Source organism: Nonomuraea marmarensis, assembly GCF_043197025.1.
Classification (GTDB): Bacteria; Actinomycetota; Actinomycetes; order Streptosporangiales; family Streptosporangiaceae; genus Nonomuraea; species Nonomuraea marmarensis.
The window spans coordinates 167,590-224,416 of record NZ_JBICRM010000002.1 but is presented as its reverse complement, the minus strand read 5'-3'; the positions used below and the strand labels follow the sequence as shown (position 1 = coordinate 224,416).

Genomic DNA, 56,827 nt, shown 5'->3' with positions numbered 1-56,827 from the left:
TTCCCGCGCGGCTCCCGCCCCGGCGTCCTGCACGTCGAGGACCGGGTGGACCCGGGCGTGCTCGCCGAGTTGCGGCGGCGCGGCCACGAGGTCGAGGCCCAGGACTCCTGGACGCTCGGCAGGCTCAGCGCGGTGGCCCGTGACGGCGCCTTCCTCAAGGCCGCCGCCAACCCACGCGGCGCTCAGGGGTACGCGGTCGGCCGATGACCCTCGCCGACCTCTTCTTCCTGGTAGGGGCCGGTCTGCTGGCCGGGGTGGTCAACGCCCTGGCCGGCGGCGGCACGCTCATCTCCTTCCCCGCCCTGCTGGCGCTCGGCTACCCCAGCCTGACCGCGTCCGTGACGAACGCCGTGGCGCTGTGGCCCGGCTACCTGGGCGGCGTGCTCGGCTACCGGGCCGAGCTGCGCGGCCAGCGGCGCCGGGCGACGATGTTAGCGCTCACCTCCGTGCTGGGGGCGGTCGCGGGCAGCGCGTTGTTGCTGCTCACGCCGGGCCGGGTGTTCGAGTCGATCGTGCCGTGGCTGGTGGCGTTCGCCAGCCTGGCGCTGCTGGCCCAACCGTGGTTGCGCAAGCGCTTCGGCGGCCCGGCCGACGGTCCGCCGAGCAGGTTGGTGTACGCCGGGGTGTTCCTCGGCGGCTGCTACGGCGCCTACTTCAACGGCGGGATGGGCGTGCTGCTGCTGACCGTGCTCGGCATGTTCCTGCACGACGACCTGCACCGCGTCAACGCCGTGCGGGCCACGCTCGCGCTGGTCATCAGCTCGGTCTCGGTCGTCGCCTTCTCCCTGTACGGCCCCGTCCAGTGGCAGGCCGTGATCGTGGTCGCGCCGGCCAGCCTGGTGGGCGGGTTCCTCGGCACCCGGCTGGCCCGGCTGATGCCGCCGAAGGTGCTGCGCGGCGTCGTCGTCGCGTTCGGCCTCGGCGTGGCCGCCGCGCTCGCGTTGCACTAGGCGCCGAAATCAAGCCACCGTGGCCTCGATGAGGTCGTCCACCACCTCGGCCAGGTCGTTGCCCCTGGCGTGCACCCGACGCTGGCGCATGGCTCCCGAACCCTTGTCCAGCAGCCGGTCCAGCCCCTCCTGGATGAACGTCAGGTCGCCCGCCTCCGCCAGCGCCGGGCGTACGTGCTCCAGGAGGCGGCGCGCCATCACCGGCGCCGGCACGAGCGTGCCGTGCCGCAGGTCCAGGCTGTCGCCCAGCAGCCCGTCGCGGGCGGCGCGCCAGTAGGCGGCGCGCAGCACCTCCGACGGGACCGGCAACCCCCGGTCGCCGCGCCTGACGGCGGCCAGCGCGGTCACGACCAGCGCGCGGATGAGCCCGATCAGGGTGAGGCTGTCGCTCACGTCGAGCGGCACGTCGGCCACCCTGATCTCCACGGTGGGCAGCCGGGGCGACGGGCGGGTGTCCCAGTAGACGGTCTTGGGGTCGAGCAGCGCGCCCGACTCCGTCAGCGCGCGCAGCGCCAGCTCGTAGTCGCCGAACGACGGGAAGTACGGGGGCGCGCCCGAGACCGGCCAGCGGCCCCAGCTGATCACCCGCCAGGACGCGTAGCCGGTGTCGCGGCCGACGAAGAACGGCGAGTTGGCGGCCAGCGCGATCAGCGTGGGCAACCAGGGGCGCAGGTGGTTGCCGACGTAGACGGCGTGCTCCTCGTCGGGCACGTCCACGTGCACGTGCAGGGCGCAGATGCTGATCTCGTCCTGCAACGCGCGGTAGAGCACCCGGCCCTGCTCGTAGCGGGCGTCGTCGGTGAGCGGCGGCGACACGACGTCCCCCAGCACGGGGATGCCGCTCGCGACCACGGCCAGCCCGCACGAGCGGGCCGCGCCCGCCACCTCCTTGCGCGCGGTACGCAGCTGCGAGCCCAGCTCGCTGAGGTCGGCGGAGGGCGGCGTGCGGGCCTCCACCTGGAATCTGGTGATTTCTTGCACCACGTCCAGCACATCCGTCGCGGCGGCCAGGACCTCGGCCGCCCGGGGAGCCACGTGGCGGGTGCGGGGATCGACGACGAGGTATTCCTCTTCGATCCCGATCAACGGAACCATGCGCACACCTCGCTGGGGAGAGTCTCCGTACGAGGTTGTGCCCTTACCACACCCGGCGGAAAACTCTCCCGACAAGCGGGTGTCAGGCCGCGAATTCCATGGGGCCGTAGAGAGCGTGCGGGGTCTGCGTGGTCATGGCCCAGTAGCGGTCGCCGTACGACCAGTGCCACCACTCGGTCGGGTAGTTGACCAGGCCGACCGGCTCCAGGGCGGCGGCCAGGAGCTTGCGGTTGGCGCGGGCGTCGGCCGAGATGGCGGGGGCGGCCGTGTAGCAGGCGCCGTCGCTCTGCTCCGGGTTGTCGTTGATCTGGGTGCCCATGTCGTATTCGGTGCCGTCGGGGGCGCACAGGGTCAGGTCCACGGCGGCGCCGGCGGTGTGGGGGGCGACGTCGACGGGGGACACGTACCGACTTGCAGCGATATATGCCTCATCGGGCGACATTTCGGGGAATGTCGCTTGGAGCTGCGCCCGGTACCCGTCGAAGATCCGGCGTTGCGTGGTGATCGGGCGGTAGCCCTCGACGATCAGCAGGTGGTAGCCGTCGGGCAGCTGGCGTTCGGCTTGCTCCAGGCGGTCGAGCAGGCCCGAGCGCAGGTGTGCGTACGCGCCCTCCGGGTCGGCCAGGCGCTTGTCCACGCGCAACCGCCCGCGTACGTCGGCCAGCGGCTCGGCGCACTCCCGCACGGGGATCTCGGTCACTCGGGGATCGGAGATGAGCACGACATCGTCAGGGGTGTGCCACATGGGCAGAGATTCTCACACAGTGTCCGAGAAGACCTGTTCCCGGGCCTGTTCCAGAGCCGCGACCAGGGCGCCGCGCAGCACCGGGTTGCCCGCCACCTTGGTCGTGACCACCGTGGGCTGGCTGGGGCACACCCGGGCCACCGCCTCCTGGACCTTGGCGGCCAGCCGCTCGCCTCCGGCCCGGCCGATGTCGCCGCTGAGCACGATCAGCCCGGGATCGAGCACCACGGTCACCGCCGCCGCGCCCACGGCCAGCCGGCTCGCGAGCGCGTCCAGATAGCCTTCGTCGCCGCCGCGTACCAGGTCGGGCACCGTGCTGCCGTGCACGCCGTGCTGCCGGGCCAGGCCGCGCAGCGCGTCGTGGCCCACCAGGCGCTGGAACGAGCCCGACTGCGGCTGCGAGACGTCCGCGGGCAGCGGCTCGCCCGGGACCGGCAACCAGCCGATCTCGCCCGCTCCCCCGGAGATGCCCCGGTGCAGCTTGCCGCCCAGCATGACGCCGAGGCCCTGGCCGACGCCCGCCCAGATGACCACGAAGTCGTCGTAACCGACGGCCGCGCCGTATCGGTGCTCGGCGAGCGCGACCAGGTTGACGTCGTTCTCGATGGTCACGGAGGTGCCGAGGGTCTCGCGCAGGCTGGCCAGCACGCCGACGTGCCAGGCCGGCAGGTCGTACGACCAGCGCACGTCGCCGCTGGCCGGGTCGACCACGCCCCTGGTGCCGATGACGAACGCGCGCAACCGGGACAGGCTGACGTTGGCCGAGTCGCAAGCGCGCTGCACGGCCGCGTGGACCGCTTTGACCGGGTCGCGGCCGTCGGAAGGGTTGAGGGTGATCTCGACGACGATTCGTCCTGTGATGTCCGCCACACCGACCTTGAGGCTGTCGGGCAGGACCTCGAGGCCGGCGACGTACGCGCTGGAGGGGACCACGGCGTACAAGGCGGCGTGCGGCCCCCTGCCGCCCGCGCGCTCTCCCGCGACCTCCACCAGCCCTCGCTCCTCCAGTCGAGCGAGCAGCTGACCTGCGGTTACCTTGGAGAGCCCGGTCCGCTCGCCGAGCTCCGCACGGGTGAGAGGGCCGTCTCCGAGGAGAAGCTCGAGTGCCGCACGATCGTTCAGCCGACGCAGCAACCGCGGGGTTCCCGGGTCTCGGCTCATCGGCGCGCCCCTCTCGTCACGATCGGCTAACAAGCGTTTTTTTTAAGAAAGTTTCTTGTTAGTTTAGCAGCATCGTTCGGCATTGACGATCAGCCTGGTGCGGACTGTAGGCCAGCACCCGGGAAGGGAGAACCCTGTGAGGATCGCGAAGATCACAGCCACAACGGTCACCACGGCCGCACTGGCCCTGGGCCTGGCCGCCTGTGGGTCCAGTCAAGAACCCGCCACGTCCTCACCCAGCGCGGCCGCCTCCGCCAGCGGCCCCAAGTACGCGGGCAAGACGCTGACCTTCTGGCGCCTCGGCGACAGCAACCCGGCCGCGCAGAAGTACACCGACGAACTGATCGCCGAGTTCGAGAAGCAGACCGGCGCCAAGGTGACCGTCGAGTGGATCCCGTGGCCGCAGGTCAACGACAAGTTCACGGCCGCGGCAGCGGGCGGCGTGGGCCCGGACGTGACCGAGATCGGCAACGACCAGGTCCCGCTGTGGCAGAGCCAGGAGGCCCTGGAGCCGATCACCGACATCGTCGCGGGCGGCGACCAGGCCCAGATCCCCAAGAACCTGATGGGCCTGGAGACCATCGACGGCGACACGTACGCCGTGCCGTGGGGCGGCGGCAGCCGGGCGGTGCTCTACCGCGCCGACTGGTTCAAGGACCTAAAGATCGAGATCCCCAAGACCTGGGACGAGCTCCTGGCCGCCGCCAAGAAGATCCAGACCGAGAAGGGCAAGGACGTCGACGGCTTCGCCTTCAACGGCGGCTCCGACGCCAACCACCTGCTCGGCGCCCTCGCCTGGACCGCCGGCGGCGACTACGCGGTCAAGGAGGGCGACAAGTGGGTCGGCAAGCTGACGGACCCCGGCTTCAAGGCCGGCTTCGCGCAGTACACCGGCCTGGTCACCGACGGCCTGTCCAGCAAGTCGCGGCTCAACCAGAACACCACCGAGATCCGCACCAGGATGGCCAACAACAAGGTGGGCATGTACCTCACCGCGTCGTGGGACCTGCCGGGGATCGAGGAGGACAGCAAGGGCAAGCTCAAGGGTGACAAGCTGGCCTTCTTCCCGCTCCCGTCGAAGGACGGCGGCGAGGCGCAGTCCTTCCTGGGCGGCAACGACATCGCCGTCTGGGGCACCGCGAAGGAGAAGGACGCGGCCAAGGAGTTCGTGAAGCTGGCCTCCGGCAAGCAGTGGGGCGTCAAGTACGCCACCGACGGCGGCCTGCTCCCCGTCTACCCTGACGCACTGGCCGCGCTGTCCAGCGACCCGGCGCAGGCGCCGTTCGCGGCCGCCTTCGCCAAGGCCAAGGCCTTCCCCGCCGATCCGCAGTGGACCGAGGCCAACGAGACCAAGGCGGTGCTGCAGAACGCGGCCCGCAAGGTCATCGAGGGCAAGGCGACCGCGGACGAGGCGCTGGCCGCGGCGAACAAGGAACTCGAAGACATCCTCAACGCATCCTGAGACCTATGACGAACACGTCAACGCTCCCCCGGGGTGAAGGCCGCTCCTCCACCCCGGGGCGGCGCCGCGCACGCCCGCCGCAGAAAGCCAGCGGGCTCCCCACCTGGTCGATCCCCTACGTCCTGCTCATCCCCGGTCTGCTGGTCATCGCGGCCCTGCTGCTGTATCCGATGATCCAGATGGTGATCATCGCCTTCCAGAAGGTGGGGCTCGTCCAGATCTCGGGCCGCAGGCCGGCCACCTGGGTCGGTCTCGACAACTTCACCAACGTCCTCGAGAACGACATTTTCTGGTCCTCCCTCCGCAACTCGGTGGTGTTCGCCGCGATCGCGGTGCCGCTCACGCTCATCCTCGGCACCGCCGTCGGCGTCCTGCTGCACCGGCTCGGCAAGAAGATGTCGCTGTTCGTCATCATCGGCATCATGTTCGCCTGGGCAGTCCCGCCGGTGGCGCAGGGCGTGATCTGGCGCTGGTTGTTCGACTCCGAGGCGGGCATGATCAACTGGGCGCTCAACCTGCTGCCCGACTGGCTGTCCAGCGCCCTGTTCGGCCGGGCGGACTGGAGCGGCGAGCCCTGGCTCAACGACGCCTGGTCCATCTACATGGTGCTGATCATCTGCGTGGTCTGGGGAGGCTTCCCGTTCGTCGCGGTCTCGGTGCTCGCCGGGCTCAAGGGCATCCCCGCCGAGCTCTACGAAGCCGCCAAGGTGGACGGGTCGACTCCGTGGCGCACGTTCAGGAAGATCACCTTCCCGCTGCTGAAGCCGGTGTTCGCGGTGCTGACCGTGCTGTCGATCATCTGGGACTTCAAGGTCTTCTCCCAGCTCTACGTGCTGGCCGGCACGAGCAACCGGGAGGCATACAACCTGTCGATGTACGCGGTGACCGAAGCGTTCAAGGCCCCGCCGAAGATGGGGTCGGGCGCGGCCATCGCGGTGGTGCTGACCGTGATCCTGCTCATCGTCACCGCCGCCTACATCCGGCAGATGTTCAAGCAGGAGGAGGTGTGATGAACCCGCTGGCCCGCAAGCGCCTGGGCAAGGCTGCGCTCAACACGGCAGGCGTGCTGGTCTTCCTGGTGGCCACCTTCCCCGTGTACTGGATGGCCTCCACCGCCTTCAAGGCGAACGACCAGATCTTCACGACCGACTTCATCCCGTTCCCGACGCACTTCACCTTCGAGCACGTCCAGCGCGTGCTCACCGACGGCGTGGCCGGGCACTCGATCTGGCTCTACATGCGCAACAGCGCCATCGTCGCGCTCGGCACGGTCCTGATCGGCGCGGTCTTCGCGCTGCTCTCCGCCACGGCGGTGGCCCGGTTCAGGTTCAGGGGCCGGGTGCCCGTCCTGGCGCTGCTGCTCGTCGTGCAGATGATCCCCGCCGAGGCGCTGGTCATCCCGCTGTTCCTGAGCGTCAAGCGCCTGGGCCTGTACGACCAGCTGCTCGGTCTGATCGTCACCCAGGTGGCTCTGACCTTGCCGTTCGGGATCTGGATGTTGCGCACGTTCGTCGCCGCGGTGCCCAAGTCGCTGGAGGAGGCGGCCTGGATCGACGGGGCGAGCCGCTTCACCACCTTCTGGAAGGTGCTCTTCCCCCTGGTGGCCCCGGGGCTGGTCGCGACCAGCATCTTCTCGTTCATCACCGCGTGGAACGAGTTGATCATGTCGCTGTACCTGATCAGCGATCCGACCAAATACACCATGCCCGTCGCGCTGCAGTACTTCTTCGGGCAGAAGGGCACCGACTGGGGCGCCATCATGGCCAGCTCCACGATGATGACCATCCCGGTCGTCATCTTCTTCCTGCTCGTACAACGCCGCATGGTCTCCGGCCTGGTCGCCGGCGCGGTCAAGGGCTGACCACCCGCAACACGCGAAAGTCCTGCTGGACCATGCCTGAAAACTGATGAGGAGCCATGAGTCAGAGTGATCGGGGGCTGCGCCGTCTCGCGGCCGGCACGCTGCTCGTCGCCTTCCCGGGCACCACGGCGCCCGAATGGGTGCTGCGGGAGCTGGAACACGGCCTGGGCGGCGTCACGCTCTTCGGCTTCAACGTGGCCGATCCCGGCCAGGTACGCGACCTGACCACCGCGCTGCGGGGAGCCGGTGAGCCCGTCATCTCGCTCGACGAGGAGGGCGGGGACGTGACGCGGCTGGCGTACCACGTCGGCAGCCCGTACCCGGGGAACGCCGCGCTCGGGGCGGTGGACGACGTCGAGCTGACCCGCCGGGTCTATCGCGCGATCGCCTCCGAGCTGGCCGCGTGCGGCATCAACCTGGACATGGCGCCCAGCGCCGACGTCAACACCGAGGCCGACAACCCGGTGATCGGCACCAGGTCGTTCGGGACCGACCCGGAGCTGGTCGCCAGGCACACGGTGGCCGCCGTACAGGGCCTCCAGGCGGTGAACGTGGCCGCCTGCGTCAAGCACTTCCCCGGCCACGGCGCCACCCGGGTGGACTCGCACCTGGCGATCCCCGTCGTGGACGTGAGCCTGGACGTGCTGCGGGAGCGGGAGCTGGCGCCGTTCCGCGCGGCGATCGGCGCGGGGGCCAAGTCGGTGATGACCGCGCACGTCGCGGTGCCGGTGGTGACGGGCGAGACGCCCGCCACCCTGTCCGGCGCCGCACTGACCGGGCTCCTCAGGGGCGAGCTCGGTTACGGCGGCGTGGTCGTCACCGACGCGCTGGACATGCACGCGATCACCAAGAGCGTGGGCCTGGCCGGCGGCGCCGTGCTGACGCTCGCGGCCGGGTCCGACCTGCTGTGCCTGGGCCCGGTGCCCACCTACGACGACGTCCAGGCCATCATCGCGGAAATCGTCGCCGCGGTGCGTGACGGCCGGCTGCCGCTGGAGCGGCTGGAGGAGGCGGCGGAGCGGGTGGCGGCGTTGCGGGCCTGGTTCGGCGCTCCAGAGCAGGTACCAGCCGAGCAGAACGGGGTCGGCCTGCACGCCGCGCGCCGCGCCGTGCGGCTGATCGGAGCGACGGAGCCCCTGGTCGAGCCCCTGGTGATCGAGGTGGACACGCCGCCGACGATCGCCGTGGGCGACGTGCCGTGGGGTGTGGGCCCGTGGCTGCCGGACGCGGAGATCATCCGGGTCAAGCCCGCGGCCGCCGACGCCCTCGGCCTGCTGGCAAAGGCCGCGAACCGGTCCCTGGTCATCGTGGTCAAGGACGCGCACCGCCATCCGGCGAGCCAGGAACTGCTCTCCGCCCTGGTGGCGGCCCGCCCCGACGCGACGGTGATCGAGATGGGACTGCCCGTCTGGCGGCCCGACAGCGCGGCCTACATCGCCACGTACGGGGCCGCCAGGGCCAACGCCCAGGCCGCCGTGGAACTGCTCACCGCCTAGGCCTCCAGAGCTCCTCGCGTCCTCTCAGGGCGCGAGGAGTTCCTCGCGCGCCTGGTCCAGCGCGGCCAGTACGGCGCCGCGCAGCACCGGGTTGTTGTCGGTCACCGTCGTGGTGACCACCTGGGGACGCACGGGACAGATCCGGGCCACGGCCTCCTCCACCCGGGACGTCAGCGCGGCGCCACCGGCGTGCCCGACCTCCCCCGCCAGCACCACCAGGCCGGGGTCGAGGATCACGCACACCGCGGCGACTCCCAGGGCGAGCCGGTGGGCGATCTCGTCGAGCAGCGGCTCACCCGCGGCGCCCGCGGCCACCGCGACCTTGACGCACTCGCCCGCGCTGCCGGCCGCGAAGCCGTACCCCTGGGCCAGCTCGGCCACCGCCTCGGCGCTGACCAGCGACTGCAGGCCGCCCGCCAGCGACGGCAGCCGCCCCGGCTCGGTGCGGATGTCCTCGGGCAGCGGCACGCCGGGCACCGGCAGGTAGCCGATCTCCCCCGCGCTGCCGGAACGCCCTCTGTGCAGCTTGCCGCCGAGCATGATCGCCAGGCCCAGGCCGCGGCTCGACCACAACAACACGAAGTCGTCGATCCCCTTGGCCGCCCCGTCGGCGCGCTCGGCGATGGCGGCGAGGTTGACGTCGTTCTCGATCGTCACCTCGCGCCGCAGGTCGCCGGCCAGGGCTTCGTGGATGCCCTCGTGCCAGCCGGGCAGGTCGAAGGAGAAGCGCACGTCGCCGCTGCGCGGATCGACCACGCCGGGGGTGCCGATGACGACGCCGCGCAGCTTGGCGATGCTGACCTTGGCGCTGCGGCAGGCCTTGACGATCGCGCCGTGCACCACGGAGACCGGGTCGTCGTGGCCGCCGGGATCGACGGTGACCTCGGCGATCGTGTGGCCGTGGATGTCGGCGATCGCGGTGGAGATCAGCTCGGGGCCGACTTCGAGGCCGGCCACGTACGCGCTGGAGGGGATCACGGAGTAGAGCGCCGCGTTGGGGCCGCGCCCGCCGGCCTGCGCGCCGACCACCTCGACCAGGCCGCGCTCCTCCAGCCTGGCCAGCGTCTGCGAGGCCGTGACCTTGGACAGGCCGGTCAGATCGCCGATCTGACCGCGAGTCATGGGACCGGTTGCCAGCAGCAGGTCCAGCGCGGCCCGGTCATTGATCTCCCTGAGCAGTCTGGGCACACCAGGACGTCGCTCCACGCTGAATCCCACCGTCGCAGTCGAACCACTGTTATTCGAAAAGGTTGTTGGAAGTTTAGCGCTCAGGGCCCTGCATGCTGCCGCAGGTGAACACTAGGATTCCCGATGGCCATTCGCGTTCGGCATCGTAGCCGGGACGACCCGCCGTATTTGGGTCACCTGCCCGTTTCTGACGAGCTTGCGCCTAACCAGTGTTGACCAGGAGGGATAATCGAGAACATGCGCCTTTCCGCTCGTGTCGACTACGCCCTCCGTGCCGCCGCCGAACTGGCCGCCGCCGGTGCAGGCCCGACTACCGTGGGCGAGCTCGCCAAGGAACAGGACATGCCGCCTAAATACCTGGAAAACATCCTGCTGCAGATGCGCCGCGCCGGGCTCGTGCGCGGGCAGCGGGGGCCAGAAGGCGGTTACGTGCTGGCCAGGCCCGCTGCCGACATCACGCTGGCCGACGTGATCCGGGCCGTGGACGGCCCGCTGGCCAACGTACGCGGCGAACGCCCGGAGCACGTCGGCTACCGGGGGCCCGCCGAGTCGTTGCAGCAGGTGTGGATCGCGTTGCGGGCCACCGAGCGGTCGATCCTGGAGGAGGTCACGCTGGATCAGGTCGCCACGGGGGCGCTGCCCGAGCGCATCCGCCAGCTCGCCGCCGACCCCGCCGCCTGGGACTGACCCCAGCCCGCCGACACGGACCACCAGCGTCCTCAGACCCCGGCCCGCCGCGCGGAGCTGCTCGACCACGCGAGCTCGTCCAGCACGCCGGTCGCCAGGACCTGCGTGGTCTGACGGCCGAGACGCCCCGCAGGGGCTCGATCACGCGCAGGAACGGCTCGGGCTCCAGGTCCGCCGGCCCGTCAGCCGGTAGCCGGCCACCTCGGCGGGGTCGTCCCCGCGTAAACCCGTGATCTCGAGCATGCCCCGCTCAGCCTTCCGCCAGGTTCACTCCTCGATCATCATTATGGTCATCAACCCGGTCGAACGCTCGCTTTCCTAGACTGGAGGGATGCCCGAAGGAGACGCCGTCTACCGCACGGCCGCCCGCCTGCGAGGCGCGCTGGACGGGCGCGTGCTCACCAGGTCGGACTTCCGCGTCCCCAAGCACGCCACCGCGGACCTCACCGGGCGCGTGGTCGTCACCACGCTCTCCCGGGGCAAGCACCTGCTCACCCGCGTCGAGGGCGACCTGACCGTGCACAGCCACCTGCGGATGGACGGGAGCTGGCAGATCATGCCCGCAGGCCGGCGCACCGCGCCGGGCGACCGGGTCAGGCTGGTCCTGGCCAACGAACAGTGGCAGGCGGTGGGGGTACGACTCGGCATGGTCGATCTCGTCAGGACCGCCGGCGAGGACCGCCTGGTCGGCCACCTGGGGCCGGATCTGCTCGGCGCGGACTGGGACCCGGACGAGGCCGTACGAAGGCTACGAGCGGCACCCGGCAGGACCATCGGGGAAGCGCTGCTCGATCAGCGCAACCTGGCGGGGATAGGCACGATCTATCGCGCCGAGACCCTGTTTCTGCGCGGGATCTGGCCGTGGAAGAAGGTCGGGGAGATCGAGGATCTCAACGGGCTCGTGTCATTGGCCCAGCGGCTCATGGAAGCCAACAAGGGCCACGCGGGCACGGTGACCACGGGTGATCGCCGCCCGGCGAACCAGACCTGGGTCTATGGCAGGGCGGGGAGGCCCTGTCGCCGATGCAGCACCCGCATCAGCCGCGGGGAGATGGGGGCACAACCGCAGGAACGGCTGATCCTGTGGTGTGATGACTGCCAGCCGCGTTAGGCAGCCACCATGTCCTTGACTTCGGGGAACACGGAATCGGAAATCGACCCGGGAACCGTCTCCGCAAGGGGCAGCCGCTCGTGCTCCGGCACGTCGGCAAGCACAGGAGCCGCCTGGAGCTCCGCCAGCGCGAACTGGTCGGAAACCTCACGCAACACCTGCGAAAGCGGCACTCCGAGCGCGCCGCAAATGGACGCGAGCAGCTCAGAGGATGCCTCCTTCTGGCCGCGCTCTACCTCGGACAGGTAACCCAGGGAAACCCGCGCGAGCGTGGACACCTCACGTAGCGTGCGTCCCTGCCGCACCCGCAACCGCCTCAGCACGTCACCGAGCAGCTGACGCAGCAAAATCATCTGTCGCTCCCTCCCCGGCGCGGATGTCTTCACCACGCCCCGCGCGATCGGATCGTGCCGCACATTGGTCTTCTTACCTTCGTACATGCTCCTCGCCGTCATCATTGGGCGTCGCCGCCCCTGGACCGCCGCTCGTGGCTCGTTGCGCGACTCATCAGGCCCGCCTGCCGGGCGATCGGTGCTTGCAGTTGGCTCACGGACCTCACTCACAGCTCCACCGTACCCGTATCAACCGACACCGCGTCAGACCGCGCATGCCATGTTCGCTCGGGACGTAACACGGTAATCACCCGGAATGTTCCCCTTTGTTCGCCTTCAGCACACCTGACAGTAGATCGACTGCCTCGTCCACCGTCTTTACCCTGATACGTTCGCGCGACCCTCGAAGTCTCAATTCGCGGGCCCAAATCTGCCCGCCCGGCCCGGAAACGGCCGCGTGCACGGTGCCGACGGGTCTTCCGTCCTGCGGCTCCGGCCCGGCCACACCCGTCACCGCCAGGCCGTATGTGGCCCCGCACAGCCGCGCCACCCCGGCTGCCATGGCCGCGGCCACCTCGGGGTGCACGGCCCCCTCACGCCGCAGCAGCTCCTCCGGCACGCCCAGCAGCTCCCGCTTGAGATCGGTGGCGTAGGAGATCACCCCGCCCCTGAACGCCTTGGACGAGCCCGAGACCGACGTGATCGCGGCTCCGATCAGCCCACCGGTCAGCGACTCGGCCACCGCCACCGTGGCGGCCCGGCTCACCAGCATCGACAGAACCTCGGCCACATCCGCCATCGATCACCCCTCGCGCGCCTGCCTGGCCACTTTACGCAGTCTGACCGCCCGGATGACATAGTCGGCGCCCGTGCCCACCGTGACGACCGCCGCCGCCCCCATCACCACCCACCGGACGGGATCGGGCACCCAGGGCAGGAGGTAGAGCACGATCGCGGCGATCTGCAACACAGTTTTTACCTTGCCGCCGTAGCTGGCCGGGATGACCGCGTGCCTCAGCAACAGGAACCTGAGGGCCGTGATGCCCAGCTCCCTGCCGAGGATCACGATCGTGACCCACCACGGCAACTCGCCGAGGATCGACAGGCACACCAGCGCCGCACCCGTGAGGGCCTTGTCCGCGATCGGATCGGCGATCTTGCCGAAATCGGTGATCAGGCCGTAGCGCCTGGCCAGCTCACCGTCGAGGTGGTCGGTGATCGAGGCCACCGCGAACACCGCGAGCGCGGCCACCCGCCAGCCCGCGCCCGGCAGGAAGAGGCAGACGACGAAGAAGGGGACGAGCACCAACCGGAGGACCGTGAGGACGTTGGCGATGTTCCACGGGCTTACCACGCGGCGCTCGTCCCTCATCATGGACCGGCCTTGATCCGCGCGATCAGATCGACCCCCTCGGCGTCGACCACCACCGCGCGCACGATCTGCCCTCTGACCAGCCCGATGCCCTGCACCGTGACGGAGCCGTCGACCTCGGGGCCCTGGTGGGCGGCCCGGCCCTCATAGCCGCCGTCGCCCAGGTCGTCGTCGATCAGCACGTCCACCTCGGTGCCTATGCGCTCCTCCGCGCGCTGGGCGGTCAGCTCCTCTGCCAGCTCGGTGAGCACCCGCACACGCTCGTCGATGATGTCCTGGTCGAGCTTGCCCGGCAGCTGCGCCGCCTCGGTGCCGTCCTCGTCGGAATAGCCGAACACGCCGATCACGTCGAGCCTGGCCTCCTCCAGGAAGCCGACCAGCTCGCCGAACTCCTCCTCGGTCTCGCCGGGGAAGCCCACGATGAAGTTGGAGCGCACGCCCGCCTCAGGGGTGCGCTCACGCACGGTCTGGAGCAGCCCCAGGAAACGCTCGGGGTCGCCGAAGCGGCGCATCCTGCGCAGGACCATGCCGCTGGCGTGCTGGAAGGACAGGTCGAAGTAGGGGGCGACGCCCTCGGTGCCGGTGATCACCTCGATCAGCCCGGGCCGCAGCTCGGCGGGCTGCAGGTAGCTGACCCGCACCCGCTCGATGCCCTCGACCGCCGAGAGCTGCGGAAGCAGCTTCTCCAGCGCCCGCAGGTCGCCCAGGTCCTTGCCGTAGGAGGTGGAGTTTTCGCTGACCAGGACGAGCTCGCGCACGCCCCGGTGGGCCAGCCAGTCGGCTTCGGCCAGCAGCTCGCCGGGATCTCGCGAGACGTAGGCGCCGCGGAAGGCCGGGATGGCGCAGAACGTGCACCGCCGGTCGCAGCCCGAGGCCAGCTTGAGCGAGGCCACCGGGCTCTCGTCGAGCCGCTTGCGCAACACGCGCGGACCGCTGGCGGGCGCCAGGCCCGCCGGCAGGTCGCCGTGGCCCGGGATGCTCGTCTTGGGCGCGCTGGCACGGTCCACCGGCGAGATGGGCAGCAAGGTGCGGCGGTCGCGTGGCGTGTGCGGCTTGAGCGACCGCCCGGCCAGCACGTCGTCGAGCCGGCCGCCGATCTCGGCGTAGTCGTCGAACGAGATGACCGCGCTGGCCTCCGGCAGGGCCTCCGCCAGCTCGTTGCCGTAGCGCTCGGCCATGCAGCCCGCGGCCACCACCTTCGCCCCGGAGTCCGCGGCGGCCAGCAGCGTGTCGATGGAGTCTTTCTTGGCCGACTCGATGAAGCCACACGTGTTGACGACGACGACGTCGGGGTCGTCGTCGCCCAGCTGCCAGCCGGCAGCCTCGAGTCGCGCGGCCAGCTCCTCGGAGTCGACCTCGTTGCGCGCGCAGCCCAGGGTTATCAGCGATGCGGTTCGGCGGGATGACATGGTGAACACTACGGTATCGGGAGTTGGCCACCACCCGATGCACGGGCTCCCCAGGTGACTACCGCGACTTGGGTTTGGGCGGCCCGAACGAGCGCCGCACTATCTCCCCCCGGCCGCCGAGCCGCTTCACCTTCTTGCCGTTGACCTGCAGTGACACGGCACTCGCGTCGGCGAGCAACACGTTCACCTGTTCCTCGGCCTGCCACTCGGAGCTCTTGCCCGCCTTCAGCGTTCCCGAGAACAACTTGCGCCCCTTGGCGTCGCGCACGTTCACGTACGACGACCGCTTCGCCTTGATCCGGACCGTCACCATGCCCTTCTTCGAGGACGCCGACGGCTTCGGCGTCTCGGTGATGGGCGTGTTGGGCGGCACGCTCGGCCTGGCGGACGCCGCGTGCACGTCACCGGTCCGCACCTGGTCGCTCGCACCCCCCAGCACGCGCATCATGCCGAAGACCACCACGATCGCCAGCGCCACCCCGAGCGCCATCGTCCAGTTGGGACCCCGCTTCTCCGGCAGGTTGATCGTGCGGTCGGCCTGGAACACGGCCGCGGCCCGCACCGGCACCGGCGCACCGCCCTGCTGCTGATCGAAAAGATGGACCGTGGCCTCGGGATCCAGCCCCACGGCCTTGGCCACGGCTCTGACATGCCCCCTCGCATAGAAATGACCACCGCACTGGCCGTAGTCATCCTGTTCCATGCGTTGGATGATCGCCTCACGGATCCTGGTGGCCTCACCGACCTGCGCGACCGTCAGTCCGGCGGACTGCCTGGCCGCGGCCAGTATGGCTCCGATGCTCTGCTCCTGCACAGCGAACGCCCCCCCAGCACGACGTTGCGTAGTGGTTCATATTCAACCAGTTACCGCCGTGCAATCACGCATTGGGGTCATTCGCCACGCAGGTCGGCCAGCAATCCCGGCAGATCATCCGGTTTCACCAGCACTTCTCGAGCCTTCGATCCTTCGCTGGGGCCGACGACATTGCGGCTTTCGAGCAGGTCCATGAGCCGCCCGGCCTTGGCGAACCCGACCCGGAGCTTGCGCTGGAGCATCGAGGTCGAGCCGAACTGGGTGGTCACGATCAGCTCGGCAGCCTGGATCACCAGGTCGAGATCGTCGCCGATGTCCTCGTCGATCTCCTTCTTGACCGGCGCGGCGGCCACGTCCTCGCGGTATTCGACCTGCATCTGCTGCTTGCAGTGCGCGACGATCTCGGCGATCTCCTTCTCGGAGACGAACGCGTTCTGGATCCGGATGGGCTTGCTGGCGCCCATCGGCAGGAAGAGCGCGTCACCCTGACCGACCAGCTTGTCGGCGCCCGGCTGGTCGAGGATGACCCGTGAGTCGGTGAGCGACGACACCGCGAACGCCAGCCTGGACGGCACGTTCGCCTTGATCAGCCCGGTCACCACGTCCACGCTGGGCCGCTGGGTGGCGATCACCAGGTGGATGCCCGCCGCACGGGCGAGCTGCGTGATGCGCACGATCGAGTCCTCGACGTCGCGCGGGGCCACCATCATCAGGTCGGCCAGCTCGTCCACGATCACCAGCAGGTACGGGTACGGCTGGTAGACCCGCTCACTCCCGGGCGGCGGCTGCAGCTTGCCCGCCCGCACGGCCTTGTTGAACTCGTCCACGTGCCGGAACCCCGACGCCGCCAGGTCGTCGTAACGCCGGTCCATCTCGCCGACCACCCATTCGAGGGCCTCGGCGGCCTTCTTCGGGTTCGTGATGATCGGCGTGATCAGGTGGGGGATGCCCTCGTACCCGCTCAGTTCGACCCGCTTGGGGTCCACCAGCACCATCCGCACCTCGTCGGGCGTGGCCCGCATCAGGATGCTGGTGATCAGCCCGTTGACGCAGACCGACTTGCCCGCGCCGGTGGCGCCCGCGATGAGCAGGTGGGGCATCTTGGCGAGGTTCGCGACGATGGTACGGCCCTCGACGTCCTTGCCCAGACCCACGATCATCGGGTGGTGGTCGGCCTGCGCCACCTGGGCCCGCAGCACGTCGCCCAGAGCCACGAGATCCTTGTCCGCGTTCGGAATCTCCACCCCGATAGCCGACTTGCCCGGGATAGGCGACAAAATCCTGACATCAGCGGATTTAACGGCGTACGCGATGTTCTTCGTGAGCGCCGTGACCTTCTCCACCTTCACGGCCGGGCCGATCTCGATCTCGTAACGGGTCACGGTCGGCCCGCGGGTGAACCCGATCACCTGCGCGTCGATGGTGAACTGCTCCAGCACGCTGGTCAGCGCGTTCACCACGGTGGTGTTGGCCTTGGTCTGCGGCTTGGGCACGCTGCCCGGCTTGAGGTACTGCAGATCCGGCAGGCTGTACGGCCCAGCCTGCGGGGACAGCACGAGCTGCTCCACCTTGCGCGGCGCGGGTGTCGGCTGCGGCGGCTCCGGCTTCCTGTCGGCCTCGGGAGCGGGCGCCTCCTCCTCGTCCGTCAGCCCGGGCACGATCTCGGGCGAGTGGTCGGCCCGCTTGTCCTTCTCGGCCAGCACGGGCGTGTCATACGGTTTGACCGTCTCGCCCCCCTCCTCAGGAGGCTTCTTGGCGGCCCTGACCCGCTTCTTGCCCGGCTCCCGCGGCTCCGGATCGGCGTGCCGCTCGAACAACATGTGCCTGAGCTCGGCCAGCCGCTCCGGAATCCGGTGCACGGGAGTCGCGGTGATCACCAGCACGCCGAACCCCGACAGGATCAGCAGCAGCGGGATCGTGATCCACGGCGGCAGGATGCTCATCGGCGGCGCCGCTGCGATGAACCCGATCATGCCCCCGGCCTGCGAGACCTTGTCCATGCCCTGGCCCTCGCCGGCCGGGTAGGGGGTGCCGTTGGCCACGTGGATGACGCCGAGCACGCCGACCAGCAGCGCGACCCAGCCGATCACCATGCGCCCGGTATCGGCGTTCTGGTCGGGGTGACGCAGGTAGCGCCAGGCCAGCAGCCCGAGCAGCAACGGCAGCGCCCAGGCCAGCGAGCCGAACACGCCGTGCACGGTCGCGTTCACCACGCCGGCGACGGCGCCGTCGGAGTTGCGCCACGTCATGGCCGCGACCACGATCGCGCCCGCGAGCACCGTCAGGCCCACCCCGTCGCGCCGGTGCGCGGGATCGAGCTCGCGGGCGTTCTTGCCCAGCGCGCGGGCCGTGCTGCCGATGCCGTTGGCGAGCAGCATCCACAGCCCGACTATCAGCTTGCCGATCATCGTGAAGACCCAGCTGATCGGGTCCTGGTGGGTCACCGAAGGCTTGCGGCCGGCGGCTCCCCTCGCCCTGGACCGCCCCGCCGACGTGGCCCCGCGCTTGGCGGGGGTCGAGCGAGACGAGGTCGACCGCTTCGCCGGCCCCTTCGATGCGCTTTTCGGCGTACGGGTGGCCATGATGCCAAAGGTACGTCGGAGACACCGCTGAACGCGCGGAGGCTCGCCGAAGACCCCGCCAGGCCGCCTCAAACATGCCGAGAGGGTTCACCCGATGTCCACACAAAAGCCGCAACCCCGCAGACAACCCATTCATAAATGGGTTCATGCCTCTCCTGAACCTCCGGGACGTCGCGGCGGAGACCGCGCTGCGCCCCGGCGTGCTCTACCGCTCCGCGCAACCGCACACGCTCACCCCCGCGGACGCGAAGCTGGTCGCGAGCCTGCGGCTGATCGCCGACCTGCGCGGCGACGACGAGCGCTCCCCCGGCGACTGGGCGCTCGCGCTGGGCGGCGCCGTCAGGCACGCGCCGCTCGGCGCCGGGTCCTCCTCCTCGCCCGTCGCGCTCGCGGCCCTGCCGCCGGACATGGACCTGGGCGACCTGTACGTGGCCCTGCTCCAGCACCGGGCGGCCTGGTTCGCCGGGGTCATCGCGGAGATCGCCGACGGGCTGCCCGCGCTCGTCCACTGCGCGGCGGGCAAGGACCGCACCGGCGTGGTCGTCGCGCTGATCCTCGACCTGCTGGGCGTGGACCACGAGGCCATCGTGCGCGACTACGCGCTCACCGCCAAGGCGCTGCCCGACGTCCTGCTCATGCTGGACATGACGCTGCCGTCGGGCCTGCCCTCCGCGCTGCTGGAGGCGCCGGAGAGCGCGATGCGCACGTTCCTGGCCGCGCTGGCCGAGCGCGGCGGCGCAGAGCGCGTGCTGCTGGCCAACGGCCTGACCCCGGCGCACGCCGGGCGGCTGCGCACCGCCCTCCTCCCCTGAGCCGTCATTCCCTGAGCGGCGCCGTGGACGAGGCCACCTCGAAGGCGGCCTGCATGGCCGCCACCCGGTCGGCCAGGTCCTTGACCGCGTCTCTCAGCCCCTCGTCGCCCGAGGTGGCGGCGGCCAGCCCGGCCAGGCGGGCCTCGACCGAGCCGAGCCGCCGCGCGAAGTCCGACAGCGCCTCGTCGTCGTGGACGAGCTGGGTGAGCAGCGCGGCCTGCTCCACGAGCACCGCGTTCTTGCGGAACAGCTCCATGAAGACCGCGACCTTGGACCTGAGCACCCACGGGTCGAAGGGCTTGGTGAGGTAGTCGACCGCGCCGACCGCGTAGCCGCGGAAGGCGGCGCGCGAGTTGGGTTCGGTGCCGGTCAGGAAGATGATGGGCACGTCGCGGGTCTGGTCGAGGCGCTTGATGTGGGTGGCGGTCTCGAAGCCGTCCATGCCGGGCATGAGCACGTCGAGCAGGACCACCGCGAAGTCGTGGCGCAACATCAGCTTCATCGCCTCGGGCCCCGACCTGGCCTTGAACAGCGGCTGCTGGAGTGGCCGCAACACGGCCTCCAGCGCGACCAGGCTCTCCTCGTTGTCGTCTACGAGGAGGATCTTGACCTGACGGTTCATGTGAGCCATCCGCGCATCACCTCGAGCAGGTGGTCGAGATCCACAGGTTTGGGCACGTAGTCGGAGGCGCCGCAGGAGATCGTCTTCTCCCGGTCGCCCGGCATCGCCTTCGCGGTGATCGCGATGATCGGCAGGTCGGCGAACCTCGGCATCTTGCGTACGGCGACGAGCGTCTCGTAGCCGTCCATCTCCGGCATCATCACGTCCATGAGGACGAGCGCGATCTCCTCGTCGCGTTCCAGCGCCTCGATGCCCTCCCTGCCGTTCTCGGCGTAGACGATCTCCATGCCGAGCCGGCCGAGCACGTGGGTCAGCGCGTACACGTTGCGGATGTCGTCGTCCACGATGAGCACCCGCCTGCCCGCGAACACCGCGCCGAGCGGGCCGTCCCTGAGCTGGGTGAGCCTGGGGGCGGAGCGCCACAGGTCGTCGCTCTCCACGGCCGGCCATCCGGCCTGCGGCGGGGGCTCCGGCGGCCAGTCGGGCTCGCCCGCCACGGTCGAGGCGGGGCACCTGGCGGGCACGTACAGCGTGAACGTGCTGCCCACGCCCGGGCTGCTGGCGGCGTGGATCTCGCCGCCGAGCAGGCGGGCGATCTCGCTGCTGATCGACAGGCCCAGGCCCGTGCCGCCGTATTTGCGGCTGGTGGTGCCATCGGCCTGCTGGAACGCGCCGAAGATGGCGGGCAGCTTGTCGGCCGCGATGCCGATGCCGGTGTCGCTGACGGCGAACGCGATCACCTCGGCGTCGTCCCCCAGCGCCCGGTCACGATCGACCGAGACCGCCAGCCGCACCTCGCCGGCCGAGGTGAACTTGACCGCGTTCGACAGCAGGTTGCGCAGGATCTGCTGGAGGCGGCGCTCGTCGTTGTACAGCTCGCGCGGCGTGCCCGGGCGGACCTCGATCTCGAACGTGAGCCCGCGATCGACGGTGAGCGGCCTGAACGTGGCGTCCACGTAGTCGAGCAGCTTGCTCAGCGGCAGTTTCTCGGGCCGCACGTCCATCCGCCCCGCCTCGATCTTGGACAGGTCGAGGATGTCGTTGATGAGCTGGAGCAGGTCGCTGCCCGCGTTGTGGATCGTGGTGGCGAACTCGACCTCCTGCTCCGACAGGTTGCCCTCCAGGTTGTCGGCCAGCAGCCGGGCCAGGATGAGCAGGCTGTTGAGCGGCGTGCGGAGCTCGTGGGACATGTTCGCCAGGAACTCCGTCTTGTAGCGCGAGGAGGTGGCCAGCAGGTGGGCCTTCTCCTCCAGCGCCGCGTTGGACCTGCGCAGCTCGGCCTGCTGACGCTGCAGCTCGTCCGAGCGGCCCTGGAGCTGCTGGGCCAGCCGCTGCGACTCCGACAGCAGCGACTCGGTGCGGGCGTTGGCGATGATGGTGTTGATGGCGACGCCGATGGTGACCACGAACTGGTCGAAGAAGGCCAGGTGCACGTCGCTGAACCGGCTGAACGAGGCCAGTTCGATCACCCCGAGCACCTTGTCCTCGAACACGATCGGCAGCACCACCACGCTCGCGGGCGCGGCCTCGCCCAGCCCCGAGCAGACCTTGATGTAGCCGGGCGGCACGTCCTCCAGCAGGATCCGCTTGCGCTCCAGCGCCGCCTGCCTGATCAGGCCGGGCCCTGGAGTGCCGGGGCCCGGCAGCACGTCGTGGGCGGCGCCGTAGCCGGCGATGAAGGCCAGCCTGCCGTCCAGGGAGTCGGACTCGGCCAGGAAGAAGGCGCCGTACTGGGCGCTGACCAGCGGCGTCAGCTCGCGCAGGATCAGATCGGCCACTTCGACCAGGTCGCGGTGGCCCTGCATGAGCCCGGCGATGCGGGCCAGGTTGCTCTCCAGCCAGTCCTTGGCGCGGGTGGTCTCGCGCAGGTTGGCGACCATGAGGTTGACGTTCTTCTTCAGCTCGGCGACCTCGCCCTTGGCCTCGACGCTGATGGAGCGGCTCATGTCGCCCTGGGCGACGGCGCTGGCCACCTCGGCGATGGCGCGCACCTGGGTGGTGAGGTTTCCGGCGAGCTCGTTGACGTTCTTGGTGAGGCGTTCCCAGGTGCCGTAGACGCCTTCGACCTCGGCCTGGCCGCCCAGCCTGCCCTCCGAGCCGACCTCGCGCGCCACCCGGGTCACCTCGGAGGAGAACGACGACAGCGTGTCGACCATGGTGTTGATCGTGGTCTTCAGCTCCAGGATCTCGCCCCGGGCGTCCACGTCGATCTTCTTCGACAGGTCGCCGTTGGCCACCGCGGTCGCCACCTGGGCGATGTTCCGGACCTGGCTGGTGAGGTTGGAGGCCATCAGGTTCACGTTGTCCGTCAGGTCCTTCCACACCCCGCTCTTGCCCCGCACCTGCGCCTGGCCGCCGAGCAGCCCTTCCGTGCCCACCTCGCGGGCCACCCGGGTCACCTCGTCCGCGAACGCCGACAGCTGACCGACCATCGTGTTGATCGTCTCCTTGAGCTGCAGGATCTCACCGCGGGCGTCCACGGTGATCTTCTTCGACAGGTCGCCGTTGGCCACCGCGGTCGTCACTTGGGCGATCGAGCGCACCTGCGTGGTGAGGTTGGAGGCCATGAAGTTGACGTTGTCGGTCAGGTCCTTCCAGGTGCCGAGCACGCCCTTCACCTCGGCCCGGCCGCCGAGCTGCCCCTCCGTGCCCACCTCGCGCGCCACCCTGGTCACCTCGCTGGCGAACGCCGAGAGCTGGTCGACCATGGTGTTGACGGTCAGCTTGAGCTCCAGCAACTCGCCGGTGGCCTCAACCGTCACCTGCCTGGTCAGATCGCCCCTGGCCACGGCCGTGGTCACCACCGCGATGTCGCGCACCTGGGCCGTCAGCCGCCCGGCCATGGCGTTGACCGCCTCGGTCACGTCACGCCAGCTCCCCGACATGCCCTGCACCTTGGCCCGGCCACCCAGCCGGCCCTCCGTGCCGACCTCCCGCGCGACCCTGGTCACCTCGCCGGAGAACAGCGCGAGCTGCTCGACCATGCGGTTGACCGCCTTGCCCATCAGCCGCAGCCCGCCGCGCAGCGGCCGGTTGTCCTCCTGCAGGTCCACCCGCATGGACAGATCGCCGTCCGCGACCGCGTTCAGCACCCGCGTGGCCTTGGCCGCCGGGATGACCAGCGCGTCGACCAGGGTGTTGACCGCCGCGACGTTGACCGCCCAGCTCCCGGCGCCGGGGCCGGGGCTCAGCCGCTCGTCGAGCCGCCCCCGCCTGGTCACCTCGCCGCGCAGCCTGGTCAGCTCGCCCGTGAGGTGCTCGTTGCGGTCGACCACCTGGTTGAACGCGGTCGCCAGCTCGGCCAGGAACGGATCTCCCGGCACCTCCAGGCGGTTGCGGAAGTTGCCGTCACGCAGGCCCTGCAGGGCCACGAGCAGGGGGCGGAGATCCGCCAGATGGAGCGATCCACGAGCATGCGGGGATTCCAACTGCGCGACCATGGCGGCCTTCTTCACAACTGGAGGTATCAACGGCACCAGTCTGCCACTCTGAGAGTGACCGAACTGCCACATCGAGTGATGTTCTAGGACGCAGAGTGGACACGAGCAGGGTGTCGAGCACGGCCTTCGACGGCACGCCCCATGCGCCGGCGCACGCGCGCAAGTTCGTCCGCCAGGTGCTGGGCGAATGGCGGCTGAGCCATCTGGCGGAGGACGCCGTGCTGCTGACCAGCGAGCTCGTCACGAACGCCGTCGTGCACGCGGGCACCGGCATCGAGCTGACCTGCCGCCTGGACGTGGACGCCGACCCGGCGAAGCTGGAGATCCAGGTCGACGACCACCATCCCACCAGGACGATCCTGGCGGCCGACGGCATGCCTGCGGAGGCGCTGCGCACCTCGGGGCGCGGGCTCGCGCTCGCGGGCATGCTGGCCGACGCCTGGGGCGTCACCTACACCAGGACCGTCAAGCGCGTCTGGGTACGCATGGAGATCGCGGACGGCAGCGACGGCCGGGAGGTCGCGGTCGGCACGCCCGGCCTGCTCCCGGCCCCCATCGCGGCGCCCATCGACACGCTGCACGTCGGCGTCGTGGTCAGCGACAGCGACGGGGTCGTCGAGTCGTGGAACTCGGAGGCGGAGCAGCTGCTCGGCTGGCGCCCGGAGCAGGTCATCGGCCGGAAGCTGGAGCGCCTGGTCGCCTGGCGCGGCCACGGCCCGTACGCGCTGTCCTTCGCCGACACGCTCGGCCTGGGCCGCTGGCGGGGCGAGGCGCGCATACGGCACGCCGACGGCAGGTTGGTCCCCGTCTACGTCTCCCACCTGCGCACCCGGGGCCGTTCCGAGGACCGCAGGCTGATCTGGATGGTGGTGGCGAACGATCATCGCTATGTCCTGACGCCGCCCGCGCCGCTGCGCAGGGAGGCGGGCCGGCGCATCAAGGACCTGCTCGACCAGGACATGCCGTTCTCCGAGTTGCTCGACACGATCGCCCAGATCGTCCAGATGTCCAGCGGCGGCGACGCCGCGTACGTGCTGCTGGCCACCGACGGCGGCAACAGGTTCGGCGTGGCGGCCGGCGCGGGAGCGACGGCGGGGCTGGTGGGAGTGCTGGCGACGGGCGTGTTCGGCGCCGACCTCAAGACGCCGACGATGGTCGAGGACCTGCTCGCCGAGGACGTCGAGCTGGCCCAGCAGCTGCGCGCCAGGTCGCTGGCGTGCGCGCCGCTGCTCGTGACCGGCGAGGTGACCGGCTACATCGTGGTGACGGCCGCGCAGCCGGGCTGCTTCGACCAGGAGCTCACGGTCAGCCTGCAGCACATCGCCGACCAGGTGGCCGTGCCCGTGCAGCGCGAGCGGCTGGCCGAGCAGGACCGGGCGCACCGCGGCCGGCTGTCCTTCCTGGCCGAGGCGGGCGAGCTGCTGGCCGGCGTGCACGACGAGGAGCTGATCGCGGCGCTGACCGCGCAGCTCGTGGTGCCCAAGATCGCGACCTGGGCGGCCGTCTACCTGACCGATCTGGCGGGCATGACCAGGCTCGCCCACGTCTGGCACAGCGAGGAGCGGCACAACGCCGACCTGCGCAAGTCGCTGCCCGCCATCCCCCGCACCGCGCTCAGCGAGGTGAGCTGGCCGGTCGGCCCCGAGACCGTGTTGTCGTTCCCGCTGCTCACCCAGGGCAGGTCGCTCGGCGCGCTGGTGATCGGCCGCGCCGAGCCGACGCTGCCGCTGGAGCTGGCCGACCTGCTGGCGGACCTGTGCCGCCTGGTGGCGCTCAACCTGCACACGGCCATGCTGTACGCCAGGCAGGCCACCACGTCCCGGGTGCTGCAACGCAGCCTGCTGCCCATGCGCGTGGCGCCCATGCCCGGCCTGGAGTCCGCGGTCGTCTACGAGCCCGCCGAGGAGGGCGCGGACGTCGGCGGCGACTTCTACGATCTGTTCACGGTGGGCGACCACTGGTGCTTCGCGCTGGGCGACGTGTGCGGCAGCGGCCCCGAAGCGGCCGCGGTCACCGGGCTGGCCCGGCACGCCGTACGCCTGCTGGCCAAGGAGCGCTACACGGTGGCCGACATCTTCGACCGGCTCAACCAGGCGCTGCTGGAGGAGGGCGACGAGGGCAGGTTCCTCAGCCTGCTGAGCGGCGAGCTGACCCCGCTCCCCCAGGGCGGCGCCCTGTGCACGATCGCCTCCGCGGGCCATCCGCCGCCCCTCCTGCTGCGGGCGAACGGCCTGGTCGAGGCGATGGCGAGCCCCCAGCTGCTGCTCGGCATCGAGGCCGGCGCCAGGTTCTACGTCGAGACGTTCGAGCTGGCGCCGGAGGAGCTGCTGCTGTGCGTCACCGACGGCGTGACCGAGCGGCGCAACGGCGACCGGCTGCTCGACGACGGCGACGGGCTGGCGGCGCTGCTGTCCGGCTGCACGGGGCTGAGCGCCCACGCGGTGGCCGAACGGGTCCGGCACGCGGTCGAGTCGTTCGCCCCCGAGCCGTCGCAGGACGACGTGGCGCTGCTGGTGATCAAGGCGTCCACCGCCCTGCGTCCGGTCAGATGAACCTGTACGTCGTGGTCGAGGTCCGGCGCTCGCCGGGCCTGAGCACGGTGGAGGGGAACTTCGGCTGGTTGGGCGAGTCGGGGAAGTGCTGCGTCTCCAGGCACAACCCGGCGAACGGCCCGTACGGCGTCGCGGCCCCGTCCAGCATGCCGCCGGCGTAGAACTGCACGCCCGGCTCGGTGGTCGTGACCTCCATGGTGAGGCCGTCGGCCGTCACCCGGGCGGCGCCGTCGAGCACGAAGCAGTGGTCGTAGCCGCCGTCGTACCGCTCCCCCACGGCGTGCGGCTCGGTGAAGTCGAACGGCGTGCCCTTGACCGGCGCGAGCTCCCCCGTGGGGATCTTGCCGTCGTCGACCGGAAGGTAGTGTTCCGCCTCCATCTGGACGACGTGGTCCAGCACGTCGCCGCCGCCGTTGAGGTTGAAGTAGGAGTGGTTGGTCAGGTTGAGCACGGTGGGCGCGTCGGCCTCGGCGGTGTAGTCGAGGCGGAGCGCGTCGTCCGCCAGCGTGTACGTGACCGAGGCGGTCAGCGTGCCCGGGTAGCCCTGGTCGCCGTCGGGGCTGGTCAGCGTGAGCGTCACCGACTCGCCGGTGCGTGCTGCGATGGTCCACACCTTGCTGTCGAAGCCCTCGGTGCCGCCGTGCAGGCTGTGCCGGCCGTTGTTGACGGGCAGCCGGAATTCGACGCCGTCGAGGGTGAAGCGGCCGTTGGCGATGCGGTTGCCGTACCTGCCGACCACGGCGCCGAAGTAGCGGCTGCGGGTCAGGTAGTCCGCCAGCGTGTCGAGCCCGAGCACGACGTTGCGGCCCGACACCTCCAGCGAGCGCACGATGGCGCCGTAGGTGAGCACCTCGGCGCGCAGCCGCCCCGACGACAGCTCGACGCGTTCGACGTGCTCACCGGACGGCAGCGTTCCGAAGATCATTATTGGGCCCTTCCCGTGGACTCGCGGACTATGAGGGCGGTGTCGAGGGTCACTGTCGCGCCCTCGCCCCCCGACTGCAACAGCAGATCGACCGCCATCCTCCCAGCGGCCACGGTCGGCATGGCCACCGTGGTCAGCTTGGGCCTGTTGAGCCGTCCTGGCAGGATGTCGTCGAACCCGACCACACTTATCTGGTCTGGTACCCCTATCTCCATGGCCGCCAGCCCCTCGATGACACCGAGCGCGACGAGGTCGTTGTAGGCGAGCACCGCCGTGGCCCCGCAGGCCGCCACGTCGGGGGCCACGGCCAGGCCGCCTGCCTCCGTGGGCTGGTTGGGGCCGAAGAAGACGAGGTCGAGCCCCGGCGCCTCGGCGGCGACGCCCTGCATCTCGTTGCTGGTCCACGAGCCGATCGGCCCCGACACGAGCGCGATCCTGTGGTGGCCGAGCCCGGCCAGGTGCTCCAGCGCGAGCTTGGCGCCCTGGGCGACGTTCATGAGCACGGCGGGCATGCCCTTGATCCGCCGGTTCACCACCACGAACGGCACGTCCTCCGCCAGCCGCTCGATCATCCGGTTGGACAGCCGGGGGCTGCACAGCAGGACGCCGTCCACCTGCTTGGTGAGCGTCCTGATCAGCTCCTCCTCGACCCGCGGATCCTCGTCCGTGTCGGCCACGAACACGTGGTAGTCGCGGCCCCTGGCCTGCGCCTGAGCGGCCTTGATGAGCGGCGGGAAGAACGGGTTGGCGATGTCCGCCACGATCAGGCCCATGTTGTACGTGCGCCCCGTCGTGAGCGCCCTGGCCGCCCGGTTGGGCCGGTAACCGAGGTCGTCGGCGGCGGCCAGCACGCGGCTTCTGGTGGCAGGATTGACCAGGTGCGGCGCGGAGAAGGTGCGGGACACGGTGGACACGTGCACGCCGCAGGCCCGGGCCACATCCTTGATCGTCGCCGCCATCGCCGTCCTCCCTTGCAAACGGTTGCCAGACTAAACCTTGACCTTCACCCCCTTGGCCGTCAAGGTTCTTGCAACCGGTTGCCACCGCCGTACCGCGTGGCCTCGCCTTGCGACGGTGGGTGTTACCAGGAGCCGCCGAGTTCCCTGAGGGTGAAGACGCCCCCGGCGCGGTGGTGCAGGGGCTCCGTCAGGTCGGGCTCGCCGTGCTCGGCGATGAGCGCGGCGGCCTGCGACTCGGAGTCGTCGCGGGAGACGTACCCGATGGTTTTGGCCTCCTCCAGGGACCACCAGCGGCGGGCGTTGTCGGAGACGCCCCACACCACGTGGTAGCCCGGCGCGACGAGCGCGGCCTCGACCAGGCGGGCCAGGTCGTCGGGTGAGATCCAGGTGGCCAGCCCGCGCGTGTCGCCCGAGCCCTCATTGCAGGTGCCGAGCCTGACCACGGTGACGTTCATGCCGAAACGGTCGTGGTAGAGGCTGCCGAGCGCTTCCATGACGACCTTGCTCACGCCGTAGAACGTGTCGGGCCGCGGGAAGACGTAGTCGGGCAGGTCGGAGCCGTCGGCGGGGCGGGTGTGGAAGCCGGCCGCGTGGTGGCTGCCCATGAGGACGACGTGCTCGACCCCCTCCCTGTACGCCGCCTCCAGCAGCACCTGAGTCCCGTTGATGTTGGCCTGGACGATGTCGACCCAGGGATGCTCCCTGCTCTGCCCGCCCAGGTGGAGGACCGCGTCCACGCCCTTCATCGCCGAGGCCACGGCTGCCGGATCGGCGAGGTCGGCCGTCACCCACTCCTCCCCCGGACCCGCCTCAACCGGTTGAATGTCGGAAAGCCGCAGCGTGCGACCCTCGCGAGCAAGCCTTGGGCGGAGCAGCGTGCCGACTTTCCCGGCCGCGCCTGTCATGAGAATGCGCATGCATCCATGGTGTACACGATTCTGACCGAAATTCACATCCTTGAATATTGACCGTGAACCGTGAGAGTAGTTACGTTCACAGGCACATATCCAAGTGCACGACTCATGTCCACGTATGTGAACGGGAGGCGGTCTGATGTCACGTCGTCTGCTGGGGGTCGCGATCACGGCGGCCCTGGCCGTAACGCTGACAGGCTGCGGTTCCGGGGGATCGAGCTCAGACAACGTTCTGGAGATCTGGATCAGGCAGCCGCCCGATTCGGACTCCGCCAAGACGGCGAAGAAACTAGCCGACGCATTTACCAAGGCCAGCGGGGTGCAGACGAAAGTCGTCGCGCTGTTCGACGACTTCGAGACCAAGCTGAACCAGCAGGCCGCGCAGAAACAGCTTCCCGACATCGTCATCAACGACACTGCCCAGCTCGGCACCATGCAGTCGCAGGGCTGGTTGCGCCAGGTCGACAAGGCCACGCTGGCGGGCGGCAACCAGCTGTCGGACCTGGCGTGGAAGGCCGCCACGGGCAGTGACGGCAAATCCTACGGCGCCCCGTTCTCCGCCCAGGCGTTCGCGCTGATCGTCCGCAAGGACTGGCGGGATAAGGTCGGCATGGAACCGCCGCAGACCTGGGAGGACCTGGCCAAGCTGGCCACGGCCTTCACCGAGAAGGACCCCGACGGCAACGGCCAGAAGGACACCGCCGGGTTCGTCGCCCCCGCCGGCACCAAGCGCGGCTACGCCTCCTGGTACGCCTCCTCGCTGATCTACGCCAACGGCGCCGACTTCCTCAAGGCCAACGGCCCCGGCAAGTACGTGGCCACCGCCAACGACCCCAAGTTCGTGGAGGCCGTCCAGTACCTGCAGGACCAGTTCTGCAAGACCAAGACCGTCAACCCCGGCGCGGTCAGCAACGACACGACCGTCACGCACGAGGTGTTCGAGAAGGGCCAGGGCGGCATCTACCTGGTCGGCCCGTACGTGCTGGCCAGGTTCGTCAAGAGCATCGGCACCGAGAAGATCGAGGTCCTGCCCGTGCCCAAGGGCCCGTCGGGCGGTCCCGGCACCCTCGGCGAGGGCGAGAACGTCTACATGATGGCCGGCTCTGAGAACCAGGACGCGCAGAAGAAGTTCGCCGAGTTCGCGGTCTCCCCGGAGGGTCAGCGCATCGGCATGAACAAGGACGCGAACGGCGCCATCGTCCGCCTCCCCGTCAACACCGGCGTCGACATGGCCGCCGAGCGCCAGGATCCGCGCTGGAAGGTGTTCCAGGAGTCGTACGCGAACGCCGTCTACGCTCCCCCGGTGCCCAGCTGGACGCCGATCCGCCAGGACTCCGCCGACTCCATCAACGCCGTCTGGGCCGACTGCACCGCCGACGTCAAGACGAAGATGGACGAGCTGAACACCAAGCTCACCCAGGAACTGCAGAGCCAGAAAGCGTCATGACCTCCACACTCACCCAGCCGCGAAGCGGAACGGCATCCCCCCACCGCCGCACCAAGCCGGTGCGGTGGCGGGGGTCGCTGATCGCCTGGTTGTTCCTTGCGCCCGCCCTGCTGCTGTTCCTGTACTTCAAGTTCATCCCGATGTTCGTGGGCCTGTGGAAGAGCTTCTTCAAGGTCCAGACGTTCCTGGGTGACGAGTGGGTGGGCTTTCAGAACTACCAGACGATCATCACCGACGACGAGTTCGCCGCGGCCATCTGGCACAGCGTCGTGCTCGCGCTGGGCACCACGCTGGGCTCGCTCGTGCTGGGCCTGGGGTTCGCGCTGCTCATCGAGGGTCCCGCCAGGTACCTGTGGTTCGTCAGGACCGCGGCCTTCCTGCCGGTCGTCACCACGATGGCGGCCGTGGCCGAAGTGTGGCGGATCATGTTCCACCCGGCGGACAGCGGGATGCTCAACGTCATCATCGGCTGGGTGGGCATCGATCCGCAGCCCTTCCTCGCCAGCGAGCATTCGTCGCTGTGGTCGATCATGCTGATGAGCATCTGGCGCGGGACGCCGTACGACATGATGATCTTCCTGGCGGGGCTGGTCGGCGTGGACCGCACGCTCTACGAGGCGGCGGCCGTGGACGGGGCCTCCACGTGGCACCGGCTGCGGCACATCACGCTGCCCGCCCTGCGGCCGGTGTTCTGGATCCTGTTCACGCTGGCCGCCATTCGCGGGCTGCGGGTGTTCGTCGAGGTCTACGTGTTGACGAACGGCGGGCCGAACGGCTCGTCCGAAGTGCTGATGACCTTGATCTACAAGCTCGGGTTCCAGAAGAACGAGCTGGGCGTGGCCTCGGCGGGCGGGATCGTGTTGTTCCTGGCCACGCTGGCTCTCACCGTGATCGTCCAGATGTTGCGCAGGAGGCAGGCGACATGAGGCAGGCGACATGAGGTTCGACAGCGCTCTGGGGCTGGAGTCGCGTAAGGGGCCGCTGGCCGTTACCGGAAAAGTCGTGATTTATGGCCTGATGGTGATCGTTTTCACCGGGCCACTGGTCGGGTTGCTGATCAGCGCGTTCAGCAAGACGCTCGATCCGACGTCCTTCTCCCTGTGGCCCGACGAGTTCACCCTGGAGAACTTCATCCAGGCCACGGACAAGAACGTCTACCTCTACCTGTTCAACTCCTTCGTGGTCGTCGGCTTCGGGCTGCTGCTGCAGATGCTGGTGAGCGTCTTCGCCGCCTATTCGCTGGCTCGCAAGAAGTTTCGCGGCATGACGATCGTCATGCTCCTCATGCTCGCCACGATGATGCTCCCCGAGGAGATCATCGCGATCCCCCTCTCGCTCGTCCTCGCCGACCTGCCGGTGCTGCACCTGAACCTCATTGGCACGTACGCGGGGATGATCCTGCCCGTCGGCGCCTGGGGCTTCTCCATCCTCGTCATGACCGAGTTCATGAAAGAGGTGCCCGTCGAGCTGGAGGAGGCCGCGCGCATCGACGGCGCCGGCGAGCTGCGGATCTTCGCCACGATCATCGTGCCTCTGTGCCGTCCGGCACTCGGCGTGATCGGCGTCTTCGGCTTCACGATGATCTGGGACCAGTACCTGCTGCCCTTGATCGTCGCGCCGGAGTCGGACATGTGGACGCTGCCCATCGCGCTGCGCTCGCTCCGCTCCGACGAGGAGGTCGGCATCGGCGTGCTGCTCGCGGCCTCGCTGCTGGCTCTGCTGCCGTCGATCATCGCGTTCCTGGCCTTCCAGCGGCAGTTCATGCGCGGTCTGACAAGCGGCGCGGTAAAGGGTTAGGTGTCCATGTATATGGACGCTATCCCATATCCTGGATGTGGTAAGCCGCCGTCGAGATGGGATGAGTATGGAGCCGCAACTGGTCAAGTCCGCGGAGCGGACGGTACGCATCCTGGAAGCCCTGGCCGAGTCGCACGACGACCTGACGCTGTCGGAGCTCCAGCAGCGCACCGGGTTCCCGCGGAGCAGCCTGCACGCCCTCATGCGGACGCTGGTCGAGCTCAACTGGGTCGAGACCGACTCGGCCAGGTCGGCGTTCGGGGTCGGGCCGCACGCGCTGCTGACCGGCACCGCGTACCTGGACAAGGATCCCGCGCTGCCGTTCGCGCAGGACACCCTGGAAGACCTGCGGGCGGAGACCGGGCAGACCGCCCATTTCGCGCGCCGGGACGGCGCGCACGTGCTCTACCTGGCGACCAGGGAGTCGCGGGAGGCCGACCACGTGATCCCCAGGGTGGGCCGGCGGCTGCCCGCCCACGTCACGGCGCTCGGCCAGGTGCTGCTCGCCCAGCTCACCGACGACGAGGTCGAGGCGCTGCTGCCCGAACCGCTGACGGCGTTGACCGAGCACACCATCACCGACCTGCCCAAGCTGACCGGCGAGCTCGACCAGGTCCGCACCAGGGGCTGGTCCTACGAACGCGAGCAGGGCACGCGCGGCGTGGCCTGCGTGGCCGTGGCGGTCGATTACCGCATCCCGGCCACGGACGCGATCAGTTGCTCGATGCCGGCGGGACTCGCGCCCGCCCAGGTCGAGCAGATCACCGAGGCGGTGATCAAACACACCCGCAAGCTGGCTGCCACTCTTCGCAGGGAGGGCATCCGCTAGAAAGGACTGTTGATGCGGCTAGATGGTGTTCTCTTCTTTCCGGTGACCCCCTTCGGGGACGACGGCGCCCTCGCCGAACCTGTTCTGGCCCGGCACGTCGCCGAGGGAGTCGCGGCGGGGGCGGGAGGAGTGTTCACCGCGTGCGGCACCGGTGAGTTCAACGCCCTCGACCTCGACGACTACACCCGGGTGGTGGCCACCTCCGTCACGGCCACCGCGGGGCGCGTGCCGGTCTTCGGCGGCGCCGGCGGTCCGCTGCCGTCCGCCAAGGCGGTCGCCCGCGCGGCGGCCGCGCAGGGCGCCGACGGCCTGCTCCTGATGCCGCCCTACCTGGTCAGCGGCCCTCCTTCCGGTCTGGTGCGGTACGTACGCGAGGTCGCGGAAGCCGGTGGGCTGCCGGTCATCATCTACCAGCGCGGCACCGCCCGCTTCACCCCGGAGGCCGTCGCCGAGCTGGCTCAACTGCCCGAGGTGGTGGGGTTCAAGGACGGGCTCGGAGACTTCGACCTGCTGCAGCGGATCATCCTGACCGTGCGGCGGTCGACCGACAAGGAGTTCACGTTCTTCAACGGGCTGCCCACCGCGGAGTTGACCGTGCCCGCCTATCGGGGGCTCGGGGTGAGCCTGTATTCGAGTGCGGTGTTCGCGTTCGCGCCCGAGATCGCGCTGGCCTTCTACAAGGCGGTGACGGGTGGGGACGAGGTGCTGGTGCAGCGGCTGCTGACCGGGTTCTACCTGCCGCTGGTGGAATTGCGGGATCTTGTGCCTGGGTATGCCGTTTCGCTGGTGAAGGCCGGGGTGCGGTTGAGAGGGCTGGATGTGGGGGGTGTACGGGCGCCGCTGATCGATCCGGCGCCTGAGCATCTGGCGTCGTTGGAGCGGATCATCGCCACCGGGCTGGCGATCGCGGGGGCCTGACCTGGCGCGAAGGCGGCCTTCGGGTCTCGGGCCCTTTGGACCGCGACCCTGGCCGCCTGACCGCCCGGCCTCGCACCCCTCACCTCCTGGCCGTTTGACCTAGCCCCTGGCCGTTTGGCCTCGCTTGGCCTCGCCCCTGGCCGTTTGGCCTCGCTTGGCCTCGCCTCTGGCCGTTTGGCCTCGCCCCCTGGTCCCATGGGCTTGACCCACAACCGCCACGCCGCCCGGCCTTGGGCCTTCACCTCCCGACCTTTGACCCCGCTGGCCCTCACCCTCACGGAACCTTGCCTTTATGTCCGGCCCGCCCCCTTTCATGGGGGCGGACCCGCTAAACCGCCCGGCGTGCCGTGAAGGCACGATCCTCCCGTCAAGATGGTGAATTTGGTTCAGATATGCGAACGCCCATCAACCCGCCGCGGGACGGACAGCGAGTTGCCCTCCTTGAGCTCGTCCGGCAGCAGCGCATCCGGCCAGTCCTGGTACGCCGTGGGCGCCAGCCACCGATCGATGGCGGTCGCCCCGACCGACGTGGAGGTCGTGGTGGCGGCGGGCCAAGGACCACCGTGTTGCATCGCCCAGCACACGGCGACCCCGGTGGGCCAGCCGTTCCAGATGAGCCGTCCGGCCTTCCTGCCCAGCACCTCGACGACCTCCCCGGCCTCATCGGGATCGGTGCCGTGCACGGTCGCGGTCAGCGACCCTTCGAGCCGCTCAAGGACCGGCCGCAGATCGGAAATTTCCCGATATGTCACCACGATCGACGCCGGGCCGAAGCACTCCTCGGCGATGCGCGGCAACTTCTCCTCGAATGCGTCGAGATCCGCCGTGAACACCTTCGGCGTGACCGCCCAGGCGCCCTCCCCGGGCTTGCCCTCGGCCAGCAGCCGCAGCTCGCCCAGCCGCTCGACACCCCCCAGGTACCCGTCCCTGATCCGCTCGGCCAGCATGGGACCGCCGGTGGTTCCTTCGACGGCCTCCGCCAGAGCCCGCTGCAGCTCGTCACCTTCCGGAACGAACATGAGCCCCGGATTCGTACAGAACTGCCCAACCCCCAGCGTCAGCGACCCCGCGAACCCCGCGGCCACCTCCTTGACCGGCGCCGAGGGCAGCACGACCACGGGATTGACGCTGCCCAGCTCGCCGAAGAACGGAATCGGCACCTCACGCTCATCGATCAGCCGCTGGATCGCCTTGCCCCCGGCCACCGACCCGGTGAACCCGGCCGCGACCACCCCGGGGTGCTGCACCAGCTCGATCCCGGCCTGCATGCCCTGCACGAGACCCAGCAGGTCGGGGTACGGCAGCGCATCCCGTACGATCTTCGCCACCCGCGCGGAGGTGTTCGGATGCCCGGGATGCGCCTTGACGACCACCGGACAGCCCGCGGCCAGCGCGGACGCGGTGTCGCCCCCGGCCACGGAGAACGCGAACGGGAAGTTGCTGGCCGCGAACACGGCCACGACGCCCGGCAGCGCATGCTTCATCCGCCGCACATCGGGCCTGGGCGGCGTGAGCGAGGCATCGGCATGATCGATGATGGCCTCCAGGTAGCCCCCGTCCCTGATCACGTCGGCGAAGAGCCTGAACTGGCCCGCGGTACGGGCCACTTCGCCGCGCAGGCGTACCTCGCCGAGTGCGGTCTCCTGGTCGGCGAGCTGCCACAGCTCGTCCACGTGAGCGGCGAGCGCGTCGGCGACGGCCTCCAGCGCGAGCGCCCGCTCCGCCGCCGGGGTCGCCCGCCATGCCGAACCGGCGGCCGACGCGGCAGAAACGATCATGTCGACCCCGGCGCTGTCGGTCTCGGGCAGGGCGGCGCCCACGGTCGCGCCTGTCCTGGGGTCGTATCCGTAGATCATCGAATGGCCCTTCGGAGTCTTGACACTTCTTCAGCCTGATTCTTACAGTTGCGGCAACTTGTCCACAAACCTGGCAATTGTTCACATATATGGACGGCGAACGAAATGATCATTAGGCAGATCCACGTAACCCCTGTAGCTTTCCGGGATCCGCCCCTCCTGAACGCCGCTGGAGTCCACGAACCGTGGGCCCTCCGTACCATTGTCGAGGTCGTCACCGATGAGGGTTTGACCGGGTTGGGGGAGACCTATGGCGATCTCGAGCACCTGGGCAAGGTCAGGGAGTGCGCGCAGGCGCTGATCGGGTTGGACGTGCATGCGACGAACACGATGTACGCCCGGATCAGCGCGATCGTCGGCGATGTGGTGAGCGACCTGCATGGCCTTACCGGCGTCGCGACGAAGGAGAAGTCCATAGACCGGGTCTTCTCCCCGTTTGAGGTGGCCTGCCTGGACATTCGCGGCAAGGCGGCCGGAGTGCCAGTGGTGGACCTGCTGGGCGGCCGGGTCCGGGACGCGGTGCCGTACAGCGCGTACCTCTTCTACAAGTGGGCAGGCCACCCGGGCGCGGAACCGGACCGATTCGGTGCGGCTCTGGACGAAGCCGGCATGGTGGAACAAGCGGCTCTCCTGATCAAGGAATACGGCTTCAAGTCGATCAAGCTCAAAGGCGGCGTCTTCCCCCCGGACCAGGAAGTAGCCGCGATCCGCGCGCTGCACGAGGCGTTCCCAGGCGTCCCCCTCCGCCTCGACCCGAACGCCGCCTGGACGGTGGACACCTCGATCCGCGTGGGCGAGGAACTGGAAGGCGTGCTCCAGTACCTGGAGGACCCGACCGCCGGCATTTCCGGCATGGCGGAAGTGGCCGCCGCCGTGCCCATGCCCCTGGCCACTAACATGTGCGTGGTCACCCCCGAACACCTCCCGCCCGCCATCGCATCCCACGCAATCGGTGTACTCCTCCTGGACCACCACTACTGGGGCGGCCTCGTACGTTCCTCGCACATCGCCGCCCTGTGCGACGCGTTTGGTCTGTCGTTGTCCATGCATTCCAACTCGCACCTCGGGATCAGCCTGGCCGCCATGACCCATCTGGCCGCCGCCACCCCGAACCTCACCTTCGCCTGTGACACGCACACCCCGTGGCAGGATGGCCAGGACGTGGTCGTACCAGGCGCCCTGCGTTTCGTGGACGGCGCCGTCCCCGTACCAGCAGGCCCGGGCCTGGGCGTCGAGCTGGACCGCGACGCCCTGGCCAGCATGAACGAGCAGTACGAGAAGTGCGGGATCGTAGCGAGAGACGACACCAGCTACATGCAACGCTTCGAGCCCGACTTCTCCGCGAGGAGACCCCGCTGGTGAACATCGCCTATGTCTATCCCTGGGACGTCGTCGGCGACCCCACGTCCCCCGACCGCCTGGCGGCACTGGGCGTGAAAGCGGTGGCCCTGGCGGCCAGTTACCACTCGACCCGCGCCGCCACGCCCTACCACCCGTCGCACCGCGTGCTGGATGTGCCGTATTCAGCCTTCTACCTCCCGATCCGTCCATCATCCTGGTCGCGCCTGGTCCCCGCCGGCCCCACCTGGACGCCTGCGGACGCGTACCTCCAGGCCAGAGACGCCCTGAAAGCCGCGGGCCTCCAGGTCCACGCCTGGACCGTGCTGACCCACAATTCCCACCTGGGCACCGCAAACCCGGACTTGGTCGTCCAGAACGCCTTCGGCGACCCGTACCCCTACGCCCTCTGCCCCGCCCACGAGGACGTCGTCGACTACTGCGAGCGCCTGGTCTGGGAAATCCTCGAGGTAGGCGCCCCGGACGGTCTCATCCTGGAAGCCTGCGGCCCGCTGGGCTTCGGCCACCAGAGCGTCCACGAGAAGACCTCCGGCTCGGACTGGACCCCGGTCGACGCCGACCTCCTCTCCCTCTGCTTCTGCACCGCCTGCGCCGACCGCTACCCACCAACCACCAGAGCCCGAGTCCGCGCAGCCATAGACCACCCCCTGCCTCCCAAGGCCGGAACAGGCACCCACACCACCACCACTCACACGAGCAGGGGAACCACCAAGACGACGGTCGCCGGCCCCACCACCACAACCACGGTGACGGGCGGCCACTCAAGCTCAACAAACACCCCCTCCACCATCACAGTCACCACCACATCAACGACCTTCGTCACCAACGGCCCCACCGCGACAGGCACCATCGACGAAGCCCTGGGCTCGCTGACCGACGAGGTAAGGGCAATACGCGTTGACCTGTCGACCTCCCTGCGCAGACGCCTGATCGCGGTAGCCAGAAGCACCGCCCCCAACACCCCCATCACCCTGCACGCCAACCCGGATCCCTGGGCCGCCGGAGCGTTCGCCCCACTGCCCTCAGGCGAACCGGAAGCAGACGTGCTGGTGGCCAACTGCTGGGGCGACCCGTCCGCGGACGCCGCCCGCCTCGCCCGGCTCAAGGAACTGTCCGTCCCAGGCCAGCGAGTAGGCGCCTACGTGCTAGCTCTCCCACCCCGCCCAGCCGACGCCGCAACCTTGGCCGACCACCTCAGGACGTACGCCAGGGCAGGAGCGACAGAATTCCACCTGTACCACGCGGGCCTCGCCTCCCCCCAACGCCTGACCGCCCTCTCCGAAGCCCTGCGCCTGCACCACCGCTAACACCCAGCAGGCTTCCACCGACCCCTCGTCGACACTGCAAACTATGTCGCACCGAACCGCGTCAACGGAGTTCCCCGTCGAGGCGGCGTCGGCAGCGCTCCCATCGAGCCTCGTTGCTGGCATGTCGTTCGGCACGCATAGGTTGCCCTATATGACCGAAGTGCGGATCGTGTACCGAAAGTACGGCGGGGCGCTGCACTGGAATCACCCCGGCCACCTGCTGGGCGAGGACGAGCACGGAATCTGGGCGGAAGTCCCTGGCGGAACCGTCGCCCGCAAGGGCGACGGACCACCAGTCACCTGGGAAACAACCGCAATCATGCTGTTCCCACGCAATGCCTGGTGGACGGCGTCATTCAACACCCCACCACACAAAAGCGAAATCTACGTCGACGTCACCACCATTCCAGAGTGGAGAGACGGCGAGGTAACCATGCTGGACCTCGATCTCGATGTCATCCGAATGCGAGACGGGCGGCTAATCCTCGACGACGAGGACGAATTCGCCGAGCACCAGGTACTTCTGGGCTACCCGCCCGAGTTGATCGCCCAGGCACAAGACACCGCCCGCTGGTTGCTCGACGCCGTTGGACAGAGAAAGGGCCCATTCGGCGGCGCCCACCTGGAGTGGCTGGAAGCATCCACCAAATCACAACCAAGCAGAATCAGCCCGCAGCAGAAACCAACCCGCTCTCATAAGCCGCGATAACAAGCTGAGCCCGATCACGAGCCTCCAGCTTGGCCAACAGCCGCGTGATGTGAGTCTTGACCGTAGCCAAGCTCAGCTGCAAGTGACCAGCGATCTCACCATTGGACAATCCTCGCGCGATCAACGTCAGCACTTCCCGCTCCCGCTCCGTAACCCCCTCCAACCCCCTGACCCGAGGCAGGACGGGAGTGCGCGTGAACTCCTCGATCAATCTGCGCGTGACCGTAGGAGCCAGCAACGCCTCCCCACCCGCGACCACCCGAATAGCAGCAAGCAAATCCGCAGGCGGCGTGTCCTTCAGCAAAAACCCGCTAGCCCCAGCCCGGAGCGCGTCATAAACATACGCGTCAAGGTCGAACATGGTCACCACAAGAACCCGCGAAACATCCTTGATCCGCCGAGTAGCCTCGATTCCATCCATCTCCGGCATGCGTACATCCATCAGCACCACATCGGGGCGTTGTTCCAAGGCCACGGACACGGCCTCCACCCCAGTCGCCGCCTCCCCCGCCACGGCCAGGTCGGGCTCGGAGTCGACCAGCACTCTGAAACTCCCTCTGAGCAGCGCCTGATCGTCGGCGACGACCACCCGGATCACGAGACCTCCTCGTAGGGCAGCCGCGCGAAAACACGAAACCCGCGCCCAGGAAGGCTCCCGGCTTCAAACGTGCCGCCGAACATCGTCACCCGCTCCCGCATCCCGATCAGCCCATGCCCGGCACCATCCGCAGGCAACGTACGTCTACCAGGCCCGTCATCCGTCACCTCGATCCGTACATCCCTGCCATCCGCGACCACGGACACCCGGCATCGAGTTGGCGCGGCGTGTTTGACGACATTGGTAAGCGCCTCCTGCACAATCCGATAAACCGACAACCCCACCCCATCAGACAGCCGCGCCCGCTCCCCAGCTCCCCCTTCTCGAAGCTCATCGCCATCCCGGGCGCGAAGCCCGTCACCGCCCCCATCTCGAAGCCCGTCGCCATTCCGGCCGCGAAGCCCGCAGTCACTCCCGATCCCGATCTCCAACTCCACCCCGACCCCTGCCAACCGAGCCTGCTCCGCCAACCCCTCAATCCCCGCGAGTCCCGGGACGGGAACGAGGTCGGGCGTGGCGGTAGATCTCAGCACACCGAGCAGATGGCGCATCTCAACGAGCGCGCTCCTGCTGGCAGTCTCGATCACGCGCAAGGCATCGTGCGCCTCTTCCGGCCTGGTCGCCAGCACATGGTTGGCCACCCCCGCCTTGACCGCGATCAACCCCACGCTGTGCGTGACCACATCGTGCAACTCGCGGGCGATGCGTAACCGCTGCTCCGTCACCGCCTGCGCCGCCAGCCGCTCGGCGTCACGCGCCGCACAAAGCCTGCGCTCATGCACGGCCCGCCCGATCGTCCAGGCGCCGCCCATCGCCGCGATCCCCAGGAGCGGCTGATCGACGTGCAACAACCAATCCGGAGCACCCTCACGCGGCGCGCCTGCCACGGCCAGCCCGAAGATCGAGACGAGGCTCATCACTCCGATGGCCGACGTCGGGACCATGGCGCCGAACCCGCCGGACAGTGCGACAACATAGAGGGCGTACGCGGGCGCGACGTAGGCGAACCCCACGGCGCCGACCAGCGCGGCGCAGATAGCAAGCACCAGCGTGAAGCAGAATACGGGCAGGGGCCACAGTCTTCGCACGGCCAGCGGCAGCCCCAGCGCCAGCGGGAGGGCGATCCTCGCCCAGGGCGGCAGCGCCGTGGCGTTGGCCGTCGCCGTGAAAGACACGAACGCGAATCCCAGACCTGCCACCAGATCGAGCATGATCAGCTGGTGGCGGCTCAAGCGCCTGGCGAAGAGGGGGTCGGTGTCGTCCACGCGTTGAACCGTAGCCGCTGAAGCAGCGTGCGCACGTCAACCCAGGGTCTGACCTTGAGGTTCGAACCGTGGTCCGACGCGCCAGCCACCCGCGTACCGCATCCTTTACGGCGTGATCGAACTCCAACGCCTCACGAAGCGCTACGGCGACACGCTCGCCGTAGACCAACTGTCCTTCAAGGTCGAGCCCGGCCACGTGACGGGCTTCCTCGGCCCAAACGGCGCGGGCAAGTCCACCACGATGCGCCTGATCCTCGGTCTCGACGCGCCGACCTCCGGCAGGGCGCTGGTCAACGGGCGCCCATACACATCGATCAGCAGGCCGATGCGCGAGGTGGGCGCGCTGTTGGACGCGAGCGCCGTCCACGGCGGCCGCAGCGCCTACAACCATCTCCTCTGCCTGGCGCGTACCAATGACATCGGCCCCATGCGGGTGGCCGAGGTGCTCGAGCAGGTCGGGCTGGCAGGCGTGGCGCGCAAACGGGTGGGTGGCTTCTCGCTCGGGATGAAACAGCGGCTCGGCATCGCGTCCGCGCTGCTCGGCGATCCGGGCGTGCTGATGTTCGACGAGCCAGTCAACGGCCTCGATCCCGACGGCGTGCGCTGGATCCGCGGCCTCATGCGCTCGCTGGCCGCGGAGGGCAGGACGATCCTGCTCTCCAGCCACCTGATGAGCGAGATGGCCCTGACCGCCGAGCGCATCGTCGTCGTCGGCCGCGGCAAGCTGATCGCCGAGGCCACCGTCGCAGAGCTGACGGCGCGCTACCCGTCGCTCGAAGACGCCTACATCGCCCTGACCGCCGACAGCGTCCAATACGGAGCCGCCCGATGAAGGCGATTCTCTCCTCCGAATGGCTGAAGCTGCGCTCGGTGAGCTCCACCTATCACACGATCGGCACGGCCGCCCTGACGGTAGTCCTCGGCGTCGCGTGGACCTTCTATGTGAGCGGCCTCGCGGAAGACCGGGGCTCTCTGCGAGCGGCAGCCCCCGAGCAGGGCTTCCTCCCACTGATCCAGATCAGCCTGGCCGTGCTGGGAGTGCTGGCGATCACTTCCGAATACGCCACGGGCATGATCCGCACCAGCCTCACCGCCGTCCCGAAACGCAGCACATTACTCCTGGCCAAAGCCGGGATCGTCGGCCTGGCCACACTCATGGCGGCTGGCTCGATCCTTCTGGTCACCTATTCGGCAAGCCGCTTGATCGCCGGCGGCCACCAACTCGGCTTCAACAACACCACTTTCACCGACGACCTGCCCATGCTGCTCGCCTCCGCCCTGTCGGTGACCGCCCTGGCTCTGGTGGGGCTAGGCCTCGGCGCCGCCATCCGATCAACGGCGGGAGCGATCGTGTCGGTGGTGGCGATGCTCTTCGTGCTGCCCGGCGTCGTCAACTACCTGCCCCCGCCGTGGAACACCCGCGTGGCCACGCTCCTCCTGCCCAACCTCGTCCCGCAGATAGCCGACCAGCGCCTCTCCTCACGCCTGGGCGACGGCTTCCTACCTCCTGTGGCCGCACTCGCCGTACTCCTCGCCTACCCGATCGTCACCCTCGCCATCGGCTACTGCGTACTTGAGCGGAGAGACGCATGAGCACCCTCGACCCCGAACCAGCCGTCCGCATGGGTGTCCCCACCTTGGAATGGATACGTACATGAGCGTTCTCACCTCGGAATGGCTGAAGGTTCGCTCGGTCCGCTCGACCTACCTGATCCTCGGCCTCAGTCTCGCCGCCGTTCTCCTGGGCTTCGCACTCGCCACAACGGCCGCCGGCATGTACGACAACGCTCCCCCCGCGCGACGACCGAGTGCCCGGATCGCGGACCTCGAGGAAGTGCTCGCGATCGTGCCCCAACTGTGCATGGGCATCCTGGGCACGCTCACCATCACCTCCGAATACGTAACCGGCCTGATCAGGACGAGTGTGGCCATCGTCCCCCGGCGCTGGCCGATACTCGCCGCCAAGTCCACGGTCGTGGGCACGCTGGGCCTGATCGTCGGCTCTGCAGCAGTCTTCGGCACCTACTTCGTTACCCGATGGGTGCTCGGCAATCGCTTCTCAGGCGCGTACACCGACTCGTTCGTGGACAGGCTGCCGCTGCTGGCCGCCATCAGCCTCACGGTGCCGGCATTCGCGCTACTCGGCCTGGGACTAAGCGCGCTCCTGCGATCCACCGCCGGAGCGATCGCCATCATGGCAGGCCTCGTCTACGTGATCCCGATGATCATAGGCAACATCCCCGAGCCCTGGAGCGAACGCCTGGGCTCGCTGATGATCGGCGCGCTCCCCCGCGAGATCACCGGCGACACCATCACCACCTCGGTGTACGGGTCACTTCTGCCTCCCGCAGCGGCCGCCGCCGTACTGATCGCCTATGCGGCACTCCCACTACTGGCCGCCACCTGGCTGGTACGCCGGAGGGATACCTGAATGTGGCCTATGAAGCCCATGCAGCGACCGTCTCACCAGCACGCCATCGACCATTCGAGCACGGGTCGCCGGTTGCGGCACGCCTGGCAACTCACCAGCCGCATCATGGGACTTCCCTGGCCACGGCCACTCCGCCGTCTCAGCCGCCGCGTCATCGGCTTTCCGGCGACACAGCGACTGCTACGGCGTCTCGCCGACATCCCCCATTCCCGTGGGCGTCCACCGGTACGGCAGGCGACAACGCCTGCCGTACCGTCAGGAGGCTCAGACCTCGAGCACCACAGGGATGATCATCGGTCGGCGGCGATAGGTGTCACTCACCCAGCGCCCCACCGTGCGGCGGACCACCCGGCGGATCTCCTGCATGTCGACCACGCCGTCCGCGGCCTTGTCCTGGAGTGCCCGTTCGATCTGCGGGATGATTCCCTCGAACTGCGCGGGGTCGATGCCGGAACCACGCGCATGGATCTCGGGCCCAGCGGTGAGCTTGCCCGTGTTCGAGTCGACCACGATGACCACGGAGATGAACCCCTCGTCGCCGAGGATTCTGCGGTCCTTCAACGAGGTGTCGGTGATCTCGCCCACCGACGAGCCGTCGACGTAGACATACCCGGCGTGCACCGCACCGACGATCTTCGCCCGGCCGTCGACCAGGTCCACCACGACGCCGTCCTCGGCGATCACGATGTGGTCTTCGGGCACACCGGTGAGGGCGGCCAGCTTGGCGTGCGCGCGCAGGTGCCGCCACTCGCCGTGCACGGGCATGAAGTTCGAGGGACGTGTCAGGTTCAGGACGTACAGGAGTTCGCCCGCGGCCGCGTGGCCGGAGACGTGCACCTTGGCGTTGCCCTTGTGCACGACGCGGGCCCCCCACCTGGTCAGCCCGTTGATCACCTTGTTGACCGCGGTCTCGTTCCCCGGCACCAGCGACGAGGCCAGCAGCACGGTGTCGCCTGCCGCGATGCGGATCGGGTGATCGCGGTTGGCCATCCTGGACAGCGCCGCCATCGGTTCGCCCTGGGAGCCGGTGCAGATCAGCACCACCTCTTCGGGGGGCCATTCCTCGATGTCGCGCGAGTCGACGATGAGCTCGGGCGGCACCTTGAGATATCCCAGGTCGCGGGCCACGCCCATGTTGCGCACCATCGACCGTCCGACCAGGGCCACCTTGCGACCGTGCTTGGCGGCGCCGTCTATGACCTGCTGGATGCGGTGCACGTGCGAAGCGAAGCTGGCCACGATGACCCGCTGCTCGGAGGTGCGGATCACCTCGTCGATGACCGGCCCGATCTCCCGCTCGCTGGTGACGAACCCCGGCACCTCGGCGTTGGTCGAGTCGGACATCAGCAGGTCGACACCCTCGGTGCCGAGCCTGGCGAAGCCGCCGAGATCGGTGAGCCGGCCGTCGCTCGGCAACTGGTCCATCCGGAAGTCGCCGGTGTGCAGGACTATGCCCGCCGGCGTCCTGATGGCCACGGCCAGCGCGTCGGGGATCGAGTGGTTGACTGCGAGGAACTCGCAGTCAAAGGGTCCAAATCTGTGCCGTTCGCCCTCGATGACCTCGAGTTTGGTCGGCTGGATCCGGTGCTCGGTGAGCTTGGCCTCGATCAGGGCAAGAGTGAGCCTGGATCCGATGAGCGGAATATCGCGCCGCTCGCGCAGCAGATACGGGACTGCCCCGATATGGTCTTCGTGCGCGTGCGTCAGCACCACGGCTTCGACGTCGTCGAGCCGATCCCTGATGTATTCGAAGTCGGGCAGGATAAGGTCGACACCCGGCTGGTCGGGCTCGGGGAACAGCACCCCGCAATCGACGACCAGCAGGCGGCCCTCGTATTCGAAGACGGCCATGTTCCGGCCGATCTCCCCCAACCCGCCAAGTGCGACGATGCGCAGGCCGCCGTCAGGCAGCGTCGGCGGAGGGCCAAGCTCAGGATGCGGATGGCTCATACCTGGCCCCCACGGTCAGATCGTGTTCTCAAAACTCCCGGTTCCTCCCCATTCCTATGCGTCTGTCAACTTCACCCCGCCGGCTACCAGGCAAGCACGCAGCTCGGCGATTTGCTTCTCTGTCGCGTCCACGAGCGGCAGCCGTACCGGTCCTACCGGCACGCCCACCATGCTCAGTGCCGCCTTGGCCATGATCGCGCCACCCGCGCGCAGCATGATCCCGTCTACCACGGGAGCCACCTGGCCGTGTACGTCCAGCGCCTGGGCGACGTCGCCGGCCTTGTGCAGGTGGATCATGCGCGCCAACTCGGCGCCCACCACATGTCCGACGACGCTCACGAACCCGGCCGCGCCGAGGGAGAGCCAGGCCATATTGAGCAGATCGTCACCGGAGTAGAAGACGAGATCCGTCGCCGCCATCACCTGACTGCCTGCGAACAGGTCGCCCTTGGCGTCCTTCACGGCCACGATGCGCTCGTGCTGCGCGAGGCGAATCAGCGTCTCGGTCTTGATCGGTACGCCGCTACGTCCTGGGATATCGTAGAGCATCACAGGCAGGCCGGTCGCGTCGGCGACAGCGGTGAAGTGCTGATACAGCCCCTCTTGCGGAGGCTTGTTGTAGTAGGGCGTCACCACCAGCAGCCCGTGGGCGCCGGCACGCACCGCCTGCTTCGCCAGCTCGACGCTGTGGCGGGTGTCGTTGGTGCCCGCCCCCGCCACCACGGTCGCGCGATCACCGACCGCCTCGAGGACGGCGCTGACGATACGCAGCTTTTCCTCGTCCGAGGTGGTGGGCGACTCACCGGTCGTCCCGTTGACGATCAAGCCGTCATTGCGCTGCTCGTCCACCAGATAGGCGGCAAGACGTCGCACAGCCACATAATCGACCTCGCCGTCGGAGTTGAACGGCGTGACCATCGCGGTCAGCATACGGCCGAAGGGTGCGTCGGTGGTTCCAGTTGGCGATGCCATAGTGCGAACGCTACCTGGATTCAGAAATCCATTGGACGCCGCCACCCCGCTTTGCCTGCCTGGAGCCGCTTTTTGCCCCCTTTCGCCGGTATCTCGGCGCCGTCCCTTACTTGATCGGCCTCGAGTTGCAGGGAAGCTTGACGTGTCCAAGGCGATCAATTTCGTCGACGCCACCGCCCCACACGTGCGTCCCGCGCCGGAGCCCGCCCGCACCCAGATACCCGGAGACGCCCGCGCCCAGACAGCCGAAGAAACCCCACACCCAGACACCTGCACCCAGACAACCTGGACGCTCGCGCTCAAACGCCCGAGGACGCCCACACTCGGTGATACAGCCGCCGCGCCCTATACAAGCGCTGCAGCCGCTGCACCTGCCGAGTCCCGGAGAACGTCTCCACCGCCGGAGGCGACGACCTCGAAGTGCAGCCACCCGCCGAACCGACGCCGCCTCCCGCCGAGCGACCACACCTCCAGCGGCCCGAACAGTCCAGCTGTCTGCGATCAGGACAGTCCCAGCACCACCGGTCAACGGCCCAGCCGACCAGGGCGACGAGGCGACAGGGCCGCCACCGATCTAGCCATCAACCCAGAAGTCGGACATTGGAAGAGGTCGCCGATATGTGCTCGGGGGTACACACATCGACGACCTCTATCGGAGAATCGGCACCCCTTACATCGGCGTTACAGGGTTTCTCCGATAATTTTCCACCGTCGCAAAGTTGGGGCTCCAGCAGTCATCGATGACGGTCGGTTACCTGCCGAATACGGCAACATGGGGCAACGCCTCACACGAACCCCCAGGGATGGACTAGTGGCCACCTCAGATCCGGTCTACCTGCGTGTCGTCGAAGACATCCGGCGACAGATCACCGACGGCACCCTTCCGCCCGGCGCGCCCATCCCCTCACGGGCGCAGCTGACCCGTAAATACCAGGTCGGCGAGACCGCCGCGCGGCACGCGCTACGCGTGCTCGCGGGTGAAGGTCTCATCATCGGCCGCGTGGGCTCGGGCCATTACGTCAGGGAACGCCCCGACCTAACACCGCTCTACCGGTGGAGATTTCTCGACCATCCGGCCCCGTTCGCGGCCGACCTACAGTCTCAGGGCAGACGCGTGACGTGGGACTGGCACAGCGAACCGACCGAAGCGAGCCCCGACATCGCCAGACGGCTGCGTATCACCGAGTCGGCCACGCTGACCAAGACGCACTACGTCTTTCGCGGTGACGGCAGGCCGCTGCAGCTTGCCACGTCCTATGAGCCGCTGGAGTTCGCCGCCCATTCGGAGGAGGAACGACGGAGCCTGGTCGCGAGGATGTACGCACACGGCATAAAGATCACCGAAATCGTCGAGAGCGTACACACCCGCGTGCCGCGCCCGGCGGAGAGCGACGCCCTCGATCTGGCGGCAGGCGTTCATGTGCTGCACGTCGAACGCACCCACTGGGCGGGCGACCGTCCCGTGGAGACAAGCGACATCGTCATACCAGGCGACCGCTTCCGGATCACGTACAGCATGCCCGTCTAGGGACGGGCTCCGGGCGAGCACGCCTCCTCGCCCGGAGCCTCCAACCTGACCGACCCGCACTCCCGGTGACTGTGCCCCTTCGGTCCGAATCACAGACCGAGCAGCACCAAATGATCACGTTGTCGGCCCCGAGATTCCGGACATGGTCCTCGTCCTCGGACGTCGCCGTGGCCAGGATCTCGGCCTGTCCGACCGGCAACGGCACCACCACGCCGCCGATGCCCCCGCTCGCGCCGATGACCAGGACCTTTCTCCCAATTCGAGCCCTCCCGCCTCCGCCATCGCGAGCCCGATCATGCCCGTACTCGGCAGCGCAGGCAGCCCGTGGTTCGTGGCGAAGATGCAGGCCTCGCTCTCGAACATGGTCGCCGAGCACCTGCAATCGCTCCCTGGTGTCGACGCTGGTCGGAGGGATGTGCATGCAGGCGATCACGCGGTGGCTGGAGAACGGGCGGCCGCTGACACCGTACGGGCTGGCTACGTGGACGGGACGGCCGGCCTCTGCTGTGATCACCGAGGCGAGCCACCCGCTCCGGTGAATCCCTGCGACATTTCGCGCATGCGATGCCTAAAGGAATGCCCTCGGCTCCACCCTGAACGTGCAGGTCAGAGATTGTCGGTGCGCGTTGATACAACGGTTGCGGAGGTTGCCGATGCGAGTCAAAGACCTGTCCAAAAGCGACCGGCCGCGCGAACGGCTCATGGCCAGCGGGGCCGCCGCGCTGGCCGATTGGGAGTTGCTGGCCGTGCTGCTCGGCTCGGGATTTCGTGGATCGAGCGCCCTCGACCTGGCCGCCCAGGTGATCGAGCATTGTGGAGATCTCGATGCGCTCAGCCGTTCCGACCCGCATCGGTTACTGGCCGTCCCCGGTGTCGGCCCAGCAAAGGCCGCACGGGTGACCGCAGCCTTTCATCTCGTACGCCGGGCCGATGCGTGGCCCGAGCGCGAACGGATCACCAGCACGTCCGAGTTGGCAGAGTCGCTGGCTCCGCTCCTGCGCGGCCGCAGGCACGAGCGCCTGGTCATGGTGACGTGCGACACCCGCGGCCGGGTGCTGAAACGTTCGGTGCTGACCGAAGGGGGCACCGACCATACGGCCATGCCGATCCGGGAGGTGATCAGGGAAGTGCTCACCGCGGGTGGGACCGTGTTCGGTCTTGCCCACAATCATCCGGGCGGGTCCCTCGAACCGAGCCCGGCCGACCTGGAGGCCACGGCCCAACTAGTCGAGGTCGCTGAAACGGTCGGACTGCGGTTCCTGGACCACCTGATCATCACAGAAGGGGCCTGGCGCCGGATCCCCACATAAACCAATTCCGCCTCGGACCATAAACCCGGCGAACACCAAAGGGAATCTTCCCCTGCATAGCGCCGAACAGCAGTTTTCCAAGGGACGACCATGAGAATCTAATGACGCGGATAGGCCGTTACGGACGTCAGCCGGCCTCTGCTCGTCGTGACGTGGTCCCGTGCCTCCTGGAGGGCACGGGACCACGTCCGCGAGTCCGTACCGATCCCAGGCGAAGCCCTTCGCTCACACCGAATCTGGGCAGGAGCTTCGCCTGGGATCACCCGACCGGCGCACTTGGCCGCTGCCGGAGTGGTCGGGGTCCTGGCCGCTATCGACGCCGATGCCCGCCACCGGGCGATCTTGACAGACCCACGCATGCCCGCGACCCGGAGGTCGCAGCCGCGCCGGTCGCGGGATCCGGCGGCACCGGCAGGGTTCCGCATGGCGATATCGCGCACCATCGTCCTCAGCGTCACAAACGATCAGCCGAACACCGAAGTACGTGGCCGCAGCGCCACGTTGCAGGTGACCGAGCGAGCGGCGGGCCGCTTTGTGCGCGGGGCAACGGGGTCACGCGCAGAGAACGCCCGCAAGCCTGATGCGGAGTTGAGGCTTGCGAGGGTGGAGGGGCCCAGCAGGTGCTGTGCACTGGGATGGCACCTGCTGGGGGACGACAGGCATGGCCCAAATGCCTGTTCGGCAGAACGGGCTCGGTAAGGATGCTGCCGAGACCCGTGAATCATGGCTTCGTGAGCACCTGTGATCCCTCAGTCACGGAAGCCATGTGGCCCGGCTCATTGGCGGCAGGAAATGAGCCGGGAGTCATTGCGAGAAACACGATGAGATCCAAGGGCCGTCGCGGGTCGCGAAGGGGTCGGCCCCCGAATCGACCGGGAGGTGGGTGCCGCTCTACAAGATGACGGAGAGCGGGCAAGGCATGGTGGCCGTGTGTGGCCTTTTGGTGATCTTGAATCCGCACTTGATGGCAGAGCACTGTTGGCCGGGCTCGTATGGTGAGCTACCTGGCCGAGGTGTCCGGTCTCTGCCGGTGCCGTGTTGCTCGTAGCGGGGTGGTGTCGGCTATCGGCGGTGCGTGGAGATCAGCGCCCGCCGAGATCGACGTGATGGTGCTGGTGGTTGTGGACAATGTCATCAGGTGGGAGGTCGGGCCCGTTGGGGTTTGGCTCTCATGTCGCGACCCTTCCGGGGCAGACGCAGGTGCCGGCTAATCGGGGTGGGCACAGAGGGGTTGGAGGACCTTTTCGCCCCCGTCGACCAGGAGGAGCCAGAGAGCTCTTACTTCGGAGTCGGGTCTGGTGGTGAATTCTTCGGTCGTTACCTGACCGTTTTCTCGGGTTATCTTGCGAATGAACGTGATGCCACCCGCCTGGCACAATTCGTAGACCACTGGCCTGCATTCGCAGGTGTAGTCTCGGACTCGTACCCGACCTCGCGGTATTTCGGGTGCCCACTTGATGACGATGGGTTCTTTTCCCGTCATTGATACGTGGCGACCGTGGTGGTCGCCGTCCTGCCACTCCATTGATAGTCAGGGGCGCGGCGCCGTGCAGGCCCGATTCCCCTTCCCCCTTTCAGGTTGAAGTAGCTGTCCCATCCGCGCGGGATCGCGGCTCCATGACGGGTCCGGCTTCACCGTCGTGAGCACGACGGTGCTGCAAGGTCCGCTTTGGCGCTACGGCCGGGGGCATGCTCGCGCCCTAGCCGGGTGTTTCGATGCTTTGCTCAGCAGGCCGTGTCTCCACGAGAGACCAGAGTCGACACCGGGCGTTCCGACGCCTATCCGGCCGGGACTTGGACTCACAGGCCCGGACCAGCTTCCACGAGGCAACATGCGGCAACCATACGTCTGGTCGTCTTCTCTTGTCCATAGATAAAGAGCGCTCTGTCTAAATGGACAGATCGATATGAGACCTCTTGTACCGCTTGGCCTATGTTGCCTATGTGCTCGACTACGACGGGGACACCCACATCTACATCCAGATCGCCGACATCCTTCGGCGGCGAATCTCCGAGCTCTCGTCCGGACACCCCGTGCCGAGCGAGGCTGACATCCAGCAGGAGTTCGGAGTCGCCAGGACCACAGCCAGACGGGCGATCCACGTCCTGCGGGAGGAAGGGCTCGTCTACACCGTTCAAGGAGAAGGAGCTTTCGTCGGTCCGCCCGAACAAGCGCCGCGTATGAAGCGAAAAGTCCCGCTCTACCAGCAAATCGCCACAGACATCGCCGATCAGATCAAGACAGGAAAGTTCCCTCCGCGACGCCCAATACCTGGTGAAACGGCACTCGTGAAGCAGTACGACGTCGCGCGCGAAACGGTGCGGCGAGCCATGGCACTTCTGCGGGAGCAAGGGTGGGTCTATACCGTTGCCCAGCGCGGCAGCTACGTCTCTCCAAAAGAGTCGTGGCCCCAGGCCTGACTTTGCTCAACTGCTTGTATCGAGACGTCTAAGATATGAGCATGCTCGACCGTGATGGGCCTGTCCCGCTCTACGTGCAAGTCGCCGAAATGATTCAGGAGCGGATCATCAGTGGAGAGTTGCGGACCGGCGAACCGGTGCCAAGCGAGGCGGCCATGGAGGCGGAGTTCGACATCGCCCGGACCACCGCGCGAAACGTGGCGCGAGAGCTTCGCAAGCGGCAACTGGTCCATACCGTTCAAGGCGAGGGTACATTTGTCGGGCCGCTCGGTGTGCCACGTATTAAGCGGACGAGGGCCGTCTATATGATCATCGCGAACGACATCATCGCTCGCATCAGACGCGGCGAACTCCGGCCGAACCGGGCGCTGCCCAGCGAGATGACATTGATGCGGCAATACGGTGTTGCCAAGGTCACCGCGCGGCAGGCCGTTGCATATGTACGGGCTCAGAAGTGGGTCTTCACGGTGCCACACCGCGGCACCTATGTGTCGGATGCAAAGGACTGGCCCAACGAATGATTGACAATGAGGAACCCCAGGCAGACCACGCTCTGGTCCAGCATACGTATCGAGTGACCCGGCTGAACAACTCGAGTGGGTTTCGTCTATAATCCGGGCGTGCTAGATCGCGAAGGGCCCGTGCCTATCTACAAGCAGGTCGCCGAGCTGGTCCGCGATAAGATCGAACGCGGTGAGCTCAAAGCGGGTGATCCCGTGCCCAGTGAGGCCGCGCTGGAAAAGGACCACGAAATCGCCCGGACGACCGCCAGGCGGGTGGCGCGCGAGCTGCGGGAGCAAGGGCTCGTGTACACGATTCAGGGCGAAGGCACGTTCGTCGGCCAGCCCGGCACTCCGCGCTCGCCCAGGAAGACGCCGCTCTATCAGAAGATCGCGGAAGAGGTCGCCGGGCGCATCCAACGCGGTGAGATCTCGCCGAACCGGGCTATTCCCGGTGAAAAAGTTATGATGCGGAAATACGGTGTCGCCAAGGTGACGGCACGCCAGGCCGTCGCGCACCTCAGGGAACAAGGATGGGTCTTCACCGTCCCATATCGGGGCACATATGTGACCACTCCTGAGAAATGGCCCATAAACCAGGGTTCTTAATCACCCTCCCTTTGTTGGACCCTGTTGTATACCCTTGAGGCGTGCTGAATCGCGAGGGTGACACCTACCTCTATCTCCAGATCAGCGAGGTCATCAGGTCGCGCATAATCGCTGAACTCTCCCCCGGAGATCTGGTGATCAGCGAGGCGGGGATCCAGCGAGAGTTCCAGGTGGCTCGCACCACCGCGCGCCGGGCGATTCGGGTGTTGCGAAACCAGGGGCTGGTCCACACGCGTCAAGGAGAGGGAACGTTCGTGAGCTCTCCCGATGAGATGGGACAACCTCAGACGCCGCTCTATCGGCATATCGCCGAGGAGATCAGGCAGCGGATCAAGGCCGGCGAGCTGGCCGCATCCCGCCCGATTCCGAGCGAGGTCATGCTGGTGCGGCAATACGGCGCCGCCCGCGAGACCGTACGCCGGGCCGTGGGGCTGCTGCGGGAGCAGGGATGGGTCTTCAGCCTTCCCCATCGCGGAAGCTACGTTTCGCCCGAGGAACGGTGGCCCGATTGACCGGCGATGCGAAACCACAGGCAGACCACAGGCGAGGAGTCCGTCACCGCATAGCCCTGGTCCGACCAGTAGCGGCGATGCGTTTCCCGCCAATCCTCCACCGACTGGAAACCCTCGCCTTCGGCCTGGGCGAACTCCCAGGTGACCTCGGCGAAAGGCGTCAACTCCACTCTGGTCATCTCGATTTCCGCCGCTCGCCCGCCGGTGTCGTCCACGAGGATCAGCCGCTCGCCGACCTTCTCCACCTCTTCACCCTCCGCCTCGTAGTCGAGGGGCAGGAGTCCTGCCGTGGCTGTTTTCCGGCCCGACAGGGTCAGGTCGGTGAGCCACGTACGGAGTTCGCCCGGGCTGCCTAGCTCCAGGACTCTGAGTCCGTCGATGCGGGGCCACATGGTGACAGGTTAGAAGACCGGGATGATGTCCTCCGGGTCGATGAAGTCCACCGGCACGCCTTCCAGGTCCAGTTCGGGAATGGCGGGGAAGGCTATGCCCCAGCGTTCGACTATCGCGCGGATCCTGGCCATGGCCACGCGCCAGTTCTCCGCCTGCTCCTCGTACGACAGGACGCCCAGTCCCGCCTGCCTGGCATGGTCCATGAGGACGCGGTGGTTGGGCAGGAAGTACGGCGGGAGTTCCCAGAAGCCTTCCGGGGGTTCCCAGAGGATCATGCTGAGGAAGACGAAGCCCGCTCTGAGCTGGCGGGTGATGAGAGTACGCGTCTCGTCCGTCAGGCCGGGCCATTCGTTCTCGAGAATGGTCATGCAGATTTGGAGGTGACGTGACTCGTCCCTGCCTATGCGCTGGAACATCTCGCTGAAGACCGGATGCCGCGTGCCCGAGGCCATGCCTCTGAAGAGGGTGGAGGCGGCCATCTCACCCATCATGAAGCTGGTGAACAGCACCGGGAGCGAATATTTGCCCACGGCGCTGGTGTAGCCGTTCCAGTAGCGGCCGCCGTTGTGGTAGAGCCAGCCGATGTTGTTGTGAGCGGCCGATTCGAGGTCGTCGGACGGGGTCCAGTTGAGCGGGCCGCCCGGCCAGAGTTTGGCTATGGTGCGCTGGCAACATTCCTCGTGGTTCATCTCGTCACGGGTGATCGAGAAGAAGCACTTCCTGACCGGATCCTCTTCGTGCTTTTCGAAGGCCTGGATGGTGGCACGCGCGAACACCGCCGGCCCCGAAGCGTCGAAGTTGGCCAGGACCGCGAACCAGTACATGATGCCCAGGCGCTGCTCCCTGGTGAAGTCCTCCGGTACGAGGCCGTCCCAGGAGAGATCGGCCGGGTTCCAGACCACGCGCTTGGACTTTTCGTAGATGGCGGCGAGTTTCTCGGTCTCTACTCGCCACTCCATGGGATAGATGTTGGGTTGCGGGATCTCCGGCGCCGGCCAGAAGCCCCCCTCTGGGATCGTGAGGTCCGCCATTTGTGACACCTCCTCCCCTATCCTGCGTTGCGGCGTCACGGCTTTCAAGTACGGGCGCGCTGAGTGATGGCCACGCAGGCCAGTACGGCCAGGGCGGCGGCCAATGTCGCCGGGCCGAATCGTTCGCCCATCAGGAGCCAGGCCCACAGGAGGGTCAGGAGGGGTTGGGTGAGCTGGGTCTGGCCTGCTCTGGCTATGCCGCCCTTGGCGAGGCCCGCGTACCAGGGGATGAAGCCGACGAACATGGAGATCGCGGCTACGTAGGCGAAGCCGGTTATGGCTTGGGGGGTTGGGGTCATGGGAGTGGTCAGGGCCAGAACTGCTGTTATGGGGGCCGTCAGGGGGAGGGAGAGGACCAAGGCGTGGGAGATCACTTGCCAGCCTGGGGTTTGCCTGGACAGGCGGCCGCCCTCCGTGTAGCCGATTCCCGCCGACAGCAGGGCGCCTATGAGGAGTAGGTCGGGCCAGGTCGGTGTTCCCTGGTGTTGGGTGAGGGTGAAGGTGGTGATGGCCAGGGCGCCGGCCGTACAGGCTGTCCAGAAGAGGGGGCGGGGGTGCTCGCCTGCTCTTAAGACGGCGCAGGCGGCGGTGGCCGCCGGGAGCAAGGCTATGACCACTGCGGCGTGGGCCGTGCCGGCGCCTAGGTCCAGGGCCAGGCCGCTGAAGACCGGGAAGCCGAAGACCACGCCTAGGGAGATCAGGGCGTACGAGGGCCACTGGTGTTTTGGGGGGAGGAGAGGGCGCTTGGCGGCTTTGAGGCAGGTGGCGGCTATTGCCGCTGCTAGGGCGGCTCGGCCTATGGCGACCAGCCACGGGTTGAAGCCTTGCATGGCGTAGACGGTGGCCGGGAAGGAGCCGGAGAAGGCCAGGACGCCCAGGAAGGCCAGGGTTGTGCCTTGGCGGGCGTTCGAGGGGTGGGCGCCGTTGATATGCGCCGAGCCGGACCGTTCAACGTCTCGCCGACGCGCGGGTTCTGCGGTCTGCCCAGCGGCTCGCCCGTGCGGCGAGCGGTCAGGGCGAGTGGTCTGCTCGGCGTCTTGCTGATGTGAGGACCGGTGGGCGACCGGCGGGAGCGCTACTTGATCGGAGGGAGTAGCGCTATTCTGGTCTTTCATGGATAACGATAGCAGTATTGCTCAGATCGCCGCGATCCTGCGCGAAGAGGCCGACCGGCTCGGGCCGGGGGCGCGGTTGCCGTCCAGTAGGGAGATCATGCGGCGGCACAACGTCAGCCCCGTGACCGTGTCCAGGGCCATTGGGCAGCTGGCTGCCGAGGGGCGAGTCGTCACGAAGCCCGGTAGTGGGGCGTTTGTGGCGCATCGGGTGTCCAGGGCGAAGGATGCGGCGGATGTGTCCTGGCAGACCGTCGCGCTCGGGGATCGGGTGGTCGATGACGGGCCCGTCGCGGCGTTGCTCGGAGCGGCGTCCGACGGGGTGGTGCCGTTGACCGGGGGCTATTTGCGGCCCGGGTTGCGGCCTGACAAGCAGTTGGCGGCTGCCGCGGCGCGGGCCGTACGGAGGGCTGATGCTTGGGCCATGCCGCCCCTGACGGGGCTCGTCGAGCTGCGGAGGTGGTTCGCGACGCAGGTCGGGGGTGATGTGACCGCAGCGGACGCGTTGATCGTGAGCGGGGGGCAGGCGGCGCTCACGCATGCGTTCAGGGCCCTGGCGGCGCCCGGCACGCCGGTGCTGGTCGAGACGCCCACCTACGCGGGAGCGCTGGCGGCGGCCAAGGCGGCGGGGCTGCGGGCCACCGCCGTACCCATGGACAGGGACGGTGTACGGCCCGAACTGCTGGCCGAGGCGTTCGCCGTCACCGGGGCGCGGGTCTTCTTCTGCCAGCCCACCCTGCACAATCCGACCGGAGCGACCCTGCCGGTCGAACGCCGGGAGCAGGTGTTGCAGGTGGCCAGGGCGGCGGGGGCGTTCGTGGTGGAGGATGACTTCGCCCGTTATCTGACCGAGCAGGCGCCTCCGTCGCTGGCGTCCTTGGACCAGTACGGCACCGTGGTTCATGTGGGTTCGTTGACGAAGATCCTCTCGCCCAGCATGCGGGTGGCGGCCGTGATCGCCAGGGGGCCCGCCGCTCACCGGCTGCGGGCGGGTCAGCTCGTGGAGTCGTTCTTCGTGGCGCGGCCGTTGCAGGAGACGGCGCTGGAGTTCGTCGGCTCACCGGCCTGGCGGCGGCATCTGACGGCCGTACACGGCGAGATCAGGACCCGGCGCGACGCGCTCGCGGCCGCTCTGGCCGCGCGCGTGCCGGCGGCGGAGGTGCATCTGGTGCCCATCGGCGGGATGCATCTGTGGGTGCGGCTGCCTGCCGAGATCGATGAGAACGCGCTGGTGGAGGCCGCCAGGCGTAATGGTGTGCTGGTGAGTCCCGGCCGGATGTACTACCCGTCGGAGCCGCCCGGGCCGCGGCTTCGGGTGACGCATATGGCCGCCGCCCATCTGACGGAACTGGCGGAAGGGGTGCGGCGGCTCGCCCAGGCAATGGCTGACATCCGCACCACCAGCTGACCGTCCTGGCAGAGATGGTGGTGTTCCATGGTGGTATGCGGCAACCGTACCAAGACACGCTCTTACCGGGCGAGGA

General features: G+C 68.3%; 50 protein-coding genes and 2 pseudogenes (2 of these 52 running past the window's edge). 29 read left to right on the top strand and 23 right to left on the bottom strand.

Features of this window, described 5'->3' with window-relative positions; translation table 11 throughout:
• Together ACFLIM_RS04050 and ACFLIM_RS04045 are read left to right on the top strand one after the other, a co-directional pair.
• A protein-coding gene (locus ACFLIM_RS04050) for a gamma-glutamyltransferase family protein (protein WP_449291462.1) crosses the window boundary here: on the top strand, positions 1–207 show its final stretch. The gene continues 1,548 nt to the left of window position 1, outside the view; 207 of the gene's 1,755 nt are visible here — the last part of the coding sequence; its start codon lies off the left edge, out of view; its stop codon occupies positions 205–207.
• Complete coding sequence (locus ACFLIM_RS04045) at positions 204–950, top strand: sulfite exporter TauE/SafE family protein (protein WP_393161999.1); 747 nt, start codon at positions 204–206, stop codon at positions 948–950. Before ACFLIM_RS04050 ends, ACFLIM_RS04045 begins: the two co-directional genes overlap by 4 nt.
• Before the next feature lie 9 nt (positions 951–959).
• On the opposite strand, the gene ACFLIM_RS04040 is transcribed toward ACFLIM_RS04045, so the two are convergent.
• The 3 genes from ACFLIM_RS04040 to ACFLIM_RS04030 all read right to left on the bottom strand — a co-directional run bounded on the left by ACFLIM_RS04040 (position 960) and on the right by ACFLIM_RS04030 (position 3,951).
• The gene (locus tag ACFLIM_RS04040; protein ID WP_393161997.1) at positions 960–2,045 is read right to left on the bottom strand and encodes a carboxylate-amine ligase; all 1,086 of its coding nucleotides are present in this window, start codon (positions 2,043–2,045) and stop codon (positions 960–962) included.
• An 82-nt stretch (positions 2,046–2,127) separates the two neighbouring features.
• A complete protein-coding gene (locus tag ACFLIM_RS04035; RefSeq protein ID WP_393161995.1) occupies positions 2,128–2,790 on the bottom strand; it encodes a M15 family metallopeptidase in 663 nt (220 codons plus the stop codon).
• 12 nt (positions 2,791–2,802) lie between these two features.
• Positions 2,803–3,951: an ROK family transcriptional regulator gene (locus tag ACFLIM_RS04030; RefSeq protein ID WP_393161993.1), complete on the bottom strand. Its 1,149-nt coding sequence runs from the start codon at positions 3,949–3,951 to the stop codon at positions 2,803–2,805.
• 136 nt (positions 3,952–4,087) lie between these two features.
• Here ACFLIM_RS04030 and ACFLIM_RS04025 point away from each other — a divergent pair, with 136 nt between their 5' ends.
• From ACFLIM_RS04025 to ACFLIM_RS04010, 4 genes are read left to right on the top strand one after another with little or no spacing between them, the layout of a single operon-like run.
• On the top strand, positions 4,088–5,413 hold the full coding sequence (locus tag ACFLIM_RS04025) for an extracellular solute-binding protein (RefSeq protein WP_393161991.1): 1,326 nt from the start codon (positions 4,088–4,090) through the stop codon (positions 5,411–5,413).
• 5 nt (positions 5,414–5,418) lie between these two features.
• Positions 5,419–6,423 (top strand): carbohydrate ABC transporter permease, encoded by a 1,005-nt coding sequence (locus ACFLIM_RS04020; protein WP_393161989.1) that lies wholly within the window; start codon positions 5,419–5,421, stop codon positions 6,421–6,423.
• Positions 6,423–7,274 carry a carbohydrate ABC transporter permease gene (locus ACFLIM_RS04015; protein ID WP_393161987.1) on the top strand — a complete coding sequence of 284 codons (852 nt, stop codon included), beginning with the start codon at positions 6,423–6,425 and terminating at the stop codon, positions 7,272–7,274. Before ACFLIM_RS04020 ends, ACFLIM_RS04015 begins: the two co-directional genes overlap by 1 nt.
• A gap of 56 nt (positions 7,275–7,330) precedes the next feature.
• Complete coding sequence (locus tag ACFLIM_RS04010) at positions 7,331–8,770, top strand: glycoside hydrolase family 3 protein (protein ID WP_393161985.1); 1,440 nt, start codon at positions 7,331–7,333, stop codon at positions 8,768–8,770.
• Positions 8,771–8,794: 24 nt separating this feature from the next.
• Here ACFLIM_RS04010 and ACFLIM_RS04005 read toward each other — a convergent pair whose 3' ends face one another.
• Entirely contained in the window at positions 8,795–9,976 is a 1,182-nt protein-coding gene (locus tag ACFLIM_RS04005; protein WP_393161983.1) for an ROK family transcriptional regulator, read from the bottom strand.
• A 219-nt stretch (positions 9,977–10,195) separates the two neighbouring features.
• On the opposite strand from ACFLIM_RS04005, the gene ACFLIM_RS04000 reads away from it, so the two are divergent.
• A complete protein-coding gene (locus ACFLIM_RS04000; RefSeq protein WP_393161982.1) occupies positions 10,196–10,645 on the top strand; it encodes an RrF2 family transcriptional regulator in 450 nt (149 codons plus the stop codon).
• 331 nt (positions 10,646–10,976) lie between these two features.
• Entirely contained in the window at positions 10,977–11,756 is a 780-nt protein-coding gene (locus ACFLIM_RS03995) for a DNA-formamidopyrimidine glycosylase family protein (RefSeq protein WP_393161980.1), read from the top strand.
• Here ACFLIM_RS03995 and ACFLIM_RS03990 read toward each other — a convergent pair.
• From ACFLIM_RS03990 to ACFLIM_RS03965, 6 genes are all read right to left on the bottom strand, one after another.
• Entirely contained in the window at positions 11,753–12,109 is a 357-nt protein-coding gene (locus ACFLIM_RS03990; protein WP_091084154.1) for a helix-turn-helix domain-containing protein, read from the bottom strand. The two genes, ACFLIM_RS03995 and ACFLIM_RS03990, sit on opposite strands and share 4 nt — an antisense overlap.
• A gap of 286 nt (positions 12,110–12,395) precedes the next feature.
• Positions 12,396–12,887: a CinA family protein gene (locus tag ACFLIM_RS03985; protein WP_393161978.1), complete on the bottom strand. Its 492-nt coding sequence runs from the start codon at positions 12,885–12,887 to the stop codon at positions 12,396–12,398.
• Positions 12,888–12,890: 3 nt separating this feature from the next.
• On the bottom strand, positions 12,891–13,463 hold the full coding sequence (pgsA, locus tag ACFLIM_RS03980) for a CDP-diacylglycerol--glycerol-3-phosphate 3-phosphatidyltransferase (protein ID WP_393161976.1): 573 nt from the start codon (positions 13,461–13,463) through the stop codon (positions 12,891–12,893).
• The gene (gene rimO / locus ACFLIM_RS03975) at positions 13,460–14,869 is read right to left on the bottom strand and encodes a 30S ribosomal protein S12 methylthiotransferase RimO (RefSeq protein WP_393161974.1); all 1,410 of its coding nucleotides are present in this window, start codon (positions 14,867–14,869) and stop codon (positions 13,460–13,462) included. The genes pgsA and rimO overlap by 4 nt, the downstream gene beginning before the upstream one ends.
• Before the next feature lie 58 nt (positions 14,870–14,927).
• Complete coding sequence (locus ACFLIM_RS03970; RefSeq protein ID WP_393161972.1) at positions 14,928–15,683, bottom strand: helix-turn-helix domain-containing protein; 756 nt, start codon at positions 15,681–15,683, stop codon at positions 14,928–14,930.
• A 77-nt stretch (positions 15,684–15,760) separates the two neighbouring features.
• The gene (locus tag ACFLIM_RS03965) at positions 15,761–18,265 is read right to left on the bottom strand and encodes a DNA translocase FtsK (RefSeq protein ID WP_393161970.1); all 2,505 of its coding nucleotides are present in this window, start codon (positions 18,263–18,265) and stop codon (positions 15,761–15,763) included.
• A 146-nt stretch (positions 18,266–18,411) separates the two neighbouring features.
• Here ACFLIM_RS03965 and ACFLIM_RS03960 point away from each other — a divergent pair, with 146 nt between their 5' ends.
• On the top strand, positions 18,412–19,077 hold the full coding sequence (locus ACFLIM_RS03960; protein WP_393161969.1) for a tyrosine-protein phosphatase: 666 nt from the start codon (positions 18,412–18,414) through the stop codon (positions 19,075–19,077).
• A 4-nt stretch (positions 19,078–19,081) separates the two neighbouring features.
• On the opposite strand, the gene ACFLIM_RS03955 is transcribed toward ACFLIM_RS03960, so the two are convergent.
• Complete coding sequence (locus ACFLIM_RS03955) at positions 19,082–19,699, bottom strand: response regulator (RefSeq protein WP_393161967.1); 618 nt, start codon at positions 19,697–19,699, stop codon at positions 19,082–19,084.
• On the bottom strand, positions 19,696–23,139 hold the full coding sequence (locus tag ACFLIM_RS03950) for a HAMP domain-containing protein (RefSeq protein WP_393161966.1): 3,444 nt from the start codon (positions 23,137–23,139) through the stop codon (positions 19,696–19,698). Before ACFLIM_RS03950 ends, ACFLIM_RS03955 begins: the two co-directional genes overlap by 4 nt.
• A 95-nt stretch (positions 23,140–23,234) precedes the next feature.
• Between ACFLIM_RS03950 and ACFLIM_RS03945 the strand changes: the two genes are divergently transcribed.
• On the top strand, positions 23,235–25,691 hold the full coding sequence (locus tag ACFLIM_RS03945; protein WP_393161964.1) for a SpoIIE family protein phosphatase: 2,457 nt from the start codon (positions 23,235–23,237) through the stop codon (positions 25,689–25,691).
• Here ACFLIM_RS03945 and ACFLIM_RS03940 read toward each other — a convergent pair.
• From ACFLIM_RS03940 to ACFLIM_RS03930, 3 genes are all read right to left on the bottom strand, one after another.
• Positions 25,684–26,616: an aldose epimerase family protein gene (locus ACFLIM_RS03940; protein WP_393161962.1), complete on the bottom strand. Its 933-nt coding sequence runs from the start codon at positions 26,614–26,616 to the stop codon at positions 25,684–25,686. The genes ACFLIM_RS03945 and ACFLIM_RS03940 overlap by 8 nt on opposite strands.
• Complete coding sequence (locus ACFLIM_RS03935) at positions 26,616–27,575, bottom strand: LacI family DNA-binding transcriptional regulator (RefSeq protein WP_393161960.1); 960 nt, start codon at positions 27,573–27,575, stop codon at positions 26,616–26,618. Before ACFLIM_RS03935 ends, ACFLIM_RS03940 begins: the two co-directional genes overlap by 1 nt.
• Before the next feature lie 122 nt (positions 27,576–27,697).
• Positions 27,698–28,492, bottom strand: coding sequence for an NAD-dependent epimerase/dehydratase family protein (locus ACFLIM_RS03930; protein WP_393161958.1), 795 nt, complete (start codon positions 28,490–28,492; stop codon positions 27,698–27,700).
• Positions 28,493–28,628: 136 nt separating this feature from the next.
• Here ACFLIM_RS03930 and ACFLIM_RS03925 point away from each other — a divergent pair, with 136 nt between their 5' ends.
• The 5 genes from ACFLIM_RS03925 to ACFLIM_RS03905 all read left to right on the top strand — a co-directional run bounded on the left by ACFLIM_RS03925 (position 28,629) and on the right by ACFLIM_RS03905 (position 33,480).
• Entirely contained in the window at positions 28,629–29,936 is a 1,308-nt protein-coding gene (locus tag ACFLIM_RS03925) for a sugar ABC transporter substrate-binding protein (protein WP_393161956.1), read from the top strand.
• Positions 29,933–30,862 carry a carbohydrate ABC transporter permease gene (locus ACFLIM_RS03920; RefSeq protein WP_393161954.1) on the top strand — a complete coding sequence of 310 codons (930 nt, stop codon included), beginning with the start codon at positions 29,933–29,935 and terminating at the stop codon, positions 30,860–30,862. The genes ACFLIM_RS03925 and ACFLIM_RS03920 overlap by 4 nt, the downstream gene beginning before the upstream one ends.
• A gap of 10 nt (positions 30,863–30,872) precedes the next feature.
• Positions 30,873–31,733: a carbohydrate ABC transporter permease gene (locus ACFLIM_RS03915; protein ID WP_393161952.1), complete on the top strand. Its 861-nt coding sequence runs from the start codon at positions 30,873–30,875 to the stop codon at positions 31,731–31,733.
• Positions 31,734–31,800: 67 nt separating this feature from the next.
• Positions 31,801–32,562, top strand: a complete 762-nt coding sequence (locus ACFLIM_RS03910; protein ID WP_393161950.1) for an IclR family transcriptional regulator — start codon at positions 31,801–31,803, stop codon at positions 32,560–32,562.
• A gap of 12 nt (positions 32,563–32,574) precedes the next feature.
• Positions 32,575–33,480: a 5-dehydro-4-deoxyglucarate dehydratase gene (locus ACFLIM_RS03905; RefSeq protein ID WP_393161948.1), complete on the top strand. Its 906-nt coding sequence runs from the start codon at positions 32,575–32,577 to the stop codon at positions 33,478–33,480.
• 386 nt (positions 33,481–33,866) lie between these two features.
• On the opposite strand, the gene ACFLIM_RS03900 is transcribed toward ACFLIM_RS03905, so the two are convergent.
• Entirely contained in the window at positions 33,867–35,336 is a 1,470-nt protein-coding gene (locus ACFLIM_RS03900) for an aldehyde dehydrogenase (NADP(+)) (RefSeq protein ID WP_393161946.1), read from the bottom strand.
• Positions 35,337–35,441: 105 nt separating this feature from the next.
• Here ACFLIM_RS03900 and ACFLIM_RS03895 point away from each other — a divergent pair, with 105 nt between their 5' ends.
• From ACFLIM_RS03895 to ACFLIM_RS03885, 3 genes are all read left to right on the top strand, one after another.
• Positions 35,442–36,698, top strand: a complete 1,257-nt coding sequence (locus tag ACFLIM_RS03895) for a glucarate dehydratase family protein (protein WP_393161944.1) — start codon at positions 35,442–35,444, stop codon at positions 36,696–36,698.
• Positions 36,695–38,002, top strand: a complete 1,308-nt coding sequence (locus tag ACFLIM_RS03890; protein WP_393161942.1) for a hypothetical protein — start codon at positions 36,695–36,697, stop codon at positions 38,000–38,002. Before ACFLIM_RS03895 ends, ACFLIM_RS03890 begins: the two co-directional genes overlap by 4 nt.
• A 151-nt stretch (positions 38,003–38,153) precedes the next feature.
• Positions 38,154–38,711: a DUF402 domain-containing protein gene (locus tag ACFLIM_RS03885; RefSeq protein WP_393161940.1), complete on the top strand. Its 558-nt coding sequence runs from the start codon at positions 38,154–38,156 to the stop codon at positions 38,709–38,711.
• Here the strand turns inward: ACFLIM_RS03885 and ACFLIM_RS03880 are convergent.
• Together ACFLIM_RS03880 and ACFLIM_RS03875 are read right to left on the bottom strand one after the other, a co-directional pair.
• The gene (locus ACFLIM_RS03880) at positions 38,668–39,309 is read right to left on the bottom strand and encodes a response regulator (protein WP_393161938.1); all 642 of its coding nucleotides are present in this window, start codon (positions 39,307–39,309) and stop codon (positions 38,668–38,670) included. The two genes, ACFLIM_RS03885 and ACFLIM_RS03880, sit on opposite strands and share 44 nt — an antisense overlap.
• A complete protein-coding gene (locus ACFLIM_RS03875) occupies positions 39,306–40,574 on the bottom strand; it encodes a sensor histidine kinase (RefSeq protein ID WP_393161936.1) in 1,269 nt (422 codons plus the stop codon). The genes ACFLIM_RS03880 and ACFLIM_RS03875 overlap by 4 nt, the downstream gene beginning before the upstream one ends.
• 112 nt (positions 40,575–40,686) lie before the next feature.
• Here ACFLIM_RS03875 and ACFLIM_RS03870 point away from each other — a divergent pair.
• The 3 genes and pseudogenes from ACFLIM_RS03870 to ACFLIM_RS03860 all read left to right on the top strand — a co-directional run.
• Positions 40,687–41,340, top strand: a pseudogene (locus ACFLIM_RS03870) (ABC transporter ATP-binding protein); the annotation flags it as partial.
• A gap of 62 nt (positions 41,341–41,402) precedes the next feature.
• Positions 41,403–42,167: an ABC transporter permease subunit gene (locus tag ACFLIM_RS03865; RefSeq protein ID WP_393161934.1), complete on the top strand. Its 765-nt coding sequence runs from the start codon at positions 41,403–41,405 to the stop codon at positions 42,165–42,167.
• A gap of 61 nt (positions 42,168–42,228) precedes the next feature.
• Positions 42,229–43,005 carry an ABC transporter permease subunit gene (locus ACFLIM_RS03860; protein ID WP_393161932.1) on the top strand — a complete coding sequence of 259 codons (777 nt, stop codon included), beginning with the start codon at positions 42,229–42,231 and terminating at the stop codon, positions 43,003–43,005.
• A 264-nt stretch (positions 43,006–43,269) separates the two neighbouring features.
• Here ACFLIM_RS03860 and ACFLIM_RS03855 read toward each other — a convergent pair whose 3' ends face one another.
• Positions 43,270–44,955, bottom strand: coding sequence for a ribonuclease J (locus tag ACFLIM_RS03855; protein ID WP_393161930.1), 1,686 nt, complete (start codon positions 44,953–44,955; stop codon positions 43,270–43,272).
• Positions 44,956–45,009: 54 nt separating this feature from the next.
• On the bottom strand, positions 45,010–45,885 hold the full coding sequence (gene dapA, locus ACFLIM_RS03850) for a 4-hydroxy-tetrahydrodipicolinate synthase (protein WP_393161928.1): 876 nt from the start codon (positions 45,883–45,885) through the stop codon (positions 45,010–45,012).
• 853 nt (positions 45,886–46,738) lie between these two features.
• Between dapA and ACFLIM_RS03845 the strand changes: the two genes are divergently transcribed.
• From ACFLIM_RS03845 to ACFLIM_RS03820, 6 genes are all read left to right on the top strand, one after another.
• Positions 46,739–47,455, top strand: coding sequence for a GntR family transcriptional regulator (locus ACFLIM_RS03845; protein WP_393161927.1), 717 nt, complete (start codon positions 46,739–46,741; stop codon positions 47,453–47,455).
• Positions 47,456–48,108: 653 nt separating this feature from the next.
• Positions 48,109–48,765 carry a JAB domain-containing protein gene (locus tag ACFLIM_RS03840; RefSeq protein WP_393161925.1) on the top strand — a complete coding sequence of 219 codons (657 nt, stop codon included), beginning with the start codon at positions 48,109–48,111 and terminating at the stop codon, positions 48,763–48,765.
• 1,944 nt (positions 48,766–50,709) lie between these two features.
• Positions 50,710–51,186: a GntR family transcriptional regulator gene (locus ACFLIM_RS03835; RefSeq protein ID WP_393161923.1), complete on the top strand. Its 477-nt coding sequence runs from the start codon at positions 50,710–50,712 to the stop codon at positions 51,184–51,186.
• A gap of 41 nt (positions 51,187–51,227) precedes the next feature.
• The gene (locus ACFLIM_RS03830) at positions 51,228–51,707 is read left to right on the top strand and encodes a GntR family transcriptional regulator (protein WP_393161921.1); all 480 of its coding nucleotides are present in this window, start codon (positions 51,228–51,230) and stop codon (positions 51,705–51,707) included.
• 120 nt (positions 51,708–51,827) lie between these two features.
• Positions 51,828–52,295, top strand: coding sequence for a GntR family transcriptional regulator (locus ACFLIM_RS03825; protein WP_393161919.1), 468 nt, complete (start codon positions 51,828–51,830; stop codon positions 52,293–52,295).
• A gap of 41 nt (positions 52,296–52,336) precedes the next feature.
• Entirely contained in the window at positions 52,337–52,807 is a 471-nt protein-coding gene (locus ACFLIM_RS03820) for a GntR family transcriptional regulator (RefSeq protein ID WP_393161917.1), read from the top strand.
• Here ACFLIM_RS03820 and ACFLIM_RS03815 read toward each other — a convergent pair.
• From ACFLIM_RS03815 to ACFLIM_RS03805, 3 genes are read right to left on the bottom strand one after another with little or no spacing between them, the layout of a single operon-like run.
• Complete coding sequence (locus tag ACFLIM_RS03815) at positions 52,774–53,199, bottom strand: ASCH domain-containing protein (protein ID WP_393161915.1); 426 nt, start codon at positions 53,197–53,199, stop codon at positions 52,774–52,776. The two genes, ACFLIM_RS03820 and ACFLIM_RS03815, sit on opposite strands and share 34 nt — an antisense overlap.
• A 9-nt stretch (positions 53,200–53,208) precedes the next feature.
• Complete coding sequence (locus tag ACFLIM_RS03810; RefSeq protein WP_393161913.1) at positions 53,209–54,231, bottom strand: hypothetical protein; 1,023 nt, start codon at positions 54,229–54,231, stop codon at positions 53,209–53,211.
• Between the two features lie 44 nt (positions 54,232–54,275).
• Positions 54,276–55,160 (bottom strand): DMT family transporter, encoded by an 885-nt coding sequence (locus ACFLIM_RS03805; RefSeq protein ID WP_393162510.1) that lies wholly within the window; start codon positions 55,158–55,160, stop codon positions 54,276–54,278.
• A 184-nt stretch (positions 55,161–55,344) separates the two neighbouring features.
• On the opposite strand from ACFLIM_RS03805, the gene ACFLIM_RS03800 reads away from it, so the two are divergent.
• Together ACFLIM_RS03800 and ACFLIM_RS03795 are read left to right on the top strand one after the other, a co-directional pair.
• On the top strand, positions 55,345–56,751 hold the full coding sequence (locus ACFLIM_RS03800) for an aminotransferase-like domain-containing protein (protein ID WP_393161911.1): 1,407 nt from the start codon (positions 55,345–55,347) through the stop codon (positions 56,749–56,751).
• A gap of 15 nt (positions 56,752–56,766) precedes the next feature.
• Positions 56,767–56,827 (top strand): annotated as a pseudogene (locus tag ACFLIM_RS03795) (CGNR zinc finger domain-containing protein); its annotated part runs 47 nt beyond the window's last position; the annotation flags it as partial.

Coding starts and splice junctions, on each gene's coding strand:
- dapA (WP_393161928.1), bottom strand. CDS start 45,885: ATGCTGACCGCGATGGTCACGCCGTTCAACTCCGACGGCGAGGTCGAT.
- ACFLIM_RS03895 (WP_393161944.1), top strand. CDS start 35,442: ATGATCATTAGGCAGATCCACGTAACCCCTGTAGCTTTCCGGGATCCG.
- ACFLIM_RS04015 (WP_393161987.1), top strand. CDS start 6,423: ATGAACCCGCTGGCCCGCAAGCGCCTGGGCAAGGCTGCGCTCAACACG.
- ACFLIM_RS03815 (WP_393161915.1), bottom strand. CDS start 53,199: ATGTGGCCCCGCATCGACGGACTCAGAGTCCTGGAGCTAGGCAGCCCG.
- ACFLIM_RS04030 (WP_393161993.1), bottom strand. CDS start 3,951: ATGAGCCGAGACCCGGGAACCCCGCGGTTGCTGCGTCGGCTGAACGAT.
- ACFLIM_RS04040 (WP_393161997.1), bottom strand. CDS start 2,045: ATGGTTCCGTTGATCGGGATCGAAGAGGAATACCTCGTCGTCGATCCC.
- ACFLIM_RS03965 (WP_393161970.1), bottom strand. CDS start 18,265: ATGGCCACCCGTACGCCGAAAAGCGCATCGAAGGGGCCGGCGAAGCGG.
- ACFLIM_RS03800 (WP_393161911.1), top strand. CDS start 55,345: ATGGATAACGATAGCAGTATTGCTCAGATCGCCGCGATCCTGCGCGAA.
- ACFLIM_RS04045 (WP_393161999.1), top strand. CDS start 204: ATGACCCTCGCCGACCTCTTCTTCCTGGTAGGGGCCGGTCTGCTGGCC.
- ACFLIM_RS03950 (WP_393161966.1), bottom strand. CDS start 23,139: ATGGTCGCGCAGTTGGAATCCCCGCATGCTCGTGGATCGCTCCATCTG.
- ACFLIM_RS04010 (WP_393161985.1), top strand. CDS start 7,331: ATGAGTCAGAGTGATCGGGGGCTGCGCCGTCTCGCGGCCGGCACGCTG.
- ACFLIM_RS04000 (WP_393161982.1), top strand. CDS start 10,196: ATGCGCCTTTCCGCTCGTGTCGACTACGCCCTCCGTGCCGCCGCCGAA.
- pgsA (WP_393161976.1), bottom strand. CDS start 13,463: ATGATGAGGGACGAGCGCCGCGTGGTAAGCCCGTGGAACATCGCCAAC.
- ACFLIM_RS03925 (WP_393161956.1), top strand. CDS start 28,629: ATGTCACGTCGTCTGCTGGGGGTCGCGATCACGGCGGCCCTGGCCGTA.
- ACFLIM_RS03930 (WP_393161958.1), bottom strand. CDS start 28,492: ATGCGCATTCTCATGACAGGCGCGGCCGGGAAAGTCGGCACGCTGCTC.
- ACFLIM_RS03830 (WP_393161921.1), top strand. CDS start 51,228: ATGCTCGACCGTGATGGGCCTGTCCCGCTCTACGTGCAAGTCGCCGAA.
- ACFLIM_RS03855 (WP_393161930.1), bottom strand. CDS start 44,955: ATGAGCCATCCGCATCCTGAGCTTGGCCCTCCGCCGACGCTGCCTGAC.
- rimO (WP_393161974.1), bottom strand. CDS start 14,869: ATGTCATCCCGCCGAACCGCATCGCTGATAACCCTGGGCTGCGCGCGC.
- ACFLIM_RS03860 (WP_393161932.1), top strand. CDS start 42,229: ATGAGCGTTCTCACCTCGGAATGGCTGAAGGTTCGCTCGGTCCGCTCG.
- ACFLIM_RS03995 (WP_393161980.1), top strand. CDS start 10,977: ATGCCCGAAGGAGACGCCGTCTACCGCACGGCCGCCCGCCTGCGAGGC.
- ACFLIM_RS03905 (WP_393161948.1), top strand. CDS start 32,575: ATGCGGCTAGATGGTGTTCTCTTCTTTCCGGTGACCCCCTTCGGGGAC.
- ACFLIM_RS03885 (WP_393161940.1), top strand. CDS start 38,154: ATGACCGAAGTGCGGATCGTGTACCGAAAGTACGGCGGGGCGCTGCAC.
- ACFLIM_RS03915 (WP_393161952.1), top strand. CDS start 30,873: ATGAGGTTCGACAGCGCTCTGGGGCTGGAGTCGCGTAAGGGGCCGCTG.
- ACFLIM_RS03990 (WP_091084154.1), bottom strand. CDS start 12,109: ATGATTTTGCTGCGTCAGCTGCTCGGTGACGTGCTGAGGCGGTTGCGG.
- ACFLIM_RS03840 (WP_393161925.1), top strand. CDS start 48,109: ATGCGAGTCAAAGACCTGTCCAAAAGCGACCGGCCGCGCGAACGGCTC.
- ACFLIM_RS03940 (WP_393161962.1), bottom strand. CDS start 26,616: ATGATCTTCGGAACGCTGCCGTCCGGTGAGCACGTCGAACGCGTCGAG.
- ACFLIM_RS03985 (WP_393161978.1), bottom strand. CDS start 12,887: ATGGCGGATGTGGCCGAGGTTCTGTCGATGCTGGTGAGCCGGGCCGCC.
- ACFLIM_RS03900 (WP_393161946.1), bottom strand. CDS start 35,336: ATGATCTACGGATACGACCCCAGGACAGGCGCGACCGTGGGCGCCGCC.
- ACFLIM_RS04035 (WP_393161995.1), bottom strand. CDS start 2,790: ATGTGGCACACCCCTGACGATGTCGTGCTCATCTCCGATCCCCGAGTG.
- ACFLIM_RS04020 (WP_393161989.1), top strand. CDS start 5,419: ATGACGAACACGTCAACGCTCCCCCGGGGTGAAGGCCGCTCCTCCACC.
- ACFLIM_RS03910 (WP_393161950.1), top strand. CDS start 31,801: ATGGAGCCGCAACTGGTCAAGTCCGCGGAGCGGACGGTACGCATCCTG.
- ACFLIM_RS03865 (WP_393161934.1), top strand. CDS start 41,403: ATGAAGGCGATTCTCTCCTCCGAATGGCTGAAGCTGCGCTCGGTGAGC.
- ACFLIM_RS03955 (WP_393161967.1), bottom strand. CDS start 19,699: ATGAACCGTCAGGTCAAGATCCTCCTCGTAGACGACAACGAGGAGAGC.
- ACFLIM_RS03935 (WP_393161960.1), bottom strand. CDS start 27,575: ATGGCGGCGACGATCAAGGATGTGGCCCGGGCCTGCGGCGTGCACGTG.
- ACFLIM_RS03960 (WP_393161969.1), top strand. CDS start 18,412: ATGCCTCTCCTGAACCTCCGGGACGTCGCGGCGGAGACCGCGCTGCGC.
- ACFLIM_RS03920 (WP_393161954.1), top strand. CDS start 29,933: ATGACCTCCACACTCACCCAGCCGCGAAGCGGAACGGCATCCCCCCAC.
- ACFLIM_RS03810 (WP_393161913.1), bottom strand. CDS start 54,231: ATGGCGGACCTCACGATCCCAGAGGGGGGCTTCTGGCCGGCGCCGGAG.